55 protein-coding genes and 1 pseudogene (1 of these 56 only partly in view) are annotated in these 55,839 nt (G+C 74.7%); 26 read left to right on the forward strand and 30 right to left on the reverse strand.

The annotated features are described in order from the left end of the window. Positions 1–172 precede the first annotated feature (172 nt). Positions 173–997 carry an LGFP repeat-containing protein gene (locus tag ACRYRX_RS14700; protein WP_432512908.1) on the forward strand — a complete coding sequence of 275 codons (825 nt, stop codon included), beginning with the start codon at positions 173–175 and terminating at the stop codon, positions 995–997. Positions 998–1,028: 31 nt separating this feature from the next. After that, complete coding sequence (locus ACRYRX_RS14705) at positions 1,029–1,340, forward strand: antibiotic biosynthesis monooxygenase family protein (RefSeq protein WP_432512910.1); 312 nt, start codon at positions 1,029–1,031, stop codon at positions 1,338–1,340. A 15-nt stretch (positions 1,341–1,355) separates the two neighbouring features. Here the strand turns inward: ACRYRX_RS14705 and ACRYRX_RS14710 are convergent, their stop codons facing one another. From ACRYRX_RS14710 to ACRYRX_RS14720, 3 genes and pseudogenes are all read right to left on the reverse strand, one after another. Then, complete coding sequence (locus ACRYRX_RS14710) at positions 1,356–1,811, reverse strand: DUF1801 domain-containing protein (RefSeq protein WP_432513070.1); 456 nt, start codon at positions 1,809–1,811, stop codon at positions 1,356–1,358. Positions 1,812–1,966: 155 nt separating this feature from the next. Further along, positions 1,967–2,958 (reverse strand): annotated as a pseudogene (locus tag ACRYRX_RS14715) (serine hydrolase domain-containing protein). Then, the gene (locus tag ACRYRX_RS14720; protein ID WP_432512911.1) at positions 2,951–3,160 is read right to left on the reverse strand and encodes a hypothetical protein; all 210 of its coding nucleotides are present in this window, start codon (positions 3,158–3,160) and stop codon (positions 2,951–2,953) included. The pseudogene ACRYRX_RS14715 and the gene ACRYRX_RS14720 overlap by 8 nt, the downstream one beginning before the upstream one ends. Positions 3,161–3,272: 112 nt before the next feature. On the opposite strand from ACRYRX_RS14720, the gene ACRYRX_RS14725 reads away from it, so the two are divergent. The 3 genes from ACRYRX_RS14725 (at position 3,273) to ACRYRX_RS14735 (ending at position 4,979) form a co-directional block, all read left to right on the forward strand. Further along, positions 3,273–4,481 carry an NAD(P)/FAD-dependent oxidoreductase gene (locus ACRYRX_RS14725; RefSeq protein WP_432512913.1) on the forward strand — a complete coding sequence of 403 codons (1,209 nt, stop codon included), beginning with the start codon at positions 3,273–3,275 and terminating at the stop codon, positions 4,479–4,481. Between the two features lie 105 nt (positions 4,482–4,586). Continuing rightward, positions 4,587–4,799, forward strand: coding sequence for a hypothetical protein (locus ACRYRX_RS14730; protein WP_432512914.1), 213 nt, complete (start codon positions 4,587–4,589; stop codon positions 4,797–4,799). Positions 4,800–4,832: 33 nt separating this feature from the next. After that, positions 4,833–4,979 (forward strand): antitoxin, encoded by a 147-nt coding sequence (locus ACRYRX_RS14735; protein ID WP_432512916.1) that lies wholly within the window; start codon positions 4,833–4,835, stop codon positions 4,977–4,979. 53 nt (positions 4,980–5,032) lie between these two features. Here the strand turns inward: ACRYRX_RS14735 and ACRYRX_RS14740 are convergent, their stop codons facing one another. Then, positions 5,033–6,217, reverse strand: coding sequence for a zinc-dependent alcohol dehydrogenase (locus tag ACRYRX_RS14740; protein WP_432512918.1), 1,185 nt, complete (start codon positions 6,215–6,217; stop codon positions 5,033–5,035). Then, on the reverse strand, positions 6,217–6,726 hold the full coding sequence (locus tag ACRYRX_RS14745; RefSeq protein ID WP_432512920.1) for a hypothetical protein: 510 nt from the start codon (positions 6,724–6,726) through the stop codon (positions 6,217–6,219). Before ACRYRX_RS14745 ends, ACRYRX_RS14740 begins: the two co-directional genes overlap by 1 nt. Before the next feature lie 123 nt (positions 6,727–6,849). On the opposite strand from ACRYRX_RS14745, the gene ACRYRX_RS14750 reads away from it, so the two are divergent. Genes ACRYRX_RS14750 through ACRYRX_RS14760 form a run of 3 tightly spaced genes read left to right on the forward strand, consistent with a single transcriptional unit; the run spans position 6,850 to position 9,681 of the window. Beyond that, positions 6,850–7,305, forward strand: a complete 456-nt coding sequence (locus ACRYRX_RS14750) for a hypothetical protein (protein ID WP_432512922.1) — start codon at positions 6,850–6,852, stop codon at positions 7,303–7,305. Positions 7,306–7,359: 54 nt separating this feature from the next. Beyond that, positions 7,360–8,490, forward strand: coding sequence for an FAD-dependent oxidoreductase (locus tag ACRYRX_RS14755; RefSeq protein ID WP_432512924.1), 1,131 nt, complete (start codon positions 7,360–7,362; stop codon positions 8,488–8,490). A gap of 6 nt (positions 8,491–8,496) precedes the next feature. Beyond that, on the forward strand, positions 8,497–9,681 hold the full coding sequence (locus tag ACRYRX_RS14760; protein WP_432512926.1) for an alpha/beta fold hydrolase: 1,185 nt from the start codon (positions 8,497–8,499) through the stop codon (positions 9,679–9,681). A gap of 119 nt (positions 9,682–9,800) precedes the next feature. Here the strand turns inward: ACRYRX_RS14760 and ACRYRX_RS14765 are convergent, their stop codons facing one another. The 3 genes from ACRYRX_RS14765 to ACRYRX_RS14775 all read right to left on the reverse strand — a co-directional run bounded on the left by ACRYRX_RS14765 (position 9,801) and on the right by ACRYRX_RS14775 (position 13,733). Continuing rightward, the gene (locus tag ACRYRX_RS14765) at positions 9,801–10,244 is read right to left on the reverse strand and encodes a hypothetical protein (protein WP_432512927.1); all 444 of its coding nucleotides are present in this window, start codon (positions 10,242–10,244) and stop codon (positions 9,801–9,803) included. 330 nt (positions 10,245–10,574) lie between these two features. After that, the gene (locus ACRYRX_RS14770; protein ID WP_432512929.1) at positions 10,575–11,330 is read right to left on the reverse strand and encodes a hypothetical protein; all 756 of its coding nucleotides are present in this window, start codon (positions 11,328–11,330) and stop codon (positions 10,575–10,577) included. Positions 11,331–11,597: 267 nt separating this feature from the next. After that, a complete protein-coding gene (locus ACRYRX_RS14775; protein ID WP_432512930.1) occupies positions 11,598–13,733 on the reverse strand; it encodes a RecQ family ATP-dependent DNA helicase in 2,136 nt (711 codons plus the stop codon). A gap of 206 nt (positions 13,734–13,939) precedes the next feature. Here ACRYRX_RS14775 and ACRYRX_RS14780 point away from each other — a divergent pair, with 206 nt between their 5' ends. Genes ACRYRX_RS14780 through cls form a run of 4 tightly spaced genes read left to right on the forward strand, consistent with a single transcriptional unit; the run spans position 13,940 to position 19,003 of the window. Then, complete coding sequence (locus tag ACRYRX_RS14780) at positions 13,940–15,772, forward strand: SpoIIE family protein phosphatase (RefSeq protein ID WP_432512932.1); 1,833 nt, start codon at positions 13,940–13,942, stop codon at positions 15,770–15,772. A 48-nt stretch (positions 15,773–15,820) separates the two neighbouring features. Then, positions 15,821–16,828 carry a ketopantoate reductase family protein gene (locus ACRYRX_RS14785; RefSeq protein ID WP_432512933.1) on the forward strand — a complete coding sequence of 336 codons (1,008 nt, stop codon included), beginning with the start codon at positions 15,821–15,823 and terminating at the stop codon, positions 16,826–16,828. 43 nt (positions 16,829–16,871) lie between these two features. After that, the gene (locus ACRYRX_RS14790; RefSeq protein ID WP_432512935.1) at positions 16,872–17,522 is read left to right on the forward strand and encodes a VOC family protein; all 651 of its coding nucleotides are present in this window, start codon (positions 16,872–16,874) and stop codon (positions 17,520–17,522) included. Positions 17,523–17,527: 5 nt separating this feature from the next. After that, positions 17,528–19,003 carry a cardiolipin synthase gene (cls, locus tag ACRYRX_RS14795; RefSeq protein WP_432512937.1) on the forward strand — a complete coding sequence of 492 codons (1,476 nt, stop codon included), beginning with the start codon at positions 17,528–17,530 and terminating at the stop codon, positions 19,001–19,003. Here cls and ACRYRX_RS14800 read toward each other — a convergent pair. The 8 genes from ACRYRX_RS14800 to ACRYRX_RS14835 all read right to left on the reverse strand — a co-directional run bounded on the left by ACRYRX_RS14800 (position 18,963) and on the right by ACRYRX_RS14835 (position 26,222). Then, on the reverse strand, positions 18,963–19,604 hold the full coding sequence (locus ACRYRX_RS14800; protein WP_432512938.1) for a hypothetical protein: 642 nt from the start codon (positions 19,602–19,604) through the stop codon (positions 18,963–18,965). The genes cls and ACRYRX_RS14800 overlap by 41 nt on opposite strands. A 20-nt stretch (positions 19,605–19,624) precedes the next feature. After that, positions 19,625–21,502, reverse strand: a complete 1,878-nt coding sequence (locus ACRYRX_RS14805; RefSeq protein ID WP_432512939.1) for a cation:proton antiporter domain-containing protein — start codon at positions 21,500–21,502, stop codon at positions 19,625–19,627. A 65-nt stretch (positions 21,503–21,567) separates the two neighbouring features. Continuing rightward, on the reverse strand, positions 21,568–22,182 hold the full coding sequence (locus ACRYRX_RS14810) for a maleylpyruvate isomerase N-terminal domain-containing protein (protein WP_432512941.1): 615 nt from the start codon (positions 22,180–22,182) through the stop codon (positions 21,568–21,570). 27 nt (positions 22,183–22,209) lie between these two features. Beyond that, complete coding sequence (locus tag ACRYRX_RS14815) at positions 22,210–23,235, reverse strand: alcohol dehydrogenase catalytic domain-containing protein (protein ID WP_432512943.1); 1,026 nt, start codon at positions 23,233–23,235, stop codon at positions 22,210–22,212. Then, positions 23,235–24,647 (reverse strand): adenylosuccinate lyase, encoded by a 1,413-nt coding sequence (purB, locus tag ACRYRX_RS14820; RefSeq protein ID WP_432512945.1) that lies wholly within the window; start codon positions 24,645–24,647, stop codon positions 23,235–23,237. Before purB ends, ACRYRX_RS14815 begins: the two co-directional genes overlap by 1 nt. A 22-nt stretch (positions 24,648–24,669) precedes the next feature. Continuing rightward, on the reverse strand, positions 24,670–24,870 hold the full coding sequence (locus ACRYRX_RS14825) for a hypervirulence associated TUDOR domain-containing protein (RefSeq protein WP_432512947.1): 201 nt from the start codon (positions 24,868–24,870) through the stop codon (positions 24,670–24,672). A gap of 36 nt (positions 24,871–24,906) precedes the next feature. Then, entirely contained in the window at positions 24,907–25,470 is a 564-nt protein-coding gene (locus ACRYRX_RS14830) for a molybdenum cofactor biosysynthesis protein (RefSeq protein ID WP_432513071.1), read from the reverse strand. After that, a complete protein-coding gene (locus ACRYRX_RS14835; protein ID WP_432512948.1) occupies positions 25,470–26,222 on the reverse strand; it encodes a fructosamine kinase family protein in 753 nt (250 codons plus the stop codon). Before ACRYRX_RS14835 ends, ACRYRX_RS14830 begins: the two co-directional genes overlap by 1 nt. 167 nt (positions 26,223–26,389) lie before the next feature. Here ACRYRX_RS14835 and ACRYRX_RS14840 point away from each other — a divergent pair, with 167 nt between their 5' ends. Further along, positions 26,390–26,644: a hypothetical protein gene (locus tag ACRYRX_RS14840; RefSeq protein ID WP_432512949.1), complete on the forward strand. Its 255-nt coding sequence runs from the start codon at positions 26,390–26,392 to the stop codon at positions 26,642–26,644. Then, a complete protein-coding gene (locus ACRYRX_RS14845) occupies positions 26,641–28,176 on the forward strand; it encodes a hypothetical protein (protein ID WP_432512951.1) in 1,536 nt (511 codons plus the stop codon). The genes ACRYRX_RS14840 and ACRYRX_RS14845 overlap by 4 nt, the downstream gene beginning before the upstream one ends. Here the strand turns inward: ACRYRX_RS14845 and ACRYRX_RS14850 are convergent. After that, positions 28,152–28,442 (reverse strand): hypothetical protein, encoded by a 291-nt coding sequence (locus tag ACRYRX_RS14850; protein ID WP_432512952.1) that lies wholly within the window; start codon positions 28,440–28,442, stop codon positions 28,152–28,154. The genes ACRYRX_RS14845 and ACRYRX_RS14850 overlap by 25 nt on opposite strands. After that, complete coding sequence (locus tag ACRYRX_RS14855; RefSeq protein WP_432513073.1) at positions 28,439–28,918, reverse strand: flavin reductase family protein; 480 nt, start codon at positions 28,916–28,918, stop codon at positions 28,439–28,441. Before ACRYRX_RS14855 ends, ACRYRX_RS14850 begins: the two co-directional genes overlap by 4 nt. Positions 28,919–29,078: 160 nt before the next feature. On the opposite strand from ACRYRX_RS14855, the gene hisC reads away from it, so the two are divergent. From hisC to ACRYRX_RS14880, 5 genes are all read left to right on the forward strand, one after another. Then, the gene (hisC, locus tag ACRYRX_RS14860) at positions 29,079–30,173 is read left to right on the forward strand and encodes a histidinol-phosphate transaminase (RefSeq protein WP_432512953.1); all 1,095 of its coding nucleotides are present in this window, start codon (positions 29,079–29,081) and stop codon (positions 30,171–30,173) included. 125 nt (positions 30,174–30,298) lie between these two features. After that, a complete protein-coding gene (gene pdhA, locus ACRYRX_RS14865) occupies positions 30,299–31,483 on the forward strand; it encodes a pyruvate dehydrogenase (acetyl-transferring) E1 component subunit alpha (protein WP_432512955.1) in 1,185 nt (394 codons plus the stop codon). Further along, the gene (locus tag ACRYRX_RS14870; protein WP_432512957.1) at positions 31,483–32,466 is read left to right on the forward strand and encodes an alpha-ketoacid dehydrogenase subunit beta; all 984 of its coding nucleotides are present in this window, start codon (positions 31,483–31,485) and stop codon (positions 32,464–32,466) included. Before pdhA ends, ACRYRX_RS14870 begins: the two co-directional genes overlap by 1 nt. Before the next feature lie 63 nt (positions 32,467–32,529). Continuing rightward, positions 32,530–33,819: a dihydrolipoamide acetyltransferase family protein gene (locus ACRYRX_RS14875; protein WP_432512959.1), complete on the forward strand. Its 1,290-nt coding sequence runs from the start codon at positions 32,530–32,532 to the stop codon at positions 33,817–33,819. Positions 33,820–33,912: 93 nt separating this feature from the next. Continuing rightward, a complete protein-coding gene (locus ACRYRX_RS14880) occupies positions 33,913–35,019 on the forward strand; it encodes a ScyD/ScyE family protein (protein ID WP_432512961.1) in 1,107 nt (368 codons plus the stop codon). Between the two features lie 128 nt (positions 35,020–35,147). On the opposite strand, the gene ACRYRX_RS14885 is transcribed toward ACRYRX_RS14880, so the two are convergent. The 5 genes from ACRYRX_RS14885 to ACRYRX_RS14905 form a co-directional block, all read right to left on the reverse strand. Beyond that, the gene (locus ACRYRX_RS14885; protein WP_432512962.1) at positions 35,148–35,990 is read right to left on the reverse strand and encodes an HpcH/HpaI aldolase/citrate lyase family protein; all 843 of its coding nucleotides are present in this window, start codon (positions 35,988–35,990) and stop codon (positions 35,148–35,150) included. Between the two features lie 199 nt (positions 35,991–36,189). Beyond that, complete coding sequence (locus ACRYRX_RS14890) at positions 36,190–36,705, reverse strand: Dps family protein (RefSeq protein ID WP_432512964.1); 516 nt, start codon at positions 36,703–36,705, stop codon at positions 36,190–36,192. Next, the gene (locus tag ACRYRX_RS14895) at positions 36,702–37,178 is read right to left on the reverse strand and encodes a Fur family transcriptional regulator (protein WP_432512965.1); all 477 of its coding nucleotides are present in this window, start codon (positions 37,176–37,178) and stop codon (positions 36,702–36,704) included. The genes ACRYRX_RS14890 and ACRYRX_RS14895 overlap by 4 nt, the downstream gene beginning before the upstream one ends. Before the next feature lie 161 nt (positions 37,179–37,339). Next, complete coding sequence (locus tag ACRYRX_RS14900) at positions 37,340–39,400, reverse strand: MDR family MFS transporter (protein ID WP_432512967.1); 2,061 nt, start codon at positions 39,398–39,400, stop codon at positions 37,340–37,342. Further along, complete coding sequence (locus ACRYRX_RS14905; RefSeq protein WP_432512968.1) at positions 39,397–39,852, reverse strand: MarR family winged helix-turn-helix transcriptional regulator; 456 nt, start codon at positions 39,850–39,852, stop codon at positions 39,397–39,399. The genes ACRYRX_RS14900 and ACRYRX_RS14905 overlap by 4 nt, the downstream gene beginning before the upstream one ends. Positions 39,853–40,288: 436 nt before the next feature. On the opposite strand from ACRYRX_RS14905, the gene ACRYRX_RS14910 reads away from it, so the two are divergent. The 4 genes from ACRYRX_RS14910 to ACRYRX_RS14925 all read left to right on the forward strand — a co-directional run bounded on the left by ACRYRX_RS14910 (position 40,289) and on the right by ACRYRX_RS14925 (position 46,400). Further along, positions 40,289–40,666, forward strand: coding sequence for an ATP-binding protein (locus tag ACRYRX_RS14910; protein ID WP_432512970.1), 378 nt, complete (start codon positions 40,289–40,291; stop codon positions 40,664–40,666). Positions 40,667–40,700: 34 nt separating this feature from the next. Continuing rightward, positions 40,701–42,716, forward strand: coding sequence for a cytochrome c oxidase assembly protein (locus ACRYRX_RS14915; protein ID WP_432512971.1), 2,016 nt, complete (start codon positions 40,701–40,703; stop codon positions 42,714–42,716). A gap of 97 nt (positions 42,717–42,813) precedes the next feature. After that, positions 42,814–44,211, forward strand: a complete 1,398-nt coding sequence (locus ACRYRX_RS14920; RefSeq protein WP_432512973.1) for an ATP-dependent 6-phosphofructokinase — start codon at positions 42,814–42,816, stop codon at positions 44,209–44,211. 152 nt (positions 44,212–44,363) lie between these two features. Further along, the gene (locus tag ACRYRX_RS14925; RefSeq protein WP_432512974.1) at positions 44,364–46,400 is read left to right on the forward strand and encodes a calcineurin-like phosphoesterase C-terminal domain-containing protein; all 2,037 of its coding nucleotides are present in this window, start codon (positions 44,364–44,366) and stop codon (positions 46,398–46,400) included. Positions 46,401–46,460: 60 nt separating this feature from the next. Here the strand turns inward: ACRYRX_RS14925 and ACRYRX_RS14930 are convergent, their stop codons facing one another. Continuing rightward, a complete protein-coding gene (locus tag ACRYRX_RS14930) occupies positions 46,461–48,233 on the reverse strand; it encodes an ABC transporter ATP-binding protein (protein ID WP_432512976.1) in 1,773 nt (590 codons plus the stop codon). A 72-nt stretch (positions 48,234–48,305) separates the two neighbouring features. On the opposite strand from ACRYRX_RS14930, the gene ACRYRX_RS14935 reads away from it, so the two are divergent. After that, complete coding sequence (locus tag ACRYRX_RS14935) at positions 48,306–48,887, forward strand: TetR/AcrR family transcriptional regulator (RefSeq protein WP_432512978.1); 582 nt, start codon at positions 48,306–48,308, stop codon at positions 48,885–48,887. Positions 48,888–48,896: 9 nt separating this feature from the next. Here ACRYRX_RS14935 and ACRYRX_RS14940 read toward each other — a convergent pair whose 3' ends face one another. Next, on the reverse strand, positions 48,897–50,633 hold the full coding sequence (locus ACRYRX_RS14940) for a DNA polymerase (RefSeq protein WP_432512979.1): 1,737 nt from the start codon (positions 50,631–50,633) through the stop codon (positions 48,897–48,899). Between the two features lie 22 nt (positions 50,634–50,655). Further along, a complete protein-coding gene (locus ACRYRX_RS14945; protein ID WP_432512981.1) occupies positions 50,656–51,411 on the reverse strand; it encodes a DeoR/GlpR family DNA-binding transcription regulator in 756 nt (251 codons plus the stop codon). Positions 51,412–51,475: 64 nt separating this feature from the next. Here ACRYRX_RS14945 and ACRYRX_RS14950 point away from each other — a divergent pair, with 64 nt between their 5' ends. Continuing rightward, positions 51,476–51,886, forward strand: a complete 411-nt coding sequence (locus ACRYRX_RS14950; RefSeq protein ID WP_432512982.1) for a DUF4406 domain-containing protein — start codon at positions 51,476–51,478, stop codon at positions 51,884–51,886. A 74-nt stretch (positions 51,887–51,960) separates the two neighbouring features. On the opposite strand, the gene ACRYRX_RS14955 is transcribed toward ACRYRX_RS14950, so the two are convergent. Genes ACRYRX_RS14955 through solA form a run of 4 tightly spaced genes read right to left on the reverse strand, consistent with a single transcriptional unit; the run spans position 51,961 to position 55,540 of the window. After that, entirely contained in the window at positions 51,961–52,728 is a 768-nt protein-coding gene (locus ACRYRX_RS14955) for an amino acid ABC transporter ATP-binding protein (RefSeq protein ID WP_432512983.1), read from the reverse strand. Beyond that, on the reverse strand, positions 52,725–53,513 hold the full coding sequence (locus ACRYRX_RS14960; RefSeq protein ID WP_432512985.1) for an amino acid ABC transporter permease: 789 nt from the start codon (positions 53,511–53,513) through the stop codon (positions 52,725–52,727). The genes ACRYRX_RS14955 and ACRYRX_RS14960 overlap by 4 nt, the downstream gene beginning before the upstream one ends. Before the next feature lie 9 nt (positions 53,514–53,522). After that, on the reverse strand, positions 53,523–54,332 hold the full coding sequence (locus ACRYRX_RS14965; RefSeq protein ID WP_432512987.1) for an ABC transporter substrate-binding protein: 810 nt from the start codon (positions 54,330–54,332) through the stop codon (positions 53,523–53,525). A 23-nt stretch (positions 54,333–54,355) separates the two neighbouring features. Next, the gene (gene solA / locus ACRYRX_RS14970) at positions 54,356–55,540 is read right to left on the reverse strand and encodes an N-methyl-L-tryptophan oxidase (protein ID WP_432512988.1); all 1,185 of its coding nucleotides are present in this window, start codon (positions 55,538–55,540) and stop codon (positions 54,356–54,358) included. A gap of 168 nt (positions 55,541–55,708) precedes the next feature. On the opposite strand from solA, the gene ACRYRX_RS14975 reads away from it, so the two are divergent. Continuing rightward, on the forward strand, positions 55,709–55,839 hold the beginning of the coding sequence (locus tag ACRYRX_RS14975) for a LysR family transcriptional regulator (RefSeq protein ID WP_432512989.1). 781 nt of this gene lie beyond the right edge of the window; only the first 131 of its 912 coding nucleotides appear in the window; its start codon is at positions 55,709–55,711; its stop codon lies beyond the right edge, outside the window.

Genomic DNA, 55,839 nt, shown 5'->3' on the forward strand with positions numbered 1-55,839 from the left:
GATGGTAAGGGTTGCCTCAGTCTCGCAGGTCACGGATCGGTCTCGATTCGGCCGCGCCCCGTCGAGCGCGCGTCACAGCCCGGCTGCGGGGATCAGTAGGGTCGGGGCGGGGGGGGGGCCGCCGGCCCCCCCCCCCCCCCCCCCCCACGCGCAGGACTGCCTGCGGGGGACGGTGTCCGCGCGGTACGCGCAACTGGGCGGCGAGCAGGGCCCGCTGGGCGCGGTGACGGCCTGCGAACGGGCGACGGCGTCCAGGACGGGGTCCTTCGCGACCTTCCGCGGCGGCGCGATCTACCAGAGCCCGGCGACGGGGGCGTGGGACGTGTCCGGTTCGTTCCTCGGCCTGTGGCGCTCGCACCGGGCCGAGAGCGGTTTCCTCGGCTACCCGCGGTCGGGTGAGGTCTGGACGAACGGGGGCGTCGTCCAGCAGGCCTACGACGGCGGTGACCTGTACTGGAGCTACCGGACGGCCGCCGCCGGCCCGCACTCGATCTCGGGGGCGTTCCGGGGGCTGTACGCCGACCAGGGCGGCGTGTACGGCCGCCTCGGGCTGCCGTTGACGCAGGAGGTCGGCGGCGTGGACCGCGGGGTCCACCAGAACCACGAGTTCGGCGTGTCGTACTGGACGGCGGCGACGGGCGCGCACAGCGTCACCGGTTCCTTCCTGGGGCTGTACCGCGCCAACGGCTGGGAACGGGGACGGCTGGGGTACCCGCTGACCCAGGAGCTGGCGATCCGCGACGGCGGGGTGTTCCAGAACTACCAGGGCGGGGTCATGTACTGGACCGCGGCGACGGGCGCGCACGGGCTGACGGGACCGGTGCTGAGCGCCTACGCCTCGGTGCAGTACGAGAACGGGCCGCTGGGTTACCCGACGTCCGACGAGTACCCGGTCGCCGGCGGGACGCGGACCGACTTCCAGCACGGGTACGTGAGCTGGACCCCCCGGGAGGGCTGGTTCGTCGTGCTGGCCGGACCCGAGCGGCCGCTGCCGTGAGGCCACCCGGGCGCGGACCTGGAGGAGCGGGGTGATCCTCCGGGTCTGGCGCACCGAGGTGGACGAGGCCCGCGCCGCCGAGTACGAGCGTTTCGCGCGCGAGGTGTCCCTGCCGATGTTCACCCGGCACGAAGGTCACCTCGGTGTCCTCATGGGGCGGCAGGGGAGCCGGTGCGTCGTCATCACGTGCTGGCGCACCGCGGCGGACGTGGCCGCGCTGGAGGCGTCGGAGGACTACCGGGACGTCGTGGCGCGCATCGTGGCGGCCGGTTTCGCGGAGCCCGGGCAGTCGACGGAGACCTTCGACGCCCACCTCAGCGAGGTCGGCGGGCTCGTGCGGTGAGGGCCGGTCGTGAACTCAGCGGTGACCCGCCGACGGCTCGGGGTCCGCGGCCGTCGCAGTCCCGGCGGCCCGCTCGACCAGCCGGGCGAGCCGTTCCCACGTCGCCCCGGTCGCCTCGCCGGTCAGCGCGTACGACGTCGGCCACAGACCGCCGGCCTCGTCGAGCTCGGCCTGCGGGCTGAACCCGAACGTCGAGTACCTCAGCCCGTCGGCCTCACCGCTGCGGAAGAAGCACACGACCTTCCCGTCCCGGGCGTACCCGGGTTGCCCGTAGTAGAGCTTCGGCGCCAGGTCCGGCGCGGCCGCCGTGACGACCTCGTGCACCCGCCGGGCCAGTGCTCGGTCCCCGTCGGGCATGCCCTCGATCTTGGCGAGGACGTCCGCCGCGTCGGCCGCGGCCTTCTGCGCGGCCTTGTCCGACGCGCGGCCGCGCCTCGCCTGCGTCCGGAGTTCCGCCGCCCGCTCCCGCATCGACGTCTGCTCCTGCTTCGAGAAACCTGACTCCACGGTCACCCTCCCCGGTCGTCTCCCCGTCCCGCGACGGGGCCTCAGGTCGACGGTAGGGCCGGAGAGGGCGCGACGGCTTCTCCGATCCTGACCGGACCTCGCGACGCCCCGGCAACGGGTCACGTCCACCGGACCCGCCCGACGGCGGCGTCGAGACCCGGGCCCTCGTCGTTGGACAGGACGACCAGGTCGGCGTCGCCGCCGCGCGGGTGCGCCAGCAGCGACCGGTACCCCGGGTTGTCGCCCGGCACGAACCACGCCGGACGGTCCAGGACCCGGCCCAGGAAGGTCCCGTACCCGTAGGCGGTGGCCGCGGTGGTCCCCGGCCCGCCGGCCGGGAGCCGCACGTGGGGTTCCCACACCGCGGCCGCCGTGGACGGGTCGAGCAGCCGCCCCGAGCGCAGCGCGCGGGCGTAGCGCAGCAGGTCCTCCGCGGTGGTCCACAGGTCCCCGCTGCCGGGGATCCGCGTCCACCCGGCGTCCACCCGGCGTCCACCCGGACGCGCTGCCCGTCGCGGTGGCCGGCGGCCGCGTCGCCCCACCCCGGCGGGAACTCCCCCGAGGTGGTCGACGTCATCGCGGCGGGCGCGAGGACGAGGTCGGCGACGAGGTCGCGGTACCGCTGCCCGGTCGCGGCCTCCAGGACCTCCGCCGCCGGGGAGAACCCCGGGCCGCTGTACCGCCACGTCGTCCCCGGTGCGGTGGCGAGCCCCGCGCCGAGGGTCAGGGCCCGCAGGTCGCCGGGGGCGGGGGGACGCACCGGCCCTGCGCCCCGCCCGGGCAGGTCGGCCCAGTGACCGGTGCCCGCGGTGTGGGTCAGCAGGTGGTGCAGCGTGACCGCGCCGAAACCGCCCGGCAGGCCCGGCAGCCACCGGGCGATCGGCTCGGCCACGTGCAGCCGGTCCCGCTCCTGCAGGGCGAGGGTGACGACGGACAGGACCTGCTTGCTGATCGAGGCGGCCTGGAACCGCAGGCGCGGACCGCACGGGGTGCTGCCCGGGCCGTCGGCCCAGCCGCCGGAGTCCTCGTGGACGACGCGGCCGCCGTCGGCCAGCACCGCCGTCCCCGACCAGGGCGGGGTGCCGCCGGGGGAGTTCACCGCGTCAGGCACCGGGGCCCCCCGGCGGACGCCGGGACCGGGCGAGGAACCCGGAACCGTGGGCCAGGAGGTGCAGGACCGTGAGGGCGACGGAGGACTGCGCCGGGTCCCGCACCACCCGGAAGACCCGCAGGGCCACGAGCACCGCCACGACGACGAGGACCCGGTAGCGAGGTGCCAGGCCGGACAGGTCCACGCGTCCCGCGCTGTCCACGGCTCTCCCGTCGATCGGTGCCCCGTCGGCGGCAGTTTCGCCGTCGTGCGGTCGTCGCGCTCCCCGGCCGCACCGACTGGCGGGCCCGGGGACCGGGGCCGAGGGTTGGACGGTGCCCACCCCCTCACCCGTCCCCGCGCCCGTCACCCGCGCCGATGTCCTCGTCGTCGGCGCCGGCAACGCGGGGATCTCGCTGGCCGCGAAGCTCCTGCGCGACGGCGCCCGGGACGTCGCGATCGTCGAACCGTCCCCGGTGCACCGCTACCGGCCGCTGCTGAACTACGTCGGGGCGGGCCGGGCCACCCCCGCCGACGTGGAACGCCCCACCGCCTCGGTGATCCCGCCGGGGTGCGGCTGGGTGCAGGACGCCGTGGCCTCGGTCGACGCCGACGCCCGCACCGTGCGCACCCGGCGGGGCCTGGACATCGGGTACAGCACCCTCGTGCTGTGCCCGGGGATGCGCGAGGACTGGGCCGCCACCCCCGGGCTGCAGGACGCCTACGGCGCGGGGTGGGCGGGGTCGACGTACGTGCCCGGTTCCGCGCCGCTGGTGTGGCCGGCCCTGTCGGGGCTGCGGGAGGGGCGCGTCGTCTTCTCCGTCCCGCCGGAACCGGCGCCGTGCGGCCCCACGGCCCTCAAACCGGCCCTGATGGCCTGCGACCACTGGCGCCGCCGCGGGGTCCTGGCCGGCCTCGACGTCACCGTCGTGCTGCCCGAGGACCGGGCGCTGGGGGTGCCCGGCGCCGACGAGCACCTGGAGGCGGCGTTCGCCGACTACGGCGTGACGGTGCTGCGCCGATCCCGGGTGCTGGCGGTGGACCCGGTGCTGCGGTCGCTGGACGTCGCCACCCCCGCCGGGACGCGGCGGCTGGACCCCGTCGCCTACGCGCACGTCGTGCCGCACTACCGCGCCCCGGAGTGGATCACCCGCAGCGGCCTGGGCGACGGCTCACCCGCCGGGCTCGCCGACGTCGACCCGGCCACCCTGCGGTCCCCGCGGCACCCCGACGTGTGGGCCCTCGGGGACGCCGCTTCCATCGCCACCCGGTCCTCCGGCGGTGCGCTGCGCAAGCAGGTGGGGGTGCTGTCCCACAACATTGCCGCCGCCCGCTCGGGCCGCCGGCTGCACCGCTACGACGGGTACACCGTGATGCCGGTGACGACCTCGCGCGACCGGTTGATGCTGGTGCAGTCCGACCGGCGCGGCCCGCGCCCGCTGCCCCTGCCGGACGCGTTCGCGCCGCGCCGCTGGGCGTGGTCGCTCGACCGCCACGTCCTGCCGCGGATCTACTTCCAGCGCCTGCTGCGCGGCAAGGTCTGAGCCCGGCGCGACGGGCCCGGCGGTTTCGAGTGGCGCGCCCGTCGGGAGGGCGATGGACTGGAGCGGAAGCACTCGCCCCCCGTCAGCCGCGGACGAAGGAGAACCATGATCAAGGCACTGCACGAAGCCGGCGTGAAGTCGGAGTGGGCCTACACGGCCGGGTTCGCCAGCATCGGCCTGTCGTTCCTGGCGTGGGGCATCTCCCGCCAGGCCGAGAGCGCGGGCATCGACCGCGCCGACCGGTGGGGCATCTTCGTCGGGCACTGGGCGCCCACGTTCTTCGGCGTCGGCCTGGCCCTCAACACGTACGAGAAGTGACGACCACCACCACCCCTGCAGGAGGAGTTCCCCGTGCCCGACTTCGGTGACATCAGCGAGAAGGCCAGCGACGCCGCGATCGACAAGGCGGGCGACGCCGCCGACGAGAAGACCGGTGGCAAGCACGCCGAGCAGGTCGACAAGGCCCAGGAGGCCGCGGACGGCAAGATCGGCGGCTGACGCCGCGACCCCCAGGAGAACCCCGGCCCGTCGGGCCGGGGTTCTCCTGCGTCCTACGAGTTCGCCGGGGCGGGGGAGAACACCGCGCGCAGGCATCCGTCGGTCTTGTCCTTGAACATCTCGTAACCGCGCACCGCGTCCTCCAGCGGCATCGGGTGGGTCGCGAGGAAACTCGTCTCCAGGTCCCCGGACTCCAGGTGCTGCAACAGCTTCGGGACGTAGCGCTGCCCGTGCTGCTGCGCCGCCCGCACCGTCAGCCCCTTGTTCAGGACGATGCCCGTGGGGAAGCTGTCGGTCAGCCCGTACACCCCCAGCACCGCCACCGTCCCGGCCTTGCGCACCGCCAGGATCGCCTCCCGCAGCGGGGTGGCGCGGTCGGTCTCCAGGCGCAGCGCCTGCTTGGCCTTGTCCACGACCTGCTGCGCCCCCGTCCCGTGGCCCTCCATCCCCACCGCCTCGATCACGGCGTCCGGGCCGCGGCCCCCCGTGGTCTCGCGCAGGAACTCCTGCACGCTGTCGACCTCGGAGTAGTCCAGCGTCTCGGCCCCCACGCGGGTCCGGGCCAGCTCCAGCCGCTCGGGCAGCCGGTCGACGACGATGACCCGCTCGGCGCCCATCAGCCGCGCCGAGGCTGCCGCCATCAACCCCACCGCGCCGGCACCGAACACCGCGACCGTGTCGCCCGGGGTGATGTCGCACAGGTCAGCGCCCGTGTAACCCGTCGGGACGGCGTCGGAGACGAACACCGCCGAGGCGTCGTCGACCCCGTCGGGCACCGGGAAGCAGTTCACGTCGCCGAACGGCACCCGGATGAACTCCGCGTGCGAGCCCGCGTACCCGCCGAACGGCTGCGTGTACCCGTAGATCCCGCCCGTGGGGTACCCCAGCAGCGGCTGCTGCGCCGCGGCGTGCGGGTTCGTCGTGTCGCACAGCGAGAACAGCTCGCGCTCGCAGTACCAGCAGTTCCCGCAGGCGATGAACGAGGGGACGACCACCCGGTCCCCGACGCGGACCCGCGACACCTCCGGCCCGACCTCCACGACGCGGCCGGTGAACTCGTGACCGATGACGTCGCCCGGCAGCGCGCCCGGCAGGTAGCCGCCGATGAAGTGCAGGTCCGAACCGCAGGTGCTCGTCAGCGTGACCTGCACGATGACGTCGCGCGGGTTGACGAGGACCGGGTCGGGCACGGTCTGCACGGCGAGGTCGTTCACGCCGTTCCAGCACAGCGCGCGCATCAGAGCCCCACCCCCGCGCGGCCGCTGGGGTTCGCCGCGAGCGTCGGCACCTCACCGGTCTGCAGCAGCGCCCGCAACCGGTAGACCATCGTGAACGCCAGCGCCCCGTCCAGCAGCCCCGGCGCGGCCGGCACGGCCAGCCGCAGCACCACCTCGCAGCCGTCCCACCGCGGCGCCGGCCACGCCTCCACGACGAGGGGCTCGACCGGGTCCTCCCCGGCCGTGGTGAACACCACCCGGTTCGGTTCGGCGTGCACCTCGGTGGTGCCGCTCCAGCCCGCCACGTCCCACTCCAGGCGACCCGGACCCGTCTCGCGCACGCTGCCGGCGTCCCCGAGCAGGGTGGACAGCACCTGCGGGTCCTGGCAGGCGCGCAGGACGTTCCCGACCGGCCGGGCCACCGTCAGCGTCTGCCGCTGCGCCCCCGGAGGCCCCTCCCGGTGCAGCAGCGCCCGCCCTGCGGACACCGCCGCCTCCACGACCCGCTTCCCCGTCCCGCTGGCGTTCATCGGTCCCCGTCCCCGTGCTCGTCTCGGTGGTCGTCTCGGTGGCTCCACTCTCACCGCGCCCCCCGTCACCTGCACCCCGGGGACGGGCGGTTGACGCGCCGCGTCGGCGGGTAGGGGCCCTTCATGCGCCGCACTCACGCAATGCTCGGCATCGCCGCCGCGACCCTGGCCCTGCTCGCCGGGTGCACCCGCAACGCGAGCAACCAGGACGACGAGCCCAGCGCCGTCCCCTCGGTGAGCGACGTCCCCACCACCGTGACGGCGCCCGCCCAGCCCACCCAGGGGCAGCCCGCGACGGAGACCGAGCCTCCCGCGGTCGTCACCGCCAGCCCGGACGCCGCCCAGACCACCGCGCTGATCACCGCCCTGAACGCGATCTCCCCCGGCCTCGCGGACGACCGGGAACGCGCGGTCCTCGCCGCCACCGCCGTGTGCCGCCAGGTCGTCCAGGGCGACGACGAGACCGCGCTGTCCAGCGACGCGGCGCAGCAGTTCGCCGCCGACGGGGGACCGCAGCTGACCGACGAGCAGAGCCGCGCCGTGGTCGACGCCGTGCAGTCCACCTTCTGCAAGCAGTGAGGCCGGTGGGAGGATCCTCGGGCACGGAACGAGGACTCCCAGGAGGCACAGCGCATGCGGTTCGACGCCGACGTCATCGTCGTGGGGGGCGGGGTCATGGGCTCGGCCGCCGCGTGGCAGGCGACGCGGCGCGGGCTGTCGGTGGTCCTGCTCGAGCGGTTCGAACCCGGTCACACCCACGGCGCCTCCCACGGGGCGGCCCGCAACTTCAACACCGCCTACGCCACCGACGACTACCTCCGCCTCGTGCTGGAGGCCCGGCGGCTGTGGGACGACCTCGCCGAGCAGAGCGGCACCGTCCTGCTGGACCTCGTGGGACTGGTCAACCACGGGCACGTCCCCACCCTGCGGGACACCGCCGAGGCCCTGGACCACCACGGCATCGCCCACCACGTCCTGCCCGCGCGGGCCGCCGCCGAACGCTGGGCCGGGCTGCGCTTCCGCACCGACGTCCTGCACGTCCCGCAGGCCGGGCGGGTCCGCGCCGCCGACGCCCTCCACGCCTTCCGCGCCGCCGCGACGACCGCCGACTTCCGCTACCGCACCCCCGTGCGGGAGATCCGCACCGACGGCGGCACCGCCCTGGCCGTCACCGACACCGGTGAGCTGCGCGCCCCCCGCGGCATCGTGACCGCCGGGGCGTGGACCCGCGCGCTCGTCCCGCCCGACGTCCCGCTGCCCCGGATGGTCGTCACCCAGGAGCAGCCCGCGCACTTCGCCCCCGTCGCCGACGGCCTCGACTGGCCCAGCTTCAACCACACCCCCGACCCCGGCGAACCCGGCGACGACTACTGGTACAGCCCCGTCTACGGGATGCTGACCCCCGGCGAGGGCGTCAAGGCCGGCTGGCACGGCGTCGGCCCCCGCACCGACCCCGACCACCGCACCCACCGGCCCGAACCGGTGCAGCTGGCCGCCCTCCAGCGGTACGTGGCCGAGTGGGTCCCCGGCGTCGACCCCGCCACCGCCGCCCCCATCAGCTGCACCTACACCAGCACCGACGACACCGACTTCGTCCTCGACCGCGCCGGGGCGTGGGCCGTCGGGGCGGGGTTCTCCGGCCACGGGTTCAAGTTCGCCCCCGCGATCGGGCGGACCCTCGTCGACCTCGCCCACGGCGTCGTCGCCCCCTCCCGGTTCCACGCCGCCCGCGCCGCCGCGGGAACCGCGCCCGGGCTCCGGTGAACCGCCGTGGACGGGACCGCAGGGGTCGTCGAGGGGCTCGCGCGGACGCTGCGTGACGCCGGGGGCGGCACCGTCGACCGCCCCCTGCGCGGCGGCGGCACGTTCCCGCTGTCCTACGTCCGCACCGGGCCCCGCACCGGCACCCCCGTCGTCGTCGTCCCCGGTGGCCCCGGCCTGGCCTCGGTGCTGCCGTACTGGTCGCTGCGCTCGGCCGCGACCCGCCGCGGCCTGGACGTCGTCATGGTCGAGCACCGCGGCGTCGGGCTCTCCCGCCGCGACCACCACGGGCACGACCTGACGCCGGCCGACGTCACCGTCGAGGACGCCGCCGACGACCTCGCCGCCGTCCTCGACGCCGTGGGCGCCGACCGGGCGGTCGTCTACGGCAGCTCCTACGGCACCTACGTGGCGCAGACCCTCGGCGTGCGGCACCCGCAGCGGGTGGCGGCCATGGTGCTCGACTCCCCGCTGCTGTCCGTCACCGGTGACCTCGCCGCCGGCCGCGCCCACCGCCGCCGGCTCCTGTGGGACGGCACCGACCCCACCGCGCGCGCCGTCCGCGCCGCCGACGCCCCCGCTGACGAGCTCGCCGCCGTCGTGCAGACCGTGCACGAGTTCGCCGGCCCCGACGTCCTGCGCCGCCTCCTCACCGCCCGCGACCACGGCCGCCTGGGGCGGACGTGGCGGTGGGCCGCGCGCTTCGGCGACCTCGGTGACCGCGTCGTCCGGTTCGTCGACGAACCCGACCTCGTCGCCGGGATCGCCTACGGCCAGCTCGGTTTCGGCTTGCCCCCCGACGGCGGACCCCTGGACCCGCAGCTCGCGCCCGCCGGCGCCGCCGCCCACCGCCCGCCCTACCGCGGCGAACCGTACGACCTGCCCGCCCTGCTGCCCGCGTTCACCTGGCCCACCGTCGTCGTCTCGGGGGAACGGGACCTGCGCACCCCGTCCCCGGTCGCCGAACGGCTCACCGGCCTGCTGCCCCACGGCGTCCTGCTCCGGCTCGACCGCCTCGGGCACAGCGCCCTCGACAGCCACCAGCTCGCCGCCCTGCTCGTCGCCGCCGCCGCGGTCGCCGGGACCGTGGACCGGCTGCCGGCGCTCGCGCCGCGGATCAGCGCCCTGCCGCGCCGGGGCGCGTCCCGGTTCGTCGGGACCGCGATCTCGGCGGCCGTGCGAGTCGGGGGCTGAGCGGGGCCGTGCTCAACTCGCCCCCTTGGAACCACCGGGGGTGGGGGCGTCCAACTCGCCGAGCCGGCCGCCGCACACCGCTGGTGACCCCGCGACCGATCACCACCACCTGAGCTCGATCAGGCGTTCGCCCAGTTCAGGCTGTCCTGCACCCGCCAGTTGAACGCAGCAGAGGCCGGGTGGGTCAGGTAGCGACTGACCGCGATGTCCCAGGCCTCAGCCACCGATTCCGCGTCCTGAACCTGCCGCCGCACGGCCAGGTTCTCGAGGATGGCGCGAACAGGAGTGCCTGCTTCGTCCATCTCGTCGTCTTCCTTCTCGGAGACTCGCCAGATCTGCCCGCGCACGAAGTAGTGGTAGTGGTCGTCATCGTCCTCGCCCGTGCTGTGGACGAGGATCGCCTTGTTGCACGCGGCCTCGACGAGGGTTCGGCACTGGATCTCCAGGTAGTCCTCCAACGTCACGTCAGGCTTGTCGGAGAAGCCCGGTGGCGTGAAGTCCAGGAAGTCGCAACTGGTGTAGTAGAGGATGTCGTTGTTGCCCTTGACCACGGTGGTGCTCACGCCGAAGGAAGGCAGCAGCAGTTCCCTCTGGTTTCGTGGCACACGCATGTTCCCTCGCGCTACCTGCTTCATCGGGGTTTCCGCCTTTCGATCGGTTGCTGGTCCACGGAGGAGTCGGGGTCTTGGGTGGCGGTGGAGCCACCCGGGAACGCTGGGACCCGGTCGACGTCGGGTCGCGACTTTCGCCGTCAGGGACGCGCTCGCCCCCTGGCCTCGAGGACGTGCTCCTCGTGAGCCGGGTGCGCGCGGGCGATGGGCCGCTACCGGTGGCGCTGGTCGAAGGACTCCGCGTCGCTGTCGGCCGCGCCCACCGGTGTCAGTGGCAGGTGGTCACGAACTGTGCACCAGCCAAGCGATGAAGAGCACGAAGCCGACGATGAGGCCCAGGACGAGGAGGCAACCCGTGAGTGCGTCGCCGGTTCCGCCGTGGTTCGGGATCAAGTCCGGGTAGTTCAGGTCAGGCTTGCCGCGGACCGTCGTGTTGCAGACGGGGCACGTCCACTCCCCCGAGACCTCGTAGGTGTTGAGGATGTTGAAGAACGGCGCGGGTGTACCACTGCCGGCGCAGAATCCCTGGTTGTTCACCCGCTGGGGCATCGGCTGGGGGGTGTAGACGTTGCTGGTGGGCACCACGGGAGCAGACTTCACGTAAGGCACAGGCTCCATCGGAGGCAGTGGCGTGTCGTTCTTCAGGTGTTCGACACGGTGTCCCAGACCAGCCTGCTCGATCACGTTCTGGGCGTGGGACAGCGTCCTCGTGTTCGCGGCCTCCCGTTCCAGAGCCGCAGCCAGGATCAGCGTGTCGCACTCAGGGTCGTCGGCTTCCGTGGCCGACAGCAGCCACACCTGCCCACGGATGAAGTAGGCGACGGCGCCGTCGTCGAGCACAGTCATCAGCACGGGGCGTTCATCGGCCTCCGCAGCCGTGCGCTCGACCGCTGCCAGGTACCCGGGGTTGTCGCGGTACGAGGTCACGTCGAACTCCTCACCGTCGTCGGTGACGATGACGTACTTCAGAGGCATACCGTTGAAGTCCGACTGCCCTGGCGCTGCAGGCCGCAGTTCGGCCCGGTACACGAACTCCATGTGGATGTGTCTCGGTGAACCGATGAGCAGGCTGCAGCTGGATCACCCGCTTGGCGTACGGATCAGTTGACTCATCGCCACGTGGATGCGTGGAGCCCGGCGGCAGCGCGGCTAGCGTCACGGACGAGAGACTCGGTCAGCGGCGGCGTGGAGCAGCTGCTGGGCTGGACGTCGAAGGTGGCGGGGCGCGCAGGACCGGGATGAGACGAGGACGAACCCGCAGGAGTCGCGCTCAGCGGGCCTGGCCGCGACGTCCAGGGGCCGGCCTCACTCCCCGGCGGCCAGCACGAACGGGAACACCGCCTCCGCCCCCGCCCGCCGCAGCTGCCGCGCCGCGACCGTCAGCGTCCACCCGCTGCGGGTCCGGTCGTCCACCAGCAGCAGCGTCCGGCCCTTCACCGCGTCGGGGTCGGGCAGCTCGAAGCGCCGGGCCACCTGCGCGAGCCGGTGCGCGGAGTTCACGTCGGTGCGGGTGGGGGAGTCGTCCAGCAGCCGGAACGTCGTCACCAGCGGGAGGCCGGTGTACCGGGCGAGCCCGTCGGCCAGGTGCGCGACGAGCTGCGGGCGCGACGCCGAGCACATCGCCACGACACCGTCGAGGCCGAGGTCGCGGGCCCAGTCGTCCAGGACGGTCGCGGCGGCGTGCCGCAACGGGACCGGCGTCTGCCCGTCCTCGGCCCCCGGGGCGAACAGTTCCCGGACGGCGTTGCCCCAGCCGAGGTCGGTGACCCGGGCCACGGCCCGGCCCGTCCCGGGCTGCTCGGTGGGCGCGATCCGCCCCGACACGGCGACGTCGAGGCCCTTCATGCCCGTCGGCCACACCTTCTTCGGTTCCAGCGGGACGCCCGGGCGGTCCAGGTCCGCCCCGGCCGCCGCCACCGCCGACTCCGGCACGTCGCGGGGCACGTCGTAGCCGCCGCAGTTGTCGCACCGGCCGCACGGCGCCGCGTCGGGGTCGTCCAGCGCCCGGCGCAGGAACTCCAGCCGGCACCCCGTGGTCGCGACGTAGTCGACCATCGCCTGCTGCTCGACCTCGCGGGTCTGCGCGACGCGCGCGTACCGCTCGGTGTCGTAGGCCCAGTCCCGGCCCGTCGCCTGCCAGCCGCCCCGGACCCGGCGGACCGCGCCGTCGACGTCCAGGACCTTCAGCATCATCTCCAGCCGGTTGCGGCGCAGCGTGACCCGCGACTCCAGGGCCTGCGTCGACAACGGCTCGCCCGCGTCGGCCAGCACGCTCAGCGCCAGCCGGACGTCGTCCTCGGCGGGGAACCCGATCGAGGCGAAGTACCGCCAGATGTCCCGGTCCTCCGCCCCCGGCAGCAGGACCACCTCGGCGTTCTCGATGCCGCGGCCCGCGCGCCCGACCTGCTGGTAGTAGGCGATCGGGGAACTCGGCGCGCCCAGGTGCACCACGAAACCCAGGTCCGGCTTGTCGAAACCCATGCCCAGCGCGCTCGTCGCCACCAGCACCTTGACGCGGTCGTTGACCAGGTCGTCCTCGGCCTGCAACCGCTCCGCCGGTTCCGTCTGGCCCGTGTACGGCACCGCCTCCACCCCGTGCGCCCGCAGGTGCTGCGCCACGTCCGCGGCCGCCGACACCGTGAGGACGTAGACGATCCCCGACCCCGGGAGCTTCGGCAGGTTCTCCACCAGCCACGCCAGCCGGTGCGCGTGCGAGGGCACCCGCACCACCGCCAGCCGCAGGGACTCGCGGTCCAGCGAACCGCGCAGCACCAGGACGTCCTCCAGCGTGCGCGTCCCCGTCACCGACAGCTGCTCCGCGACGTCGGCGGTCACCCGGGCGTTCGCCGTCGCCGTCGTCGCCAGCACCGGGATCCCCTCGGGCAGGTCCGCCAGCAACGTCCGGATCCGCCGGTAGTCCGGGCGGAAGTCGTGGCCCCAGTCCGAGACGCAGTGCGCCTCGTCGACCACCAGCAGACCCGTCGTCGCCGCCAGCGGCGGCAGCACCTCGTCGCGGAAACCCGGGTTGTTCAGCCGTTCCGGCGACACCAGCAGCACGTCCACCGCGCCCGCGCGGACCTCGTCGTACACCTGCGCCCAGTCGTCGGCGTTCGTGGAGTTCACCGTCACCGCCCGCACCCCGGCCCGCTCCGCGGCGGCGATCTGGTTGCGCATCAGCGCCAGCAGCGGCGACACGATGACCGTCGGGCCGGCGCCCCGGGCCCGCAGCAGCGCCGTCGCCACGAAGTACACCGCCGACTTGCCCCACCCCGTGCGCTGCACGACCAGCGCGCGACGGCGGTCCGCGACCAGCGCCTCGATCGCCGTCCACTGGTCCTCGCGCAGCGACGCGTCGGGGCTGCCCACCAGACGGCGCAGGACCTCCTCGGCCTCTGCGCGCAGCGCGGTGCGGTCGAGCGTGGCGGACGGCTGGGGCGACATGGCGACGATGCTGCCACCGCGCTCGGACACGGCCCCCGACCGGCCCCGCCCGTCCACAGGGGGCACGCCCCCCGGGGGCTGTGCAGCCCGACCCACCCGTTCGGAGCCCCGGGACACCGGACGCCGGGCGCGAGCCCCCGGCGCTCGTTACGCTCCTGCGACGGGACCGCACTCCGCAGGGACGTCCCCGACGGAGGGGGAACCGGTTGGCGCCACTGCCCGAGCCCGACTTCCAGCGCGTCTTCGACGAGACCCCGGCCCCGCTCCTGCTGCTGACACCCGACTTCGTCATCGTGCGGGCCAACCGGGCGCAGCTGGAGGCGACCGCCACGACGCTGGAGGGCACCGTCGGCCGCGGCCTGTTCGAGGCCTTCCCCGGGAACCCCGACGACCCCGACGCCGACGGGGTGGCGAACCTGCGCCGCTCGCTGACGACGGTCCTCGACACCCGCCGCCCGCACACGATGGCCGTGCAGAGGTACGACATCCCGGTCGCCGGCGGCGGGTACGAGGAGCGGTTCTGGAGCCCGCGCAACGTCCCGGTCCTCGACGAGCACGGCGAGGTCGTGTTGCTGCTGCACCGCGCCGACGACATCACCGACTACGTCCGCACCCGGGCCGAGGCCCAGGTCACGGCCGAGCTGAGCGAGCACCTGCGCGAGCGCGCCGAACGCGTCGAGCACGACCTGTTCGCCCGCACCCGCGAGCTGGAGCAGCTCGTCGCCCACCTGGGGCGGGCCACCGCCCGCGCCGAGCTGCTGGCCGGCGTGACCAGCGAGCTGACCAGCACCCTGGACGGCGAGGAGGCCGTGGGGCGCCTGGCGTCGTTGGTGGTCCCCGTCCTCGCGGACTGGTGCATCGTCAGCCTGGTCACCGACGAGCGGCCGGGGGCGGCGGGCGCCCGCGCCCTGCGCGACGTCGGGAGCTGGCACGCCGACGAGGCGCTGCGCCCGGTCGTGGCCGAGTACGCCGCCACCCGCCTGCAGGTGCTGCGGCCCGGGTCGCTGCTGGACCTGGCCCTGTCCACCGGCCGGCCGCAGGCGCAGCCGGCCCGGGCTCTGGAGTACCTGACGTCGGTGCTGCCGCCCGGCCGGGCCCGCGACCTCGTCACCGAGCTCGCGCCGGAGTCCCTGCTGGCCCTGCCGCTGCGCGCCCGCGGGCGCACCCTCGGGGTGATGATGCTGGCCGGCGGCGCCGTCCGCAGCCCCCTCACCCCCGAGGAGACCGCCACCGCGGCCGACATCGCCGGACGGGCCGGGCTGGCCCTGGACAACGCCCGCCTCTACCGGCAGCAGCGCGAGCTCGCCGAGACCCTGCAGCGGTCGCTGCTCACCGAACCCGTGCAGCGGGACCAGCTCGAGGTCGTGGTCCGCTACACCCCGGCCGCGGAGACCGCCCAGGTCGGCGGGGACTGGTACGACTCCTTCGTCCAGCCCGGCGGCGCGACGATGCTGACCGTCGGTGACGTGCTGGGCCACGACACCGAAGCGGCCGCGGCCATGGCCCAGATCCGGTCGCTGCTGCGCGGGATCGCCGTCGCCGGCGACGCCGGGCCCGCCACCGTCCTGACCGGTGTCGACCGGGCCGTGGTGACCCTCGACGTGGGTACGACCGCGACGGCGGTCGTCGCCCGCCTGGAGCAGACCGAGCAGGAGGCCCGGCGCGGGGTGCGGCGGTTCGCGTGGTCCAACGCCGGGCACCCGCCGCCGGTCCTCCTCACGCCCCGGGGCGAGGTGTCGTCCCTGCAGGCCCGGTCCGCCGAGCTCCTGCTCGGGGTGCTGCCCGACGCGCCCCGCAGCGAGAGCGTCGCCGTGCTGGAAGCGGGCTCGACCGTGCTCCTGCACACCGACGGCCTCGTCGAACGCCGCGGCGAAGCCCTGGACGACGGCTTCGCCCGCCTCGCGCGGTGCCTGGAGGAGGTCGCCGCGCAGGACCTCGCCCTCGACGACCTGTGCGACGCGGTCCTGGACCGGATGCTGCCGCAGCGGCCGGAGGACGACGTGGCGCTGCTGGCCGTGCGGCTGCACCCGCTGGACTGACGCGGGCGCCGGGCGGTGGCCGCGCACCGGGGGTGCTTGACTGCCCCGGTGCGCTACGTCGTGATCGGGGCAGGGGCCATCGGCGGGACCCTCGGCGGCCGCCTCGGCCAGCACGGCCACGAAGTCGTCCTCGTCGCCCGCGGCGCCCACGCCGACCGCCTGCGGGACAAGGGGCTGCGCCTGCTCACCCCCACCGGGCCGGTCGAGCTGCACGCCCCCGTCGCCACCTCGCCCGCCGACGTCGACCTCACCCCCGACGACGTCCTGCTGCTCGCCGTGAAGGTCCAGGACGCGGCGGGGCTGCTGCCCGACTGGGCCGGGGCCCGCGTCGGGGGCTCCACCGCCGGGGCCACCCTGCCGATCGTCTGCGCCCAGAACGGCGTCGAGGGCGAACGGCTCGCCCTGCGCTGGTTCCGCCGCGTCGTCGGCGCCTGCGTCTACCTGCCCGCCAGCCACCTCGAACCCGGCGTCGTCGTCTCCGAGGGCGCCCCCGTCTCCGGCGGGCTCGTGCTGGGCCGCTACCCGCACGGGCGCGACGACGTCGTCGCGCGCGTCGCCGCAGACCTCGCCTCCGCCGGGTTCGCCACCGCCGTCAGCGACGACGTCATGGCCGCCAAGCGCGGCAAGCTGCTCGACAACACCGGCAACGCCCTCGACGCGGTCTGCCGCCCCGGCCCCGGCTGGGACGACCTGCACGCCCGCGCCCGCGCCGAGGGGGAGGCCGCCCTCGCCGCCGCCGGCACCCCCGCGCTGGACCGCCGCCGGGCCCTGCCGCAGCTGCACGAGCTCGGGTTCGGCGCCGCCGCCGTCGCCGGCCTCGAGCGCGGCGGCTCCTCCAGCTGGCAGAGCCTGCACCGCGGCGGCTCCATCGAGACCGACTGGCTCAACGGCGAGGTCGTCCGCCTCGGGCGCACCCACGGCGTCGCGACGCCCGTGAACGAGGCCCTGCAGGTCCTCGCGGCCGTGTCCGTGCGGCGCGGGCTGGGGCCGCGCGCGTTCGACGTCGCCGACGTCACCGCGCTCGCCGACGCCGCGCCGGGTGACCCTCGCGGGTGACCCGCGACGAGCCCGGCGGGACGAGCCTGAGAAGCTGACCGGCATGCGTGTCGACCACGTCGGCTACGCCGCGGGACCGGGAGGTCTGCAGGAGACCGCGCGGTCCCTCGCGGCGCGACTCGGGGTGCGCGTCGTCGACGGCGGCCCGCACCCCCGCTTCGGCACCCGCAACGTCGTCCTGCCGCTGTCCGGGGGCAGCTACGTCGAGGTCGTCGAGGTGCTCGACCACCCCGTCGCCGAGAAGGCCCTGTTCGGCCGCGCCGTGCGCGAGCGCAGCGAGGCCGGCGGCGGCTGGTTCGCGTGGAGCGTCACCGTCGACGACCTCGACGGCTACGGCGAGCGGCTCGGCGAGGACATCGAGGAGGGGGTGCGCCGCCGCCCCGACGGCGTGGAGCTGCGGTGGCGGCAGATCGGCGTCCCGGCGCTGCGCACCGAACCCCAGCTGCCGCTGCTCATCGAGTGGTCCGGCCCGGCGACCCAGCACCCCTCGGCCCTGTCGCTGGCCGGCGGCACCCGGCTGACGGGGCTGACCATCGCCGGCCAGCGCCAGCGGGTCCGGGACTGGCTGGGGCTGCCGCCGGAGTTCAGCTCCGACCACGTCCGCTTCACCTGGCTCGACGTCGTCGGCAGCCCTCGCGCGACGGGGCTGCGCGCGGCCACGTTCGAGACCCCCCGCGGCACCGTCGAGATCTGAGCCCGATGGACTGGCTGCCCGAGTGGGCCCCCTCGCTCACCGTCTCCGCCGTCGTGCTGCTGGTCGTGGACCTCGTGGTGCGCGTCACCGCCATCGCCGTCGTGCCGGTGAACCGCCGCCCCAGCTCCGCGCTGGCGTGGCTGCTGACGATCTTCTTCATCCCCTACGTGGGGGTCGTCGCGTTCCTGCTCATCGGCAGCCCGAAGCTGCCCCGCGCGCGCCGGCGCAAGCAGCGGGAGATCAACGACCTGATCCTGTCCAGCACGAAGGGGATGGACCTGGTCTCCTCCGACCACCCGTGGCCGCCGTGGCTGCGGGGGATCGTGGAGCTGAACCGGACCCTCGGGGCGATGCCGCTGGTCGGCGGGAACTCCGCGGACCTGTGCGGGGAGTACGACGAGGCGATCCGGGCCATGGCCCGCAGCATCGACGGCGCCCGCGAGTACGTGCACGTCGAGTTCTACATCATGACCAAGGACGCGACGAGCGAGCCGTTCTTCACGGCCCTCGAACGGGCGGTGGACCGCGGCGTGAAGGTGCGGCTGCTGCTGGACCACGTGGGGTCGCTGCGCTACCCGGGGTACCGGCGGACCATCCGGTTCCTCGACGACATCGGCGTGGAGTGGCACCCGATGCTGCCGGTGCAGCTGCACAAGCTGAAGTACCAGCGCCCGGACCTGCGCAACCACCGCAAGCTCCTCGTCGTCGACGGCGAGGTCGCGTGGGTGGGTTCCCAGAACGTCCTGGACCGCAGCTACAACAAGCGCGGCAACATCCGCCGCGGTCTGCAGTGGCAGGACCTCATGGTGCGGCTCGAGGGGCCGGTCGTGTCGGGGGTGGAGGCCATGTTCATCACCGACTGGTACTCCGAGACCGACGAGCTGCTCGAGGCCGAACGCCCCGAGGTCTCCGCGGTCGGGTCGCCCGGCCGCCTGGAGTGCCAGGTCGTCCCCAGCGGCCCGGGGTTCGACGGGGAGAACAACCTCAAGCTGTTCAACTCGCTGCTGTACTCCGCCCAGCGGCGCATCTCCATCACCAGCCCCTACTTCGTGCCGGACGAGTCGATGCTGTCGGCCATCACGACGGCCGCCGAACGCGGCGTCGACGTGGAGCTGTTCGTCTCCGAGTACGGCGACCAGTTCTTCGTCCACTACGCCGAGTGCTCCTACTACGAGAACCTGCTGCGCGCGGGGGTGCGGATCTTCCGCTACCCGGCGCCGTACGTGCTGCACGCCAAGCACATGACGGTCGACGAGGAGGTCGCCGTCATCGGCTCCTCCAACATGGACATGCGCTCGTTCCTGCTGGACCTGGAACTGACGCTCATGGTGTGCGGCCGCCAGTTCTCCGACGACCTGCGGCGCGTGGAGGACGAGTACCGCGCCAAGTGCACCGAGCTGACCCTGGAGCAGTGGCTGGCCCGGTCGCGCTGGGACGTCATCAAGGAGAACGTGGCGCGGTTGACGTCGGCGTTGCAGTGACGCGGCGGCGCACGCCGAGCGCCGTCAGCTCCAGGTCCGCCAGCGCCCGCACCGCGCGGGCGTCGTCGTCGCGCCACGCCCCCGCGGGGTCGGGGTCGACGGCCAGCAGCGGCCCGGCGTCGCGCCGCTGCAGCGCCCGCAGCGCCAGCACCCGGTCGCCGGCGAGGTCCGCCGCGAGCGCGCGGGCGTCGCGGACCCGCCGGGCCCAGCGCACCCGCTGGGCCGCCCGCACGGCCACCACGAGCAGCACCGGCACCAGCGCCACCAGGACGCCCAGGGTCGTCGCCAGGTCCAGCAGCGCCTCGTGCTGACCGGCCGCGGCCCGCGCCAGCGACGACGCGCTGCCGGCCGAGCGGTCCAGGACGTCGGCCACCTCGTCCCCGACCAGCGGGGTCCCGTCCACGGCGTCCCCGGCGTCGGTCAGCCGCTGCGCGAGGGAGGCCGACCCGTCGGCGAAGCGCCGCGCCGGCTCGGCCGCCGCGGCGACCGTCCCGTGCACGGTGCGGCCGGCGAGGACGGCGGCCGCGACGAGCGCGAGGCACCCGGCGTCGGCGAGGACCTGGCGGGTGCGGCGGGCCGGGACGTCGGCGTAGAACGGCACCCGCCCAGTGTTGGCCGCCCTCAGCCCAGTCGCTCGTCCACCCAGCACCAGCGCCACGCCTCACCCGGCTCCGCGCTGACCATCGCCGGGTGCGCCGTCCCGGCGAAGTGGGCGCGGGAGTGCTTCAGCTCGGAGGAGTCGCAGCAGCCGGTGTGCCCGCAGGCCAGGCAGGTGCGCAGGTGGACCCAGGTGGCGCCCGCGGCGACGCACTCGGCGCACTCGGTGGGGGGCTCCCCCCAGCGGGCGGTGACGTCGTCGCGGGTGCCGGCGGTGCGCAGGTGCGCGCACCCGCCCTCGGCCGCCCCCAGGCGCCGGTCGGCCGCCAGCGGTTCGAGGTCGTCGAGGCGGTCCAGCAGCGCCTCCTCGAAGTCGACGTCGGCCAGCGCCCGCTGCAGCACCTCCGGTTCGGCGGTGCCGCGGTCGCGGGCGGCGACCACGACGTCGCGCTCGGCGGCCAGCATCTCCAGCCGCAGCCGCGTGTAGAGCGCCGAGGGGGTGGCGACGTCGGCCTCGGGGCGGCCGAGGCGTTCCCACGCCGCGTGCGAGCGCGACTTGGCCCGCCCCCGCAGCTGCGCCACGACGTGCCGGGGTTCGTCACCGGTGAGGAGCTCCTCGAGGCGGCGCAGCCCCGCGGCGGTGGCGGCGTCGCCGAGGGCGGCGGCCTGCAGGGCGTCCTGGGCGGGGTCGGGCGCGGGCAGCCCCACGCGGCGGACCACCCACGGCAGGCTCAGGCCCTGGACGAGGAGGGTGCCGACGACGACGGTGAACGCCACCAGCAGCAGCACGTCGCGGCCGGGGACGCCCTCAGGGATCAGCTGTGCGGCGGCGAGGGTGACGACGCCCCGCATCCCGGCCCACGACACCAGCACCGACACCGGCGCCGGCCACGTCTTGCGCCGCCACGGCGGGACGGCGGTGAGGACCCCCGCGACGGCGAAGACGAACGCGAAGCGCGCCGCGATCGTGGCGACGAGAACCCCCGCGCAGACCAGCGCGATCCGCCCGCCCGCGAACCCGCTGTCGGCGGCCCCGCGGACCAGCAGCGGCAGTTGCAGGCCGATGAGCAGGAACACCGCGTTCTCCAGCAGGAACGCGACGGTCCGCCAGTTCAGCGCCTCCGCGACCCGCGACGCGGCGGTCTGCACCTCCGGGGAGACGTGGGCCATGGCCAGGCCGGTGACGACGACGGACAGGACGCCGGAGACGTGCAGCGCCTCGGCGGGCAGGAACGCCAGGTACGGCGCGACGAAGGAGACCGCGGTGTCCAGGACCGGGTCGTGGATCCGGCGGCGCACCACGGCCAGCACCGCCGCGACGGCCCCGCCGATGAGGACGGCCCCCACGACGGCCAGCACGAACTCCCCGCCGATGTGCAGGGGGGACAGCTCGCTGGTGAGGGCCGAGGTCGCCGCGGCGAGGGCGATGAGGGCGGTGGCGTCGTTGAGGAGGCTCTCCTCCTCCAGCAGCGTCGCCACCCGCCGCGGCAGGCCCAGGCGCTGGCCGATGGCGCTGGCCGCGACCGCGTCCGGCGGGGCGACGACGGCGCCCAGCGCCATGCACGCGGCCAGCGCCACCCCCGGCAGCAGCCACGCCGTCGTCCAGCCCACGACCAGCGTCGTGAACACGACGAGCACCACGGACAGCAGCACCGTCGCGGTCTTGTTGCGGGTGAAGTCGACCAGCGAGGTCCGCGCCGTGGTCGCGTACAGCAGCGGCGGCAGCAGCCCGTTGAGGACGAGCTCGGGCCCCAGGCTGAACGAGGGGACGGCGGGGACCAGGGCGACCGCGGCCCCCACGACGACGAGGACGAGCGGCGTCGGCCACCGGAACCGGTCGCAGACCGCCGACACCAGGCACACCCCGACGGTCAGCGCCACCAGCGCGATCGCGACCTCCACGCCGGGAGCTTAGGGGGAGCGCCGGGGCCCGTCCCCGGGCGGGAACGGCTCGGAGCGGGAACGGCTCAGAGGACGGAGAAACCCGGCGCGAGCCCGGGGCGCCCGGTCGCGGCGAGCAGCAGCGGACCGGCCGCACCCGCCGCCACGGCCAGCTCGGTCACCAGGTGCAGCGCCTGCCGCGCCGCGGACGCGGGCACGTCGGGGGCCACGCCCAGCGCCGCGGCCAGGTCGGCGGTGTGGACGACCAGCTCGAACGTGCGGGTCGGCAGGTAGTCCGCGAGCCGCATCCCGCCCGCGAACGTCGTGACGAGCTCGTCCCCGCCGCAGCCCTCGACGAGCGCGAGCACCCGCGCGGCCAGGGCGGCGACGGCGCTCGCGGGGTCGGGGCCCAGGTCCCGGCCGGCGTCGCGTCCGCGCTGGGCGACCCCGGCGGCGGCCGCGGCGGCGCTGACGGCGCGGAAGTACTCCGGCGCGGAGGGGACCTCGACGGTTGCCGCCGGCCGGGCGAGGTACGTCTCGACGGTCAGCAGGGAGCGGCTGGTGTGGCCGACGAGGGCGCGCACGTCCCACTCCCCGAGGCCGGGGGCGTCCCACCGCTCGCCCACGGACGCCGCGGTGCGCGTGAACCACCCGGCGGCGTCGTCGAAGGCGCGGCGGGAGTCGGCCCAGGTGGGGTTCACGCCCCCAGGCTAGAGCGGGGAGGGCCGTCAGGGCCGCAGGACGGTGATCCCGGCGGTGGTGGCGTCGGCGACCTCGGCCAGCGCCCGCGGCCCGGCCTCCAGCGGCAGTTCGCGCGTCACGAGGTCGGCCAGCGGGAACCGCCCGGACGTCACCAGGGCCAGCAGTCGCGGGTAGTCGTGGGCGGCCATGCCGTGGCTGCCGAGGACCTGCAGCTCACCGGCGATGACGAGGTCCATGGGGACGGCGGGCTTCCCGGCCGCCGCCGGGAGCAACCCGATCTGCACGTGCCGCCCGCGGCGGCGCAGCGACCGGACGGAGTTCTCGCACGTCACCGGCAGGCCCACGGCGTCGACCGAGACGTGCGCGCCGCCGCCGGTGAACTCCCGGACCGCCTCCACGGGGGAGTCGGCGACGGTGTGCTCGGCGCCGAACGCGCGGGCGAGGTCGCGGGCCGGGCCGGAGGGGTCGACGGCGACGACGCGGGCACCGGCCGCGGCGGCGATCGCGATCGCCGACAGCCCCACCCCGCCGGCGCCGTGGACCGCGACGAACTCCCCGGGCTTCACGGCGGCCACGTCGGTGACGGCGCGGAACGCGGTCGCGACCCGGCAGCCGAGGGCGGCGGCGGTCGCGGCGGGGAAACCGTCGGGCAGGGCCACGAGGTTCACGTCGGCGTGGTCGAGGGCGACGAGCTCGGCGAACGAGCCCCAGCCGGTGAAACCGGGCTGCGTCTGGTCGCGGCACACCTGCTGCGCCCCGGCGGCGCACTCGGGGCAGGTGCCGCAGGCGGTGACGAACGGCGTCGTCACGCGGTCCCCGACGCGCCAGCCCCGCACGTCGGCACCCACCGCGGCGACCGTCCCGGCGAGCTCGTGCCCGGGGACGTGGGGGAGGGTCACGTCGTCGTCGTGGCCCTGCCAGGCGTGCCAGTCGCTGCGGCACACCCCGGTCGCCTCGACCGCGACGACGACGCCGTGCGGGGCGGGCGCGGGGTCCTCGACACCGGCCAGGACGGGGGTGCCGCCGAACTCGGTGACGAGGACCGCGCGCATCAGCCCTCGTCCAGCACCGAGACGAGGGCGGAGGCGTCGCCCACGTAGTCGCCCGGCGTCAGCTGCGCCAGCCGCTCGGCCTCACCCTCGGGCAGACCCAGACCGGCCACGAACTCCTGGAGCCTGACCTGGTCGACCTTGCGGCCGCGGGTGAGTTCCTTGAGGCGCTCGTAGGGTTCGGGCAGGCCGTGGACGCGCATGACGGACTGGACGGCCTCGCCGAGCACCTCCCAGTTCTGGTCCAGGTCGGCGGCCAGCGCGGCCGGGACCGCGTCGAGGCCGGCGAGCCCGCGCTGGGCGTTCTCGATGGCCAGCAGGGAGTGCCCGAACGCGACACCGATGTTGCGCTGCATCGAGGAGTCGGTGAGGTCGCGCTGCATCCGCGACGTCGTGAGGGTCTCCTCCAGGACGCGGAACAGGCCGCCGGAGACCTCCAGGTTCGCCTCGGCGTTCTCGAACCGGATCGGGTTCACCTTGTGCGGCATCGTGGAGGAACCCACGGTGCCCTGGCCGCGCACCTGCGCGAAGAAACCGTAGGAGATGTACGTCCAGACGTCGGTGCACAGGTTGTGCAGGACCCGGCCGAAGCGCGCGACGTCGGCGTACAGCTCGGCCTGCCAGTCGTGCGACTCGATCTGCGTGGTCAGCGGGTTCCAGGTCAGGCCCAGGCCGGTGACGAACTCGCGGGAGACGGCGGGCCAGTCGGTGCCGGGGACGGCGGCGCGGTGCGCGGCGTACGTGCCGGTGGCGCCGTTGAACTTGCCCAGGTACTCGGCGCGGCCGATGCGGGTCAGCTGCCGCTTGAGGCGGTGGGCGAGGACGGCGAGTTCCTTGCCGAGGGTCGTCGGCGTCGCGGGCTGGCCGTGGGTGCGCGAGAGCATCGGCAGGTCGCGCAGGTCGTGCGCCATGCGGGACACGTCGTCGACCAGGCTCGCGGCGGCCGGCGCCCACACCTGCTGCACGGCGTCGCGGACCATGAGCGCGTAGGACAGGTTGTTGATGTCCTCGCTGGTGCAGAACAGGTGGGTCAGCTCGGCGACGTCGGCCAGCGAGGTGCCTTCGAGGCGGCGCTTGATCCAGTACTCGACGGCCTTGACGTCGTGGACGGTGACGCGCTCGATCTCGCCGAGCTCGGTGACGGCGGCGGCGTCGAAGCGCAGCGGCAGTTCGCGCAGGAACGCGATCTCGTCGCCGGTGAGGCGGCGCACGCCCGGGACGACGTCGTGGGTGCCGAGGAACACCAGCCACTCGACCTCGACGTGGATGCGGCGCCGGTTCAGCGCCGCCTCGGACAGGTGCTCGGCCAGCGGCGCGACGGACCGGCGGTACCGGCCGTCGAGCGGGCCGAGCGCGGGTTCTCCGAGGCTGGCGGGGGCGGTGAGGGCAACGGCCGGGTCGGTCACGTGCCTCATGGTCCCACGCCCCCGCAGCCGGTCAGGTCTCCTCGACGGAGGACTCCTTGTGGGCCGCTTCCTTGCCGGACTTGTCGCTCTCCACGATGACCTGGGGGTCGTCCTCGGAGGCCTTGCGGTGCTTGCCGTACAGCTCGAAGTCGTCGGTCTTGCGGTCGGTCACCTTCCCCTCGGTCGTGCCCTGGGAGGTGTTCCACTCGACGTGGTCGCCCTTCTTCACCATGCCCCCAGCCTGCGCCGGGACGCGGGGGTGCGCACGTCAGGGCAGCGGCGTGCGGCGCAGCACCGGCTCCCCGGCGCGCGCGGGGTCCAGCGCGACGGGCGAGCGCAGCAGGCCCGCGCCGCGGGCCAGCGCGCCGTCGGTGGTGGGGGTGCAGCGCAGCCCCCCGCGCCCGCGCAGCGCCCGGTGCGCGCCCGGGGCGACGACGCGGTCCATCCACGCGCACGGGTTCGCGGGCCGCCCGCCGTGGAGGGTGACGGTGCCGGCCGCCGTCACGACGTCGAAGTCGTGACCGCGCAGCGGGTCCAGCTCGACCCCGCGCACGACGACGTTGCGCCGGGCCAGCAGCGGGTCGGGCAGCGCGCCGAGCTCGAGGTCGCGGGCCACGCCCTCCCACGCCTCGATCGCCAGGAACGTCACCGCCGCGTCCATGTGCGCGGCCTTGCCGAAGAACCGGTCCCCGCGGATCCCCTTGCGCGCCACCACGTCCACGACGTCGGGGGTGTGCGTGACGACGTCGGCGGCGCCGTCGCGGGGACGGCCGAAGTAGGCGTGCTCGGGGGAGACGAGCAGGTGCAGGACCTCGATCGGGTACTCGTGCATCACAGCGCCAGGGTGTCGCGGGCGGCGCGGACCGCCTGCCCGGCGTACCCGCCGCCGAACAGCACGGTGTGCACCAGCAGCGGGTGCAGCTGGTGCAGCGGGACCCGCCGCCGCCACCCGGGCGGCAGCGGCCCCGCCTCGGCGCGGGCGTCCAGCACCCGGTCCAGGTGCGGCAGCCCGAACAGCGCCAGCATCGCCAGGTCCGTCTCGGGGTGCCCGCCGTGCGCGGCGGGGTCGATGAGAACCACCCCCCGCGGCGACCACAGCACGTTGCCCGACCACAGGTCCCCGTGCAGGCGGGCCGGTGCGGTCACCGCACCGGGGACCTCGCCCGCCGCGAGGCGGTCGCAGACGGCGTCGAACAGCGCCACGTCCGCGGCGCTGAGGGTCCCGGCGTCGCGGGCCGCCCGCACGTACGGGCGCACCCGCAGCTCGGCGTAGAAGACCCCCCACGGCTGCGGCGAGGTGGCCGACGGCAGCTCCAGCGCCCCGATCCGGCCGGGACCGTCGACCCCGGGCGGGGGCGCCCCGAAGCGGTCGGCGCCCGCGGCGTGGGTGCGGGCCAGGTCGCGGCCGAACGCCTCCGCCGCGGCCGCGGTGGGCGCGGTCCGCTCGATCCGGGGCAGCAGCAGCCCCTCGTCGTCGGCCCGCAGCACCGGGCAGACCGCGACGCCACCGGCCTGCGCGAGCCACCGCAACCCGGCGGCCTCGAGGCGGGCGTGCGGTCCCCGCTTGAGGAACGTCTCGCTCACCGGCCCATCCTCGCGGTGCCGGCGACGGGCCGCAGGCGGCGCCGGGGTCTCCACAGGCCCCCGCGGGCCGTCACCGGTCCACAGCCGCCGGGCGGGCTCCGGGGCGGGCGGGGCCGGCGACCTAGCGTCGCCGGGCAGTCCCACCCCACGCTCAGGAGGTCGTCCCGATGGATCCCGTCCAGACCCACGTGGAGGCGCTGGCGCGCCGCGTGGCCGCCGAGGCCGACGACGTGCACGGCGCGCGCCGGCAGCTGCTGGCCACCGGCGACGTCGACTGGTCCGGCACCGGGGCCGCGCGGTTCCGCGCGCGGCTGGACGGCACCGGCCACCGGGTCGGGGCGCTGGCCCTGGCCTGCGCGGAGGCCGCGGACGGCCTGCGCGCCCACGCCCGCGCCCACGCCACGGCGCCGGTGCAGCCGTGAGCACCCGGCTGACGATCGACTCGGGTCTGGCCGTCGACCCCGACCAGCTCGACGCGGTCGCCGTCCGGCTCGCGGGGGTCGCGGCGACCTGCGCGGACGCCGGGCTGACCGCCGCGCTGGCCGCGGCCGACCCGGTGCTGGCGCTCAGCGCCGTCGCGGCCCCGGCCACCGCCGCCCGTGCCGTGCACGACCTGGCCCGCGTGGTCGCCGGGGCGGGGTCGGCCGCGGCGGTCGCCGCGGAGGTGCTGGCCCTGGCGGGGCAGGTGGAGGTGGCCGCGCTGCGGTACCGGGCCGGGGACGAGGTGGCCGACGCGGTGGTGGCGCTGGCCCGGCGCGCGGTCGCCGAGGCCGTGGTCGCGGCGGCGCCGCAGATCGCGGGGGTCGCCGCCACGGTCGTCGCGGCCGACGTCGCCCACCGCGTCCAGGAGGCGGCCCACCGGGTGCTGGCCACGGCCGCCGGGCAGGCGCTGCACGGCGAGGTCGACCTGTCCGTGCTGGGCCGGATCGCCGAGGCGGAGGCCAGGGCGGTGCCGCGGCGGGTCGCCGACGACGTCGCGGGCGTCGGCCGGTTCCTGGCGGGGCACCCGGAGGTCGTGGAGGAGCTCGTCGCGCTCACGCCCGACCTCCTGGCGGCGGCGGACCTGCCCGCTCCCCGGACCGTCGCCGGGGTCGCGGGGGCGCTCACGTCGCTGGGGGCGGTCACGCCGCTGTTCCGGGAGACGGCGGTGCGGGTGACGCCCGTGGCGCAGGCGCGGGCCACGCCGAGCCGCCCGCCGCGGGGGTTCGCGGAGGTCCTCGACGGGGTGGCGCACCAGTCGACCGGGTACACGGCGGCGGCGGGCTCGGTGGGCGGGCGGCTCGCCCCGGCGGGCACCCCGCCCCCGGGCGGGATCCGGCTGGAGCGCGTCACCCAGGCCGACGGCCGCGTCGGGTGGGTCGTGGAGATCCCCGGCACCCAGGACTGGACGCCGCTGCCGGCCTCGACGACCACCCCGATGGACCTGACGACGAACCTGCGGGCCGTGGCCGGGCAGCCGACCGCGACGGGCGCGGCGGTCGTGGCGGCCCTGCGGCAGGCCGGGGTGGGGGCGGGCGAGCCGGTGCTGCTGGCCGGGCACAGCCAGGGCGGCCTGACCGCGGCGTCGCTGGCCGCCGACCCGGCCGTGCGCGCCGAGTTCCACGTCACCCACCTCCTGACGGCCGGGTCGCCGGTCGACGGGATCGCGGTGCCCGAGGGGGTGCGGACGGTCTCGTTCGAGCACACCGGGGACGTCGTGCCCGCGCTGGACGGGCAGGCGGCGGCCGGGTCGGCCGGGCGCACGGTGGTCTCGCGGGACGTGGGGGACGACCCACGGGTGGCGGCCGACCCGCTGCTGGCCCACGGGTGGTCGGGCTACCGGCGGACCGCGGCGCTGGCCGACGCCTCCGACGACCCCGCGCTGCGGGCGTTCCGGGAGTCCGGCAGCGCCTTCTTCGACGCTCCCGGGGCCCGGGTCGACGTGTTCGACTACCGCGCCGAGAGGGTGCCCTGACGGGCGGTGGCGGCGGCGGTGGCGGTGGCGCGCGGCGTCTGCCCCCACCGTTCGGCGTGGGCGGCGAGCGCCGGGGTCGAGGCCCCGTGGGCCTGCACCCCGGTGCCGACCAGGTGGAGGCCGGGCGCGGGCGTGGCGGCACCGAGCTCGGACCGGACGGGTTCGAGCAGCAGGACGGGGGTGGCGACGTCGAGGGCCTGCGCGACGGGGCCACCACCGGGCAGTTCACCGGTGGCGACGGCGGCCGTGCGCAGGGCCGGGGTCACCGGGCGTGGTCGCGGGGGGTGAGTGTGCGGAAGCCGGAGGAGTGCCACACGAGGGGTTCGGTGTCGGGGGCGGTGCCGGAGGCGTGGACCTCGAGCAGGACGACGTCGTGGTCGCCGGCGGGGAACTCGGAGTGGATGGACGCCTCGATCCAGACGGGGGCGCCGTGGATGAAGTGGGCGCCGGAGGCGGTGGTGGTGGTGTCGATGCCGGCGAAGCGGTCGGCGGCCTTGGAGGCGAGCTGGCGGGCGGCGAGGTCGTGGGCCTCGCCGAGGACGGAGACGCCGATGCGCGGGGCCGTCTTGAGCCGGGGCCAGCTGGTGGAGGTGTGCTGGACGGCGAACAGGACGAGCGGGGGGGCCAGGGAGATGCCGACCTGGAAGGAGGAGGCGACGAGGACGACGGGTTCGCCCTCGACGACGGCGGACAGCGCCGCGACGCCGGTGGGGAACAGCGCGAAGGTGGTGCGCAGCGCCATCGGGTCGGCCTCGACGGCGACGAGCTCGGGCGGGGTGGTGTCGGTCACGGTCGGGCCTCCAGCCGGTGGGGACGTGGCGTCAGAGTCAACCGCACGCCGTCGCCGCGGCTTCCGCCGAGGTGACCGGTGTCTCAGCGGCGCGGTCCGTACGCTGGCGCGCATGACGATCCCCAGCACCCCCCCGGCCCCGCGGTTGCGGGCCAACATGGCCAAGGTCCCGGCGTACGTCGCGGGGAAGCCGGCCGTGGCCCGGGAGGGCCTGGAGGTCTTCAAGCTGTCCTCGAACGAGAACCCGTACCCGCCGCTGCCGAGCGTCCTGACCGCGATCGCGCGGGCCGCCGCGACCGTGAACCGCTACCCGGACCCGGCGGCCACCGGGATGGTCGCGGCGATCGCGGACGCGTGGGGGGTGGCCCCGGGGAACCTCGCGGCCGCGACGGGCAGCGTGCGGCTGCTGGCGCAGCTGGCGGAGATCACCTGCGCCCCGGGCGACGAGGTCGTCTACGCGTGGCGGTCCTTCGAGGCGTACCCGATCACGGTCGCCATCTCCGACGCGGTGCCCGTCGAGGTGCCCCTGACGGCCGGGGCGCGGCACGACCTGCCGGCGATGCTCGCCGCGATCACCGACCGGACGCGGCTGGTGGTCCTGTGCTCGCCGAACAACCCGACCGGCCCGGCGCTGCGCCGCGACGAGCTGACGGACTTCCTCGCGCAGGTCCCCGGGGACGTCCTGGTCGTCCTGGACGAGGCCTACCGCGAGTTCGTCGACGACCCCGAGGTGCCGGACGGCCTCGACGTCTTCCGCGCGCACCCGAACGTCGTGGTGCTGCGGACCTTCTCGAAGGCCTACGGGCTGGCGGGTCTGCGGGTGGGCGTCGCGGTGGCGCACCCGGAGGTGGCGGGCACGCTGCGCAAGGCCGCGACGCCCTTCGGGGTGTCGGCCATCGCCCAGGCCGCGGTCGTCGCCTCGTTGCAGACCGCGGCCGAGGCGGAGCTGATGGACCGGGTCGCGGGGATCGTCGCCGAGCGCCGGGTGCTGGTGGAGGGTCTGCGCGCGCAGGGCTGGGACGTCCCGGACGCGCAGGGCAACTTCTTCTGGCTGCCGGTGGGGGAGCGGGCGGTGGAGCTGGCGGAGGCGTTCGGGGCCGAGGGGCTGGTCGTGCGGGCCTTCGCGGGGTCGGGGGTGCGGGTGACGGTGGCCGAGCCGGCGGCGAACGCGCGGTTCCTGCAGGTGGCGGCCGGGCTGGTCCGGTAGTCCTCCCCCGCGTGGGTGGTTCACAACCTACGGTCCCGTAACGTACGCTCGCGTCACCTACGGAACCGTAGGTTGGTGGCGGGCGTCGGAGCGCCCGTCCCCGACGCCCGACGGAGGAAGAGTACGTGACGGACACGGCGGCCGGCCCGGTACGGACCCCCCAGCACGCTCCCGCACCCGGGTCCTGCGCCCCGGAGGGCATGGTCCAGCTCCTGGACCGCCACGGGGTCCGGCACCCCCACCCCGAGCACGACGTCCACCTCACCGGCGCCGAGCTGCTCGACCTGTACCGCGACATGGTCCTGCTGCGCCGCTTCGACGACGAGGCCGAAGCCCTCCAGCGCAAGGGCCAGCTCGGCCTGTGGGTCGGCAGCCGCGGCCAGGAGGCCGCCCAGGTCGGCGCGGGCCGCGCCACCCGCCGCCAGGACCACGTCTTCCCCAGCTACCGCGACCACGGCGCCGTCCTGGCCCGCGGCATCGACCCGCTGCACATCCTGAGCATCTTCCGCGGCGTCGACCACGGCGGCTGGGACCCGGTCGCCACCGGCGTCCACCCGTACACCCTCGTCATCGCGGCGCAGATGCTGCCGGCCGTCGGGTACGGCATGGGCGTGCAGCGCGACGGGGCCGTCGGCACCGGCGACCCCGACCGCGACACCGCCGTCATCACGTACTTCGGCGACGGGGCGACGTCCCAGGGCGAGGCCGCCGAGGCCCTGAGCTGGGCGTCGGTCTACAACGCCCCGGTCGTCTTCTTCTGCCAGAACAACCAGTGGGCCATCTCCGAGCCGGTGTCCCGGCAGTCGTCCGTCCCGCTGCACCGGCGCGCCGAGGGGGTGGGGATGCCCGGCGTCCTCGTCGACGGCAACGACGTCCTGGCCGTCCTGGCGGTCACCCGCGCGGCGATGGAACGCGCCCGCACCGGCGGCGGCCCCACCTTCGTCGAGGCGTTCACCTTCCGGATGGGCGCCCACACCACCTCCGACGACCCGACGCGCTACCGGCTCGCCGCCGAGGTCGACGCCTGGCGCGAGAAGGACCCGATCGACCGGTTCCGCACGTACCTGCGCGCACAGGGCGTCCTCGACGACGACGCCGAGGCGCAGCTCGCGGCGGACAGCGACGCGCTCGCCGAACGGGTCCGGGCCGGGGTCCCGGCGATGACCGACCCGGACCCGGTCTCCATGTTCGACCACGCCTACGCAGAACCCCACCCGCAGGTCCTCGCCGAGCGCGACGAGTTCCTCGCGGCGTGGGAGCAGCACGACGCCGACCTTCGACACGACGCCCACGCTGGAGGGGTTGCCTGATGGAACAGATGGCGATCGGCAAGGCGATCAACGCCGGCCTGCGCGCGGCCCTGGACCGCGACCCGCGCGTCCTGCTCATGGGTGAGGACATCGGCGCCCTGGGCGGGGTGTTCCGCGTGACCGACGGCCTGCAGAAGGACTTCGGCGAGGACCGCGTCCTGGACACGCCGCTGGCCGAGGCCGGGATCGTCGGCACCGCGCTCGGCATGGCGCTGCGCGGGTACCGGCCGGTGTGCGAGATCCAGTTCAACGGTTTCGTGTACCCGGCGTTCAACCAGATCACCACCCAGCTCGCCAAGCTGCGAGCCCGTTCCGGCGGGCGGCTCGCCGTCCCCGTCGTGATCCGCATCCCCAGCGGCGGCGGCATCGGGTCGGTGGAGCACCACTCCGAGAGCCCCGAGGTCCTGTTCGCGCACACCGCCGGGCTGCGGGTCGTCGCGCCCAGCAACGCGCACGACGCCTACTGGATGATCCAGCAGTCCATCGCCTCCGCCGACCCGGTGCTGTTCCTCGAACCCGAGCGCCGCTACTGGCAGAAGGGCGACGTCGACACCGACCTCGGCCCCGGGCAGGTGACGCCGCTGCACAAGGCGCGGGTCCTGCGCGCGGGCACCGACGCGACGGTCGTCGCCTACGGCCCGACGACGCAGCTGGCCCTGGACGCCGCCCGCGCCGCGGCCGAGGACGGGACCGAGCTGGAGGTGATCGACCTGCGCTCGATCTCCCCCCTGGACGTGGACACCGTCGCGGAGTCGGTGCGCCGCACCGGCCGGCTGATCGCGGTGTCGGAGGCCCCGACGTTCCACGGGCCGATGTCCGAGGTCGCCGCGCGCATCCAGGAGTCGTGCTTCTACTCCCTGGAGGCCCCGGTGAAGCGGGTCGGCGGTTTCCACCTGCCGTACCCGGCGGCCCGCGTCGAGGAGCACTACCTGCCGTCGGTGGACCGCGTCCTGGACGCCGTCGAGCAGTCCCTCGCCGCCTGACGCCCCGCCCGACGACCCCGCCCGAAGACCCGCCCGAAACCCCTAGGAACGAGAAGGACTCCGTTGAACCAGCGGTTCGCCCTGCCCGACGTCGGTGAAGGACTCACCGAGGCCGAGATCGTCGCCTGGAAGGTGAAGCCCGGCGACGCGGTCGCCGTGAACGACGTCCTCGTCGAGATCGAGACCGCGAAGTCGCTCGTGGAACTGCCGAGCCCGTGGGCGGGGACGGTGAGCGAGCTCCTCGTCGCCGAGGGGGACACCGTCGACGTCGGGACGCACATCGTCGTCGTGGACGACGGGACCGGCCGGACCGCCGAACCCGCTGCCCCGCAGAGCGAGGAGGGGTCCGGGGCCACGCTCGTGGGGTACGGGACGAAGGAGACCGCGCCCCGCCGCCGGCGCGGTGCGCCGGCGGCCGCCCCCGTGCGGGAACCCGCACCGGCTCCCGCCGCGGAACCCGCCCCGGAACCCGCCGTGGCGGCGCGGCCGCACGTCCTGGCCAAACCCCCCGTCCGCAAGCTCGCCCGCGACCTCGGCGTCGACCTGGCCTCGGCCCGCCCCACCGGCCCGGGCGGCACCGTGTCCCGCGCCGACGTCCTGGCCCTCGTCCCGGCGGCACCGGCCGAACCCGAGCGCCGGTTCGAGAAGCACGAGCGCGAGCGGCACGTCCCCATCCGCGGCGTCCGCAAGGCGACGGCGGCGGCGATGGTGGAGAGCGCGTTCTCCGCCCCGCACGTCACGGTGTTCACCACCGTCGACGCCACCCGCACGATGAAGCTCGTCCAGCGGCTCAAGGCCGATCCCGAGTACGCCGGGATCCGCGTCTCGCCGCTGCTGCTGGTGGCCAAGGCGTTGCTCGTCGCGGTGCGCCGGAACCCGGACATCAACTCGACCTGGGACGAGAAGAACCAGGTCATCGTCGTGAAGAACTACGTGAACCTCGGCATCGCCGTGGCGACCCCGCGGGGCCTGCTGGTCCCGAACGTCAAGGACGCCGACGAGATGTCCCTCAAGGACCTCGCGATCCACCTCAACGACCTGGCCCTCACCGCGCGCGAGGGCAAGGCCAAACCCCGGGACCTGGCCGAGGGCACGATCACGATCACGAACGTGGGGACGTTCGGGATCGAGACCGGGACGCCGATCCTGAACCCGGGGGAGGCGGCGATCCTGGCCGTCGGGAAGATCGCGCAGCGGCCGTGGGTGCACAAGGGCAAGATCAAGCCCCGGTACCTGGCGACGCTGAGCCTGTCGATCGACCACCGGATGCTGGATGGCGAGAGCGGTTCGCGGGCGCTGGCCGACATCGCCGCGGTGCTGGAGGACCCCGCCCGCGCGCTCACCTGGAGCTGAGGCGACCCCCTTCCGGGGGCTTCTCACGGCTGCCGCACAGGGTCTACTGTGCGGCGCCGTAGGTAGCCCTGAGGCTCCCCGGAGGAGATCGCAATGACGCACCGGCTCCGCTCAGCAGCACTCGTCCTCGCCGCCGCCACCACCACGTCGCTGGCCCTGGCCGTTCCCGCGCACGCCGCCCCCGGTTCCGGCCCCGGGGGCGTGACCGTGATCGCGCAGGGGCTGGACGACCCGTTCGGCCTGGCGTCCGAGAACGGCAGGTTCTACGTCGCCGAGAGTTCCGCCGGCGAGATCAGCGGGATCATCCCCGGTGGCACCCCGTCGGTCCGGCTCGCCGGCTTCGCCGGGCCCTCCGGCGTCGACCGCCGCGACGGCACGCTCTACGTCGTCACCGGCGAGGCGCAGCAGCCCGGCGCGTCCGGCGGGTCGCTGCTGTGGTCCTCCCGGCGCGGGGAACCGCGCCGCGTCCTGGCCGACCTGATGGCGTACGAGCTGGCGAACAACCCCGACGGCCAGCGGCAGTTCGGCGACGACGGCGCCCCGCTGGACGCCCTGAGCAACCCCTTCGCCGTCCTGGCCGGCCGGGGAGGGGACGCCAGGGTGTTCGTCGCCGACGCGGGGGCGAACGCCGTCCTGGCCGTCGGCCCCTCCGGCCGGGTGAGCACCTTCTTCGTCCCGCCGGTCGTGACGACGGGCGCCTGCGAGGGGGTGCCGAACAACGACCCGGAGCACACCGGCTGCGACTCCGTCCCCACGGGCCTGGCGTGGGGTCCGGACGGGCACCTGTACGTGTCGACCCTGTCCGGTGAGGCCCCCGGGGAGGGGCGCGTGTACGCGCTCGACGCCGGTGACGGGTCGGTCGTGGACGAGGTCAGCGGGTTCACCGCACCGACCGGGGTGGCCGTCGGCGACGACGGGACGGTGTTCGTCTCCGAGCTGCTGGAGGGAGCCCCGGCCGGTGACGGCCCGCCGCCGCCGGACTTCGACCCGGCGAGCGTGGGCCGGATCGTGGCGGTGGCCCCGGACGGGAGCCGGTCGGCGGCGCAGGTCGCGATGCCGCTGGGGCTGCGCTTCACCGGCGGGCACCTGTACTCGACGGCGTTCAGCGTCGCCGGGTTGTTCCTCGGTCAGCCCGGGCTCGGGCAGGTCGTCCGCGTCGACGACTCGGCGTTCGCGCCGCTGGACGACCCCGCCAGCTGACACCACGGGGACGCCGGGGGTCCGGCTCGTGGACGCGTCGCGCCGAACCCGTCGGCGCGAGGCGTCCACGAGCCGAACCCTGAGCCGAACCCCTGAGCCGGCCCCCGGTCCGAGCCGGGGTGGGGCGGTCAGAGCGGCCGGATGCCGAACGCGTCGGCCAGTTCCTGGATCCGGCGGGCGCGGCCCAGGCGGGGCAGGTCGGAGCCGTCGCGCACGACGCCGCCGCTGCGCTCGAAGTCGGCGATGAAGTCCCGCGCCCAGGTGGCGTCGGAGACGTTCGGGCTCATGACCTCGTTGATGACGTAGGCCTGCTCGGCGTCGAGGCAGAGCTTGCCCATCATGCCCATCGCCACGCCGACGCCGGAGGCCTCCCGCAGCTCGGGGTGGCCGCCACCGGTGGTGGGGCCGTCGATCGGGCCGGGGAGCTTGCCGATGGCGCTGGCCACGACGAGCTTGGTGCGCGGGTAGGCCATCGCCATGTCCTCGGCGCTGGCGCCGGTGTCGCGGCGGTAGTCGCCGGACCCGAAGGCGAGGCGGAAGGTGCCCTTGGCGCAGGCGATCTCGCGGGCGGCCTCGATGCCGAGGGCGGACTCGCACAGGGCGACGACGGGGACGGAACCGCCGAGGGCGTGCCAGGTGGCCTCGACCTGCTCACCGGCCTCGGTCTTGGCGAGCATCACGCCGAGCAGGTTCGGGACGCCCTTGAGGGCGTCGACGTCGTCGCGCCAGTGGGGGGTGGTGACGTCGTTGATGCGCACGAAGGCCCGGCCGCCGGCGGCCAGCCACTCGATCGACTCCGCGCGGGCGGAGTCCTTGCGGCTGGGGTCGACGGCGTCCTCGACGTCGAGGACGACCTGGTCGGCCCGCGAGCGCGCGGCGACGTCGAACAGGTCGGTCCGGGTGGCGTTCACCAGCAGCCAGGTGCGGGCGTACCGGGGCTCGACGAGGTGGACCTCGCGTTCGGTGGTCATGGCAGACGACCGTAGCGCCCGCCGGGGCGCGGGAACGGCCGTGGCGGGTCGCAGTGGCACGTCTCACGTCCGGCCCGGGACCGGCGGGAGGCGTTGCGGCGGACGAGGTTCACGCCTCGTGCGTGCGAAGGCGACCGCCCGCCGCACCGGAACGCGAAGATCTGCGTTTCTTCCGGTGCGACGGGCGGGATCGCGGGGTTCAGCGGCGACGCGGCGCGCGGTTCTCCGAGCCGATCAGCCAGGCCTGCTTCTCCAGGCCGAGGATGAAGCCGTGCAGCAGGTCGGCGGTCGAGGGGTCCTCGGCGTCGATCGGGTCGTGCACGCGGCGGATGGTGTCGACGGTGCGGCGGACCATCGCGACGATCGCCTCGGTGGCGGCGGTGGTGGAGATCTCGTCGGCGCCGAAGTCGCCGATGGTCGTGGTCGCGGCGACGGTGGCCGGGCGGGCGTCGGGCACCCCGCCGACGGCGCGCATGCGCTCGGCGGCCTCGTCGGCGTAGCCGCGGGCGGCCTCGATGAGCTCGTCGAGCTGGAGGTGCAGGTCGCGGAAGTTGGTCCCGACGATGTTCCAGTGGGCCTGCTTGCCCTGCAGGTGCAGCGCGGTGAGGTCGACGAGGACCTCCTGCAGGCCGCTGTTGAGGCGGGAGCTGGCGCCGAACCCGGCGACCTCCTCCTGGGTGAGGCCGGCGGTCTTGACGTCGTCGATGGTGGTCACGCGTTCCTCCTGGGGTGTTCTGCGGTGGTGGTCTCGGTGTCGGGGGTGGCTGCGCAGGTGGTGCACAGCCCCCACCAGGTGATGTCGGCGTGCTCGACGACCGGGAAGCCGGGGGTCGACGCCGGGGTCAGGCAGGCCGCCGATCCGACGGCGCAGGGGACGTCCTGCACGGACCCGCACCCGCGGCAGACGATGTGGTGGTGGTTGTCGCCCACCGTCGTCTCGTAGCGGGGGGCGGAACCGGCGGGCTGGATGCTGCGCAGGACGCCGGCCCCGGTGAGGTCCTCGAGGACGTTGTAGAGGCTCTGCCGGGACAGGTGGTGGCCGGCGGTCCGGAGCAGTTCGCCCAGACCGGCGGCCGTCTCGTGGGGGTGGTCCTCCAAGGCCTGCAGGACCGATCGGCGGGGGGCGGTGCTGCGCAGACCGGCGGCGCGCAGCAGCTCCTCGCTCTCGGTGTGGTCCAGCGGGCTCATGACGGAGATCCTACGCCTTCTTTGGACTCTGTCAAAAGAAGGTGAGGCTTGGTTTCGCTTGGTGAGCCTTCGCTCAGCCGCCCCGGGCCTCGACGCCGGGACGGGAACGCACAGGGCCCCGGAGCGCGTCGCTCCGGGGCCCTGCGGTCGATCGGGGTGGGTCAGTTCTGCGCGCCGAGGTGCTCGGGCGCCGCCTCGTCCGCGGTCTCCCCGGCGGTCTCGCCGGCGGTGCGGCCCGCGTGCCGGCCGGGTCGCGGGGCCGCGTCCTCGCCGAGGGCGGCTTCGATGGAGTCCTCGTCCAGACCCAGGTCGCGCAGGTTCTCCACGGCGGCCAGGAACGCCGCCTCGCGGCGCTCGGCCTCCTGCGCGAGCTCGGCCACGGCCCGCTGCGCGGCCTTCGCCTGCTGCACCCCGCTGCGGAGGCGTTCGGCCAGTTCCCCGGGAGCCATCGAGTCGGTCACGGCGGCGACGCTAGCGGCGGGGACCGCGGCCCCGCCAGCAGCGCCCTGCGCCGGGTCCTGCGCCGAGTCCTGCTCCGAGCGCTGGGCGGCGACCTCCGCGGTGGCCGACGCGGTGGCCGAGGTGCCGTCCGCGGCGGTGCCCGGCGAGGCGGCCGGGGCCGCGGTGGGCCCGCCGCCCTTCAGCGGCAGCGACGGCAGGAACAGCGCGGTCACCAGCCCGGCGACCATGACGATCGCGGCCACGAGGTAGATCAGGCTCGTCGACTCGGTGAAGCCGACCTTGAACGGGTGGGCCAGGACGCCGGGCAGCTGGCCGAGGACCGACGTGTCGTCGGTGGCCCGGGCCAGGGTCGCCTGCAGGTCCCCGCCCCAGCTGCGGGCGGCCTCCTGGAACTCGGTCGTCCGGCTCGCCGCGGTGTACGACGAGGAGATCCTCTCGCCCAGCGTGGAGAACAGGATGGACAGGAAGACCGCGGTCCCCAGCGTGCCGCCCATCTGCCGGAAGAACGTCACCGAGCTGGTGGCGACGCCCAGCTCGGAGCGCTGGGCGGCGTTCTGCACGGCGAGGATGACCGGCTGCATGTTGCCGCCCAGGCCCCAGCCCATGATCAGCATCGCGGCCATCGTCTGCCACAGCGGGGTGTCGGCGTTCACCCGGGAGAACAGGAACAGCGCGACGACCATGAGGGCGTTGCCGACGACCGGCAGCACCTTGTACTTGCCGGTGCGGGCGATGAAGCGGCCCGAGAACATGCTGCCGGACATGATGCCGACGACGACGGGCAGCATCGCGAGCCCGCCCTCGGTGGGGCTGAGGTCCTTGACGACCTGCAGGTACTGCGGCAGGACCGCGAACACCCCGAACATCCCCATCCCGAGGATGAACGAGCCCAGGGAACCGACGACGAAGGTGCGGCCGCGGAACATGCGCAGCGGCAGCAGGGCCTCGTCGCCGTAGGCGCGCTCGGCCAGGACGAACCCGACGAGGCCGACGACCCCGATCACGTAGCAGGCGATGGACTTGGCGTCGCCCCAGCCCCACTCGCGGCCCTGCTCGGCGACGATGAGCAGCGGGACGAGGCAGGTGATGAGGGTCAGCGCGCCGGGCCAGTCGATCCGGTGGTGGCTGGACCGCTTGGGCAGGTGCAGGTTCTTCGTCACGACGACCAGCGCGAAGGCGCCGATGGGGATGTTCAGCCAGAAGATCCAGCGCCACCCCTCGAAGCCGAGGAGGGAGTCCAGACCGGAGAAGAACCCGCCGGCGACCGGCCCCAGCACGCTGGAGGTGCCGAAGACCATCATGAAGTAGGCCTGGTACTTGGCGCGCTCACGCGGCGGGACGATGTCGCCGATGATGGTCAGGGCCAGCGACATGAGGCCGCCGGCGCCCAGCCCCTGCAGCGCGCGGAACCCGGCGAGCTGGTACATCGACCCGGCGAACCCGCACAGCGCGGAGCCGACGAGGAAGATCCCGATGGCGGCGATGAAGAACTTCCGCCGCCCGTACATGTCGGACAACTTCCCGTACAGCGGGGTGGAGATCGTCGACGTGATGAGGAACGCCGTCGTCGCCCACGCCTGGAGGGAGAACCCGTCGAGGTCGTCGGCGATGGTGCGGATGGCCGTGGACACGATGGTCTGGTCCAGGGCGCCGAGGAACATGCCCAGCAGCAGGCCCGACAGGATCGCCATGATCTGCCGGTGCGTGAAGACCGGTGCCTCCGGGGTGGCCGGTGACGAACCGGCGGTCGTGGTGCTCATGCGTTCTCCTGGGGGGATCCGGTGGGCCTGAGGCTGTCGGTGCGGGCGCGTTCGAGCCCGTCGGCGAAGCGGGACAGCAGTGCGGTGAAGTCGTCGAGCTCGGCGTCGGTGAAGTCCTCGACGGCCCGGGCGAGGTGCTCGTGCCGCCGCTGCTTGAAGGTGGCGACCACCTCGTGGCCGGTCGCGGTCACGGCCAGCAGGCTCGCGCGGCGGTCGGCGGGGTCCGGCAGCTTGCGCAGCAGGTCCCGCTTCACGAGCTCGGCCGCCTGCCGGCTGGTGGTGGAGGGGTCGGTGCCGAGGCGGTCGGCCAGGGCGCTCACCCGCAGGGGCCCGACGTCGGCGAGGACGTAGAGGACCAGGTGCATGGCCCGCTCGACCTCGGTCTGGCCGCGCGCCACCTGCGCCTTGAACGCGTGCAGGGCGCGCAGCTGGCGCCCGACCTGGTCGGCCACAGCGGCGACGCGGTGCTCGTGGCCGCTCGCGCCGGGGGGCGCGGTGGTCCGCTCGTCGGTGGTCAGGGGGTGCTCCTGGAGGTGCTGGGGCAGGTGGGGGAGGAGGGCGGTGGCCTCGGGGTGGAACGGGGGTGTAACGGCGACCGGTGGTCCGGCGAAGTACCTCCCGGGGCATCGGCCCGGGAGGTCGGATCCTTGAGTGCTACATGCAACGAACAAGTTACCAGCGCGAGCACGTATCGGGGGGTACAGCGTGGCGATGGACCGGGGAGCGTGGGGACGACGGCGGGTGGCGGGTCCACGCGGTCCCCGGGCGGGCGCTGCGTGGAACGCGCCGTCCGAGGGGCGCTGCGTTACCGTGAGTAGTAACCCTACGTGTCGGGAGAGTAACGCAGTGTCGTTCAACGGCTGGTCAGGAGAGACGACGCTGCCGCCTGTGCCCCTGTCCTCCCGCGCCGCCCGGCACTTCGTCGCCGACTGGTGCATCGCCGAGGGCGTCATCGGCGACGTCGTCGACACCCTCCTGCTGCTCACCGCCGAGGTCGTCACCAACGCCGTCCTGCACGGCCGCAGCGAGGTCGTCCTGCGCGTGGGCCGCCACGGCTCGCGCGTCCGCGTCGGCGTCGCCGACGAGAACACCCGCCTGCCCCTGCGCCGCGAGTCCGACCCCGAAGCCCTCAACGGCCGCGGCATGGCCCTCGTCGAGGCCCTCGCCGACGCCCACGGCGTCGAGGTCGGCGCCCTCGGCAAGACCGTCTGGTTCGACGTCACCACCGCCGCCGGACCCGTCCGCCCCGTCCGCGCCACCGCCTGACCCCGCACCCGGCCCGGCGACCTACCCTGGGGAGGTGGCCGCACCTACCCGCACGGCCCGCAGCGCACCCGGCCCGGCAGGCGTGGTCCTCACCGCCTCGGCCGTCCTCCTCGCCGCGCTCGCGGTCCTGCTCACCGCCCTCGCCCTCGCCGGCGGGCTGAACCCCTCCGTCCTCGGCGACCCCGGGCCCCTCGTCCGCTACGGGCTCCCCGTCGCCCGCACCGTCCACGACCTGGCCGCGGCGCTTGCCGTCGGCGGCTTCGCGGTCGCCGCCTCCCTGCTCCCGCACCCCAGCCCGGCCTGGACGCGGGCCACCCGCGCGGCCGCCGCCGCGGCCGGGGTCTGGGCCGTCGCCGGGCTGCTCGTCCTGGTGCTGACGGCCATGGACATCATCGGCGCCGCCCCCGGCGCCCCCGACTTCGGCGCCCAGTTCGCCCAGTTCGCCCAGTCCATCGACCTCGGGCGCGCCCTGCTCGTCACCACCGTGCTCGCGGCCGTCACCGCCACCGTCGGCGCCGCCGCCACCCGGCCCGCCGGCGCCGCGTGGGGCCTGGCCCTGTCGGTCGTCGCCCTCCTGCCGCTGTCCCTGTCCGGGCACGCCTCCGGCTCGGCCTCGCACGAGACCGCGGTCAGCTCCCTGGGCCTGCACCTGGTCGGCGTCACCGCCTGGGTCGGCGGCCTCGCGGCCGTCCTGCTGGTCCTGCCGCTGACGGGGCGGTCCCCGGGGCCGGGCAAGGGGCAGCGCCCCGTCGACCTCACCACGCTCGCCACCCGCTACTCCGCCGTCGCCCTCGGCTGCTTCGCCCTCGTGGCCCTGTCGGGGGTCGTCAACGCCTCGGTGCGGCTCGGCGGCTGGTCCGGCCTGACCTCCGCGTACGGCGCCCTGGTCGTCGGCAAGGTCGTCGCGCTCGTCGCGCTGGGGGTCTTCGGCGCCTGGCACCGGCGCCGGACCATCCCGCTGCTGGCCGACCGGCCGTGGGCCTTCACCCGGATCGCCGCCGGCGAGCTCGTCCTCATGGGGGCCGCGACGGGCCTGGGCGTGGCGCTGAGCCGCAGCCCCACCCCCGTCCCCGACGCCGTCCCGACCGCCACCCCGGCCGAGGCGCTGCTGGGCGAGCCCATGCCCCCCGCGCTCACCGTCGGGCGCTGGTTCACCCAGGTCAGCCCGGACCTGCTGTGGCTGCTGATCGGCGCGGCCCTGCTCGCCGGCTACCTGCTCGGCGTCGCCCGCCTGCGCGCGCGCGGCGACGGCTGGCCCGTGGGCCGGACGGTGTGGTGGGTCGCGGGCTGCCTCGCGCTGCTGTTCGTGACCAGCGGCGGCCCCGCGGCCTACGGGCGCATCAGCTTCAGCACGCACATGCTCCAGCACATGCTGCTGACGATGGCGGTGCCGCCGCTGCTCGTCCTCGGGGCGCCCGTGACGCTCGCGCTGCGGACGCTGCCCGCCCGCCGCGACCACTCGCGCGGGCCGCGGGAGTGGCTGCTGGCGGTGGTGCACTCGCGGTACCTGGGCGTCGTGGGCCACCCGCTGGTGGCGGCGGCCCTGTTCGCCGGGTCGCTCATCGTCTTCTACTACTCGCCGCTGTTCGAGCTCGCGCTGCGCACCCACGTGGGGCACGAGCTGATGATGTTCCACTTCCTCGGCACGGGGTACCTCTTCTCGTCCGCGCTCATCGGCGTCGACCCCGGCGCCCACCGGCCCCCGTACCCGCTGCGGCTCATCCTGCTGCTGGCGACGATGGCCTTCCACGCCTTCTTCGGGGTGGCGCTCATGCAGGGCAACGAGCTGCTGGCCGCCGACTGGTTCTCCCGGATCACCCCCGGTGCGGACCTGCTGGCGAACCAGAAGGAGGGCGGTGACATCGCCTGGGGCATCGGGGAGGTGCCCACCGTGGTCCTGATCCTGGGCGTCGCGATCGGGTGGTCCCGGTCGGACACGCGGGAGAACCGTCGCCGCGACCGCAAGGCCGCGCGCGACGGCGACGCCGAGCTCGGGGAGTACAACGCGATGCTCCAGCGGCTGTCCGAGCGCGACGAGCCCCGCCGCTGACCGGCGCCCCCGCCGACCACCCCCCGGCGTGATCCGCGTCACGGGGCTGTCCGATGATGGGGGCTCGCCCTCCCCGTCAGGAAAGGACCGCGCGCTCATGGCCGAGCCGACCGACCGTCCCACGAGCCGCGGACCGATCGACTTCACGGTCGAGACGCTGGGCCCGTGCACCGTCGACTCCCCGCTCGCCCCCCGCCTGCAGGCCCGTCGCACGACGCACCACTACATCGACGAGACCGACCGCGTCCTGTTCGACGACACCCTGTCGAAGGTCACCCGGCGCGCGGCGAAGACGAACGGTGAGCTGGAGGAGCTGCCGAGCCTGGAGCCGACCGGCCCGCGCAAGAAGATCTTCTTCGACCCGTCCAAGACGCGCGTCGGGATCGTCACCTGCGGCGGGCTGTGCCCGGGCATCAACAACGTCATCCGCGGGCTGGTCTCGGAGCTGACCACCCACTACGGGGTGCGCCGCATCTACGGCTTCAAGAACGGGTACCAGGGGTTCATCCCCCGCTACGGCCACGACGTCGTCGACCTCACCCCCGAGTCGGTCAGCGGCATCGACGGCGAGGGCGGCACCATCCTGGGCACCTCGCGCGGGCAGCAGGACGCCACCGAGGTCGTCGACTGCCTGGAGCGGATGGGCATCGGCGTCCTGTTCGTCATCGGCGGCGACGGCACGATGCGCGGGGCGCAGAAGATCGCCGCCGAGATCAAGGCGCGGGACCTGAAGATCGCCGTCGTCGGGATCCCCAAGACGATCGACAACGACATCCCGTTCATCGACCAGAGCTTCGGCTTCCAGTCGGCGTTCAGCGAGGCCTCGCGCTCGATCCGCTCCGCCAAGGTCGAGGCGCGCACCGCGCCCAACGGCGTCAGCGTCGTCAAGCTCATGGGCCGGCACTCCGGTTTCATCGCCTGCTACGCCGCGCTGGCGCAGAACGACGCCGACTTCGTCCTCATCCCCGAGGTGCCGTTCACCCTGGAGGGCCCCGGCGGGTTCCTGGAGCGCCTGCGGGAGAAGGTCGCGACGCAGGGCCACGCGCTGGTCGTCGCCGCCGAGGGGGCCGGGCAGGAGTTGTTCGAGGACAACGGGCTGCAGGACGCCTCGGGCAACAAGAAGCTGCAGGACGTGGGGATCCTGCTGCGGCAGGCGATCGCGGACGACTTCGCCCAGCGCGGCATCGAGCTGAACATGCGGTACATCGACCCCAGCTACGTGATCCGCAGCGTCCCGGCGAACCCGTACGACGCGGTGTACTGCATCCGGCTGGCGCACGCCGCCGTGCACGCGGCGATGGCGGGCCGGACGAACATGGTCGTCGGCCGCTGGCGCCGGCGGTTCGTGCACATCCCCATCGGGCTGGCGGTCTCGGCCCGCAACCAGGTCGACCCGCACGGCGACCTGTGGTGGTCGGTGCTGGAGGCGACGGGGCAGCCGTGGTCGTTCGGGGAGTTCTCCGCCGAGCAGGTCACGGCCTTCGGCGGGCAGTAGGAAGGGCGGCAGGACGGGCGGCAGGACGGGCGGCGGGGCGGGTGACCGGTCACGCTCGGTGACGTTCTGCTGATCTTCCGGCCGCTGACACCGCGAGTTCACAGAGTGGGCACAGGCTGGGCGCACCCCCACCGAACGAGAGGTGCACTCCCGTGCGAGTACCCACCACCCGCGCCCGCCGGAACCTCGGCCTCGGCGCGAGCGTCCTGCTCGGCGCCACGTTCCTGACGCAGGCCGCCTCCACCTCGGCCGCACCCGCCGAGCAGGACGAGACGCAGGCCGCGGCCTACGTCGGCGCCGTCGAGGTCGTCCGCGACGTCGCGGCCGCTACCCGCTCCACCGGGGAGCAGACGTTGCGCGGCAAGGTGTTCGACGACGCCGACCGCGACGGCCGCAGCGCCGGCGACTCCGGCGTCGAGGGCGTCCCGGTCTCCAACGGCCGCGACGTCGTCGTCACCGACGCCGACGGGAACTACGAACTGCCCGTGTTCGACGGCATGAGCGCCTTCGTCACCCAGCCCTCGGGCTGGCAGGTCCCCGTCGACGCCGACGGCGTCGCGCAGTTCTCCTACCACCACCTGCCCGCCGGTTCCCCGGAACTGCGGTTCGGCGGCCTCGAACCCACCGGCCCGCTGCCCACGGCCGTCAACTTCCCCATCGCGAAGGGCGACGACGCGGCGCAGGACGACGCGACGCGCTGCGCCGTCCTGGCCGACGTCCAGACCTACAACGGCCGCGAGCTGGGTTTCGCCCGCGACGGCCTCCTCGAGGACCTGCTGCAGGAGAAGGACGTCGCCGAGTGCGGCGCGCTCATGCTGGGCGACGTCGCCGGCGACGACCTCGGCCTGTACCCGCGCATCAAGGAGGTCCTCGGGGCCTCCGGGCTGCCGCTGCGCTTCGTGCCCGGCAACCACGACCTCGACCTCGACGCGACCGACGCCGCCCACTCGTTCGACACGTTCAAGCGCGAGCTGGGCCCGACGACCTACAGCTACGACGTCGCCGACGTCCACTACGTCGTCCTGAACAACGTGAAGTACCCGTGCACCCCCGAGGACGACGCCGACGGCAAGCGCCCGCACTGCGCCGACCCCGAGAACGCCCCCAGCTACTCCGGGACGCTCGGCGACGACCAGGTGACGTGGCTGGAGAACGACCTGGCCCGCGTGCCGAAGGACAAGCTCGTCGTCCTCGCCTCGCACATCCCGCTGCTCTCCTTCGCCGACCAGACCTCCACCAAGCACCAGACCGCGGAGGCGAAGGAGGTCTACGAACTGCTCGAGGGCCGTCCCGCGCTGTCGGTGTCCGGGCACACGCACTCCACCGAGCGGATGAACACCGGCGACAGCTACGCCGGCTGGAAGACCTCCCTCGGCGTCGACGAACTGCCGTTCCCGCACGTCGTCGCGGGCGCCCCCAGCGGTGACTGGTACTCCGGCGACCTCGACGTCGACGGCCGCCCGATGGCGTTGCAGCGCGACGGCGCCCGTCCCGGGTACCTGGTGCTGGACGTGGAGGGCTCGGAGTACGTCGACAGCTTCCGCGCCATCGGTGAACCCGACGACAAGCAGATGGCCGTCTCGCTGAACTCCCCGCGCTGGCGCGACTGGTTCACCACGATCACCGAGTGGGCCGCGACCCGTGAGGGCTGGGAGCAGGCGCCCCCGCTCAACGTGAACGACCTGGGCGACCCGGGCCTGGTGACCACCGCGGACGTCGCCGCCGACACGTACCTGTCGGCGAACGTCTGGTACGGCTCGACCGACACCGAGGTGTCGGTGTCGATCGACGGCGGGGAGGCGCAGGCCGCGACCCGCACCCAGCAGGCCGCCGGCGAGGCCGCCAAGATCGGTGCGCAGTACGCCGACCCGGCCGCCGCGACCCGTCAGCTGCAGGTCGCCCGGTTCGGTTTCGAGTCGACCTCCGGGAACGAGGGCAACCAGGGCTTCGAGCTGTACGCCGGCAGCGACTACGGCCCCGGCCCGGCCCAGCCCGGCAACAACGTCGCGAACCAGGCGACCCACATCTGGCAGTTCCGCCTCCCCAGCGACCTGCCCGAGGGCGTGCACCGCGCCGAGGTGACCGCGACCGACTCCTTCGGCCGCGCGTCCACCGAGACCTACGTGTTCGAGGTGCGCGCCGAGCTGCCCGCGCAGAACTTCCGCAGCGAGGTGTTCGAGACGCCCTGACGTCTCCGCGCTGTTCCTCTCGGGCGTGCCCGCCGGTCGTGCCGACCGGCGGGCACGCCCTCAGGGTTTCCCGGCCGGCTCGGAGATCCGCAGCGCCTCGACCAGGCGGCGGTAGAGCGGGCTCGTCGTCAGCAGCTGCGCGTGCGTCCCCCGCGCGACGACGACCGAGCCGTCCATGACGACGATGGTGTCGGCGTCCAGGACGGTGGACAGGCGGTGGGCGATCGTCACGACGGCCCGGTGCTCGGCGTGCCGACGGACGGCCTCGTGGATCGCCTGCTCGGTCAGGCCGTCGACCTGCGCGGTGGCCTCGTCGAGCAGGAGGACCTGCGGCTGGGCGAGCAGCGCCCGGGCCAGGGCGATCCGCTGACGCTGTCCCCCGGAGACGGACGCCTCGCTCAGCGGGGTGTCCAGCCCGTCGGGCAGCGAGGCGACGAGGCCGTCGAGCCGGATCTGCCGCAGCACCTCCTCGACGGCCGCGGGGGTCGCGCCGGGGTTGGCGAAGAGCAGGTTGTCGCGGATCGTCCCGGGCAGGACCGGCGTCTCCTGCTCGACGTACGCCAGCTGCCGGCGGACGTCGTGCGGGGTGAGCTCGGCGTAGGGGCGACCGTCGAGCAGCAGCGTCCCGGTCTCCGGTTCCAGGAAGCGCAGGATCAGCGACAGGACCGTCGTCTTGCCCGCGCCGGAGGGCCCGACGATGGCGGTGTGCCCGCGGCGGGGGATGGTCAGGTCCAGATCGCGGACGGCGGCGGGGCCCCCGGGGGCGTAGCGGGCGGTGACGCCGCGGATCTCCAGGACGTCGTCCCCGGCCGCCGCCGGGGCGGGCACCGCCGCGCCGCGCGGGGCGGCGCGGGGTTCGAGCTCCAGGGCCTGGACCTGCTCGATGCGGGCGGCAGCGGCCAGGCCGGACTGCAGGGCGGTGAGGTTCTGGCTCAGCTCCGTGATCGGGCCGATGAGGCCGAAGGCGTAGAGCAGGAAGGCGATCAGGGTCGAGACGGGCACGTGCCCCTCGGCCACACGCCAGGCCCCGAAGCCCAGGACGACGACGATGGCGGCCTGCACACCGGCCCCCGAGACGGTCCAGACGAGCGCCTCGCGCCGGACGGCCACGACGCTCTGGCGCCGGGACTCGGCGGCGCCGGTCAGCAGCAGGTCCAGCTGCCGGTCCTCGGCGCCGGCGGCCTTGACGGTGCGGATGGCGCGCAGCGACGCCTCGAGCGACCCGCCGAGGGCCCCCAGGGCGGCCTGCGACCGCTCCTGGGCGCGGCCGATCGCGGGCACGAGCGCGGCGAACACCACGACCACCACGCCGATCGCGAGCACGGTGACCAGGACGAGCGGCACGTCGAGCACCGCCATCAGGACGATCGTGCCCACGAGCATCACGGCGCCGTTGATCAGCCCGATGAGGCTGGTCGAGGCGGCTTCCCGCAGCAGCACCGAGTCCGACGTCACGCGCGTCACCATCTCGCCGGTGGGCCGCTGCAGCAGGGGGACGACGCGGGCGCGCAGGAACCGGCGGAGCATGCCCTCGCGGGCGTCGAAGACGATGTCCTCGGCGAGCTCGCCCAGGACGTACCACTGCCACCAGCCGACCCCCGCGCCCACGACGAGCAGGCCGACGAGCAGCGTGACGGGCCCGGCCAGGGACCGGCCCGCCCCCAGGCTGTCGATGATCTCCTTCGTCGCGAGGGGGCTGACCAGGCCGGAGGCGGAGACGGCCAGGCCGAGCACCAGCGCGAGGACGAGCCGGGGCAGGCGGCCGCGGGCGTAGCGCCACAGCAGCGGCCACCGGCTGCGGGTCGAACCGGGGTCGGTCAGGGAGGAGGGCACTCCGCAAGTAGGACACGAGTGTCCGATTCTCGTCAATCTGTTCTCATCGTCGGACACCCGTAGAGTACTGGTGTGCTGGAGACACCCCCCGGGAACCGCGCGCGCGAACGAACGCGGCGGACGATCCTGCTGTCCGCCATCACCACGCTGGTGGGTCGCCCGAACGCCTCGCTGGGGGAGGTCGCGGACGCCGCCGGGGTGGCGCGCAGCACCCTGCACCGCTACTTCCCCGACCGGGAGGCGCTGACCGCCGCCCTGGACGAGTTCGTGCTCGCCGAGCACCGCAGCGCCCTGGACCGCGCCCGGCCCGACGAGGGCACGGGGTTGCAGGCGTTCACCCGGATCGTCGGGGAGCTGCTCGACGCCTCCGACGTCCTGGCCTGGTGGTCGCGCATCGACGACGGCGAGGTGGACGACGAGGCGGACGACGAGGACGACGTGAGGGTGGCGGCGGTCGTCGCACGCGGACAGCGCGACGGCAGCGTCGACCCCTCCTTCGACGCGCAGTGGCTGGTGCACCTGATCTGGTCGGCCCTGTGGGCCACCGAGCTCGTCACCGCGCGCGGGTCGCTGACCCGGCGCGAGGCCCGCGACACCTGCCTGCGCAGCCTGGTCAAGCTGGCGAGCGCCCCGCCGCCCGCCCCCGCGGCCTGACCGCCGGGGTCACTTCGCCTCCGACCACCGCCGCACCACGCTGACGTCGGCGACGAACCGCACCCCGGACCCGGCGGCCCACCGGCTCGCCGTCTGCTCCAGCGCGGTCGTCAGGAGCCGGGCCGCGCGGTCGGCGTCGGGTTCGGGGACGTGCAGCAGCAGCTCGTCGTGCAGGCACAGCACGATCCGCCCGGCGGTCCCGGCCAGCCCGGCGCGGACCGTCGCGGCCCACGCCTTGAACAGCTCCGCCGCGGCGCCCTGGACGACGGCGTTGCGCGCGAACCGGCCGCGCGCCGCCGTCGCCGCCCCGGGCTCGGCGGGGGCGAGGTCGGAGATCCGCACGAGCCGGCCGCCGTAGGTGCGCACGTCGCGCCCCTCGCGCCCGGCCTCCTCGGCCGCCCGCAGGTACGCCAGCGCCCGCGGGTAGGCGCGTTCCATGCGGCGCAACGCCTCCCCGGCCGCACCGGAGGTCTGCCCGTACATCGCGGCCAGGACGGCGATCTTCGCGGTCGGCCGGTCGGCGCCCAGGGCGGCGGCGACGGGGGCGTACAGGTCGTCGTCGCCGGTGGCCGCGACCAGGCCGGGGTCACCGGAGACCGCGGCCAGGACCCGCGGTTCGACCTGCCCGAGGTCGGCCCGGACGAGGACGGCGCCGGGCTCGGCGGCCACGGCGGGCCGCAGCTCGGCGGGCAGGTTGTGCAGCCCGGCCTGCGCCGTCATGCGGCCCGCGGCGGCGTCGGCCGCCGCCCACGCCCCGCGCAGCCGGCCGTCCGGGCCGACGTGCTCGTCGAGCCAGCGGTACCCGTACGTCGTGGTGAGCCGTTCGGCCTTGCGCCAGGTCAGCAGCGCGGCGACCCCCGGGTGGGCGTCGCGCAGACCCTCCAGCCGCCACGCGCGCGTGTCCGGGACGTCGAAACCCAGCCCGCGCAACGCGGCCAGCACCTGCGCGGGGTTGCGCAGGTCGACGGTCCCGAGGTGCCGGTGGACGGGGGCGTCCCGCGCGGCCCGGTACCGGGCCTCCTCGGCCGGGGTCGCCGGGCGCGGGCCCACGGCCGCCCCGACGATCCGCTCGGCGGTCGGGCGGTCCAGCGGCAGACCGGTGCGGGACAGCTCGACGGCGAGCAGCGCGGCCGCGGACTCGGCGAACCCCGTCAGCACGGGCAGGGCCGGGCCGGAGGGGCGGGCGCGGTGGTCCGGGAGCCCGGCCAGCCGACGGGTCTGCGCCGCGGCGGCCGTCAGGGCCAGCTCGGCCCAGCGGCCGGCGCGGTCGAGCCGTCCGGGCGCCTCGACGTCGAACGCGCGGCCGTCGGCCCACGTCGGGCGCAGGTCCCCGGCGTCGGTGAGGGGGTCGTCGTCGTCCGCGGCGCCGTCGAGGTCCAGCAGCCCCGTCCCGTGCGAGGCGACGGGGCGGTTCGACGGCGGCGGGGGAGGGGTGCGCCCGTGGGCGGCGGCCCACACCGCACCGGGGTCCTCGCGGGCCCCGCCCTCCAGCAGCCGGTGCACGGCGGCCAGGTCGTGGCAGCGGGCCAGGTGGACGGGTCCGGCCCGCCCCACCGCGGCGGCCGCCGACCACCACGTCCACCGCGGCGAGAACTCCGCCTCCAGCGCGGCCAGGACGGCCGCGGGGTCGGTGGCCGGGACGGCCCAGCGCCGCCCGGGGACCGCCAGGCCGAGCCCGCCGGGGACGACGGCGACCCCCAGCCCGGTCACCCGGTCCAGGGACCGCAGGTACCCGGCGACGTCCACCCGCCCAGTCTGGCGGTGGGGGTCAGGACGGCAGGAGCCGCATCCCCGCCGCTGCAAGTTCTTGCACGATCGTGCTGTCTTCGGGGGCGTCGCTGACGACCGCGGTGACCTGCCCGGGGGTGAACACGCGGAACCGGGAGACGGCCCCGACCTTCTCCCGGCTGGCGAGCACGTACGTCTCGGCGGCGCGCGCGGACAGCGCGCGCTTCATGGCGGCCTCGTCGGCGTCGCCGGTGGTGAGCCCCTCCTGGGGGTGGACGCCGGTGACGCCGGCGAGGAACACGTCGGCGGACAGGCTCGCGGCCGCTTCGACCGCCGCGGCCCCGCAGGTCACCACCGAGTGCCGGAACAGGCGACCGCCGATGAGGTGCACGTCGACGAGGGGTTTGGCCACGAGGGCCACGGCGATGGTCGGGCTGTGGGTGATGACGGTGCAGGACAACGTCTCCGGGAGGGAGGAGGCGAGGGCGAGCGTCGTGGTGCCGCCGTCGAGGATCACCGTGCTGCCCGGTTCGACCAGGGTCAGGGCGCGGGCGGCGACGCGGGCCTTGCTGCCGGGTTCGAGGTCGGTGCGGGTGCGGTAGTCCGAGGCCGCCGCGGCGACGGGGACGGCGCCGCCGTAGACCCGGACGAGCCGGCCCTGCGCGGCCAGTTCGCGCAGGTCCCGCCGGACCGTGTCCTCGGAGGTCCCGAGCTCGTGGGCGAGGTCCTTGGCCAGGACGCGCTTGTCCCGGTCGAGGCGGTCGAGGATCAGCGCGTGGCGTTCCACGGTCAGCACCCGGAGCTCCGTCCTTCCTGAATGTTCTTGCACGTTCTTACTCGTTCGTGCCTATTCTACTCCCATGACTGAACGCCTGATGATCCTGATCGCCGGTCCCTACCGCTCCGGGACCGGTGACGACCCGGTCCTGCTGCAGCGCAACCTCGACCGCCTGGGTGAGGCCGCCTGGCCGCTGTTCCGCGCGGGCCACCTGCCCGTGATCGGGGAGTGGGTCGCCCTGCCCGTCCTGGCCTCGGCGGGAGTGACCTCGGTCGGTGACCCGCTGGCCGAGCAGGTGCTCTACCCCACGGCCGAGCGCCTCATCGAGCGGTGCGACGCCGTCCTGCGCCTGCCCGGCGCCTCGCGCGGGGCCGACCTGGACGTGGCCCTGGCCCGGCGGCGCGGCATCCCCGTCTACCGCGACCTCGCGGAGGTGCCGGGTGTCGTGGTGGACGTCGTGGTGGACGGCGCCCCGGCCCCGGCCGCGCGCTGAGGTTCCCCGGCCCCGGCGGCGGTGGGCCCGCACAGCGGGCCGGAGGGGAGCCACCGCCGCCGGGGGCCGGGGGCTCAGAGCACCTGGGACAGGAACTGCTGCAACCGGTGGGTGCGCGGGTCCCCGAACAGCTCCTCCGGCGGTGCGTGCTCGACGACCAGGCCGCGGTCCATGAACACGACCTCGTCGGCGACGCGTCGGGCGAACCCCATCTCGTGGGTCACCACGAGCATGGTCATGCCGCGCTCGGCCAGGCCCTGCATGAGGCCCAGGACGCCCTTGACGAGCTCGGGGTCGAGCGCCGAGGTGGCCTCGTCGAACAGCATCACCTCCGGCTCCATCGCCAGGGCCCGCGCGATGGCGACGCGCTGCTGCTGCCCGCCGGACAGGTTCGCCGGGCGGTGCCGGGCCTTGCCGGCCAGGCCGACCTCGGTGAGCCGCTCCATCGCGATCTGCTCGGCGCGTTCGGCGGACAGCTTCCGCACGGTCCGCAGCGGCAGCACGATGTTGCCCAGCACGGTCTTGTGCGGGAACAGGTTGAAGTGCTGGAACACCGTCCCGACGCGGCGGCGCAGGACGTCGGGACTCTGGGGCAGCACGCTCGTCCCGCCGAGCAGGACGTCCCCGGAGGTGGGTTCCTCAAGGCGGTTGACGCAGTGCAGCAGCGTCGACTTCCCCGACCCCGAGGGGCCGATGACGCACGCCGTGCGGCCGGCTCCGACGGTCAGCGACACCCCGCGCAGCACGTGGTGGTCGCCGAACGTCTTGGTGACGTCCCGCAGTTCGAGGCTGGCGGAGCGCGTCGCGTCGACCTCGGGCGTGGCGTGGGTGGGTGCGGTCATCGTCCGGCCCTCTCCGCGACCTCGCGGTCGCTGCGTTCGATCTCGGCGGCGCGCGCCTCGGCGTCGGCGTCGAGCACCGCGGCCACCCGGCCGCCGGTCCGCAACCGCTGGTCGGTCCAGTTGACCAGGTAGGTCAACGGCACCGTGATGATCAGGTAGCAGATCCCGACGGCCACCAGCGGAGACAGGTTCCCGGAGGTGACCGCGGCGTCCTGCCCGACGCGGAACAGTTCCCGCTGGGTGGTGAGCAGTCCCAGGAAGTACACCAGCGAGGAGTCCTTGACGATGGCGATGAACTGGTTCACCAGCGCGGGCAGGACCCGGCGGACCCCCTGGGGGACCACGACCAGCCGCATCGCCGACGCGTACGACATCCCCAGGGCGCGGCACGCCTTGAGCTGCCCCGCGTCGACGCTCTGGATCCCGGACCGGAAGATCTCGCCGATGTAGGCCGAGGAGATGAGGCTCAGGGCCAGGATGCCCAGCGGGTACGGGTTCCCGCGGAACCACTGCGAGGTCAGCGGAGCCAGGCCCTGGCCGATGAGCAGGATGGTCAGGATCGCGGGCAGGCCGCGGAACACGTCGGTGTAGACGCGGGCGGGGACCCGCAGCCAGGCGCTGCGGGAGACCCCCATCACGGCCAGCAGCAGGCCCAGGACGATGCCGGCGGCGGTGGCCGCCAGGGACAGCAGCAGCGTGTTCCGCAGCCCGTGGTCGAGGATGTCGGGCACCACGGCCCACATCGCCTGGACGTCGAAGAAGCTGCGCAGGACGTTGTCCAGCATGGGTCCTCCTCAGCTCGTGGGCTGGAACTGCTCCGGGACGGGCTGACCGGGGAAGTACCGCTCCTCGATCTCCAGCCAGGTGCCATCGGCGATCATGGCCGCGATCTGGGTGTTCAGCTCGTCCAGCAGCGCGGTGTTCCCCTTCTTCACGGCCATGCCCACGGGGAAGTCGGGCACCGGGATCTCCATCGCGACGTGCAGGGCCCCGCCGGAGGAGGCGACGTAGTCCTGCGCGGGCGGCAGGTCGAGGAAGTGCGCGTCGACGGTGCCGGCCGTGAGGGCGGAGATGGCCGAGTTGTTGTCGGGGAAGCGGACGATCTCGGCACCCGTGAAGTTCTGCTGGGCGTAGTCGTCCTGGATGGTGCCCTGCACCAGGCCGAGGCGCTTGCCGGTCAGGCTCGCGGCGGCGTCGATGATGCCGGTGTCCGCGGTGGTGACGACGCCGAGGTACCCGATGAAGTAGACATCGGTGAAGTCCACCGTCTGCTTGCGCTCCGCGGTGGCGCTGATCGAGGCGACCCCGACGTCCACCTGGCCGTTGGCGACGGCGGGCAGGATCGAGGAGAAGTCCTGGGCCACGAACTCCGGTTCGAGGTCCATCCGGGAGGCGGCCTCCTTCAGGATCTCCACGTCGAAACCGGTGTACTCGCCGTTCTCGGCGTAGGCGTACGGTTTCGTGTCGCTCGTGGTGCCGACGCGGACGGTGCCTTCGCGGAGGGTTCCGGCGGTTGTGGCCTCGGCGCTGCCGCACCCGGCCAGGGCGGCCACCAGGGCGGCGGAGGACAGGATCAGGACGTTCCTGCGGCGCGTGGGGGTCATGGGAGGGGTCCTTCCGGGCGGGGTCAGCGGTGGGCGAGGACGGAGGGGCGGGCGACGAAGTCCCGATCGGGGTCGGTGAAGGCCAGGTCGCTGACGGGCCGGTCGCCGACGGTGATCGCGGCCAGGGCGTCGCCGATGCCGGTGGCGTGCTTGAACCCGTGGCCGCTGCACCCCCCGCCGACGACGAGGCGGGAGTCCCCGCCGGGGCGGCCCAGCAGGAACTGCAGGTCGGGGCTGTTGGTGACCATGCAGGGGACGACCGAGTCCGGGCGCGGGTCCAGGCCGGGGAACGTGCGGGCGACCAGGGCGGACAGCTCGGCCACGTCACGCTCCCAGGAGATCGCGCGGTCCACGGTGTCGGGGTCGCAGTCGGTGAAGTTCCGGCCGACGTCCTGCATCCCGATCTTGACGCCGTGGCCCAGGGTCGCGCCGTGGCCCCAGATGGCCATCGAGTCGTCGATCTCCTGGATGAAGGCGGGCAGCGCGGGGGCGTCGAACGAGGTGTCGGTTGCCGGGGGCCGGAACCACAGCATGGGCGTGCGGCGCGCCTGCAGCGGCAGCCCCGGGACGAGTTTGCCCAGCCAGGACCCGGCGGTGACGACGACCTGCCGCACGCGCCAGCTCGCCGCGGCCGAGTGCAGCACGACGCCGCCCGGAACGAGTTCGACGTCGGTGACGCGGGTGTCGGCGAACACCCGGGCCCCCAGTGAGCGGGCGGCGCCGACGGCGGCGCGCACCCCGTCCTCGGGACGGGCGATGCCGGCGTCGGGGTCCCACACGCCGACGTGGGTGGGGTCGACGTCGGCGAACTGCGGGAAGCGTTCGGCGACCTCGGCGAGCGGGAGCTCGTGGGCGGCCAGGCCGTGCGCGGACGCGGCCTCCAGGGTCCCGGCGATCACCGACCCGTCCTTCGGGCCGATCATGATCGCGCCGACCTGGTCCAGCAGGGAGCTCCCGCTGACGGTCTCCAGCTCCCGCCACAGGTCCCGCGACCGCTGGGCCAGCGGGACCAGCCCGGGGTGCTCCAGGCACGCCACCCGGAACAGGCGGGTCGCCCCGTGGGTGGACCCCATCTCGTGCCCGATGCCGAAGCGCTCGATCCCGATGACGTCGACCCCTCGGGTCGCCAGCCGCCACAGCGTCGACGAACCCCACGCGCCGAGGCCGACGACGGCGACCTCCGCGTCGAACGCTTGCGTGCCACCCATGGGACCTCCTGAACTCGAAACACGCTCGAAACCTTCTCGACACGCGACTGGAACACCTGCGCGACAACGACTTCCGCACGGTGCGGTGGTCATTCATAACCCTTGCCGCGACCGGTCCGCCAACACCGAACCGGTCCTGAGCTCATACCCGGAGGATATGTTGGCTGGATGGAGGCGCGGGAGCTGCGGCACTTCGTGGCCGTCGCGGAGGAGCTGAGCTTCACCCGGGCCGCGGCCCGGCTGGGCATGGCGCAACCCCCGCTGAGCCAGTCGATCGCCCGGCTCGAGCGCCGGCTGGG

It is taken from the genome of Kineococcus lubricus (assembly GCF_050871965.1).
GTDB lineage: Bacteria > Actinomycetota > Actinomycetes > Actinomycetales > Kineococcaceae > Kineococcus.

Coding starts and splice junctions, on each gene's coding strand:
- ACRYRX_RS14895 (WP_432512965.1), bottom strand. CDS start 37,178: ATGAGCCCGCTGGACCACACCGAGAGCGAGGAGCTGCTGCGCGCCGCC.
- ACRYRX_RS14815 (WP_432512943.1), bottom strand. CDS start 23,235: ATGCGCGCGGTCCTCGTCACCGAGTTCGGCGGCACCCCCGTCCTGGCC.
- purB (WP_432512945.1), bottom strand. CDS start 24,647: ATGAGGCACGTGACCGACCCGGCCGTTGCCCTCACCGCCCCCGCCAGC.
- ACRYRX_RS14830 (WP_432513071.1), bottom strand. CDS start 25,470: ATGCACGAGTACCCGATCGAGGTCCTGCACCTGCTCGTCTCCCCCGAG.
- ACRYRX_RS14745 (WP_432512920.1), bottom strand. CDS start 6,726: ATGAACGCCAGCGGGACGGGGAAGCGGGTCGTGGAGGCGGCGGTGTCC.
- ACRYRX_RS14710 (WP_432513070.1), bottom strand. CDS start 1,811: ATGCGGGAGCGGGCGGCGGAACTCCGGACGCAGGCGAGGCGCGGCCGC.
- ACRYRX_RS14840 (WP_432512949.1), top strand. CDS start 26,390: ATGGATCCCGTCCAGACCCACGTGGAGGCGCTGGCGCGCCGCGTGGCC.
- ACRYRX_RS14870 (WP_432512957.1), top strand. CDS start 31,483: ATGGAACAGATGGCGATCGGCAAGGCGATCAACGCCGGCCTGCGCGCG.
- ACRYRX_RS14920 (WP_432512973.1), top strand. CDS start 42,814: ATGGCCGAGCCGACCGACCGTCCCACGAGCCGCGGACCGATCGACTTC.
- solA (WP_432512988.1), bottom strand. CDS start 55,540: ATGGGTGGCACGCAAGCGTTCGACGCGGAGGTCGCCGTCGTCGGCCTC.
- ACRYRX_RS14770 (WP_432512929.1), bottom strand. CDS start 11,330: ATGGAGTTCGTGTACCGGGCCGAACTGCGGCCTGCAGCGCCAGGGCAG.
- ACRYRX_RS14885 (WP_432512962.1), bottom strand. CDS start 35,990: ATGACCACCGAACGCGAGGTCCACCTCGTCGAGCCCCGGTACGCCCGC.
- hisC (WP_432512953.1), top strand. CDS start 29,079: ATGACGATCCCCAGCACCCCCCCGGCCCCGCGGTTGCGGGCCAACATG.
- ACRYRX_RS14740 (WP_432512918.1), bottom strand. CDS start 6,217: ATGCGCGCGCTGTGCTGGAACGGCGTGAACGACCTCGCCGTGCAGACC.
- ACRYRX_RS14755 (WP_432512924.1), top strand. CDS start 7,360: ATGCGGTTCGACGCCGACGTCATCGTCGTGGGGGGCGGGGTCATGGGC.
- cls (WP_432512937.1), top strand. CDS start 17,528: ATGGACTGGCTGCCCGAGTGGGCCCCCTCGCTCACCGTCTCCGCCGTC.
- ACRYRX_RS14750 (WP_432512922.1), top strand. CDS start 6,850: ATGCGCCGCACTCACGCAATGCTCGGCATCGCCGCCGCGACCCTGGCC.
- ACRYRX_RS14960 (WP_432512985.1), bottom strand. CDS start 53,513: ATGCTGGACAACGTCCTGCGCAGCTTCTTCGACGTCCAGGCGATGTGG.
- ACRYRX_RS14790 (WP_432512935.1), top strand. CDS start 16,872: ATGCGTGTCGACCACGTCGGCTACGCCGCGGGACCGGGAGGTCTGCAG.
- ACRYRX_RS14855 (WP_432513073.1), bottom strand. CDS start 28,918: ATGGCGCTGCGCACCACCTTCGCGCTGTTCCCCACCGGCGTCGCGGCG.
- ACRYRX_RS14825 (WP_432512947.1), bottom strand. CDS start 24,870: ATGGTGAAGAAGGGCGACCACGTCGAGTGGAACACCTCCCAGGGCACG.
- ACRYRX_RS14900 (WP_432512967.1), bottom strand. CDS start 39,400: ATGAGCACCACGACCGCCGGTTCGTCACCGGCCACCCCGGAGGCACCG.
- ACRYRX_RS14965 (WP_432512987.1), bottom strand. CDS start 54,332: ATGACCCCCACGCGCCGCAGGAACGTCCTGATCCTGTCCTCCGCCGCC.
- ACRYRX_RS14955 (WP_432512983.1), bottom strand. CDS start 52,728: ATGACCGCACCCACCCACGCCACGCCCGAGGTCGACGCGACGCGCTCC.
- ACRYRX_RS14730 (WP_432512914.1), top strand. CDS start 4,587: ATGATCAAGGCACTGCACGAAGCCGGCGTGAAGTCGGAGTGGGCCTAC.
- ACRYRX_RS14950 (WP_432512982.1), top strand. CDS start 51,476: ATGACTGAACGCCTGATGATCCTGATCGCCGGTCCCTACCGCTCCGGG.
- ACRYRX_RS14775 (WP_432512930.1), bottom strand. CDS start 13,733: ATGTCGCCCCAGCCGTCCGCCACGCTCGACCGCACCGCGCTGCGCGCA.
- ACRYRX_RS14880 (WP_432512961.1), top strand. CDS start 33,913: ATGACGCACCGGCTCCGCTCAGCAGCACTCGTCCTCGCCGCCGCCACC.